Here is a 44,063-nt window from a genome sequence, read left to right as displayed (position 1 = left end):
AAGCCGGAGCGCTCCGAATCTGTCCCTCGATACGAGGTCTCGACAGGCTCGACCTCTACTCGGGACGAACGGGATGGGGGAGCCGCAACCCCACCCCCGGTCATAATCCTCGTCCGCCCCCAGCTCGGCGAAAACATCGGCAAGGCCGCGCGTGCGATGCTCAACTTCGGCCTCGTCGAGATGCGCCTCGTCTCCCCGCGCGACGGCTGGCCCAACCCATCGGCCGGCCCCGCCGCCAGCGGCGCCGACATCGTCCTGCAAAACGCCAAGGTCTATGACAGCGTCGCCGCCGCTACCGCCGACTGCGCACAGGTCTTCGCGACAACGGTCCGCAAACGCGGCGTCACCAAGCCTGTCGTGACCCCCGAACAGGCCGCGACCGAGATCCACGCCGCCCCCGGCCGCTCCGCCATCCTGTTCGGACCCGAGCGCTCAGGGCTAGAAACCGACGACGTCGCGGTCGCGCGGACGATCATCACGGTGCCGATCAACCCCGAATTCGGCTCGCTCAACCTTGCCCAGGCGGTGATCCTGGTCGCCTATGAATGGTCGAAGGGGCTGACCGCGGAGCGCGAGCTCAGCCAGCCCTCGATCAATCCGATCATGCCGCCCGCACCGCAGGAAGAGCTCGACGGGATGATCGGCCAGCTCGACACGATGCTGATGGGCGCAGGCTTTTTCTATCCGCCCGACAAGATCCAGACGACGCGCCGCACGCTGCGCACGCTGCTGACTAAGCCGGGCTGGTCGAGCCAGGAAATCCGCACGATGCGCGGCGTGCTCTCGTCGCTGGCGGGGAAGAAGCCGCGGGGGTGAGGGGAGCGGACGCGCCTACCCGAATTCCGTCATCCCCGCGAAGGCGGGGATCCATACCGGCGAACGCTGGCGCTCAAGGGGCCAAACTTTGCCACTATGGGTTCCCGCCTCCGCGGGAATGACGGACTTGGTTAAAGGCAGGCCTGTTCTTCTAGCGCCGGTCGAACGCCGCCAGCTCATACGCGATCGACGCCTCGACCAGCCCCTCCCATAGATCCGCGATCGCCGCGTCCGGCAACCCCAGCCGCGCGGCCTCGGCCCGCGCATTCTCGATCACCTGAGTCTTGCGCGCCTCGTCGCGCACATGCCCCCGCTCGGGCTTGATGCGCGCGGCGGCGTCCATATAGGCAAAGCGTCTGGCCAGCAGCGCGACGAGCTCGCGGTCGAGCGCGTCGACGCCCGCGCGGACCTCGGTCATGGTGGTGCAATCGGGGCCGGATAGGATGGTCATGCCGCCTCTTGCCGAGCGGCCCGCACGCTGTCCAGCTTGACTCTGGCAGGCGCGGCGTCTAGGCGCCCGCCTTCGCAATGGCCCTGCACCCCGGTGAAGCGGTGGCCCTGCCTTGTCCGGACCCCTGGGTCCTATGACGACCAGCAGAGCGATACCGGGACCAACGTTGTTTGCATTTGCAAAGGTTTTATCATGTCGAAGCGTCAAAGCGCAAAGTACAAACTCGATCGCCGTATGGGCGAGAACATCTGGGGTCGCCCCAAGTCGCCGGTCAACAAGCGCGAATACGGCCCCGGCCAGCACGGCCAGCGCCGCAAGGGCAAGGTCAGCGACTTCGGCATCCAGCTGCGCGCCAAGCAGAAGCTCAAGGGCTATTATGGCGACGTGACCGAGAAGCAGTTCCGCGCCTGCTATTTCGAAGCCGCACGCATGAAGGGCGATACCAGCCAGAACCTGATCGGCCTGCTCGAGCAGCGTCTCGACATGATCGTCTACCGCGCCAAGTTCGCACCGACGATCTTCGCGGCTCGCCAGATCGTTTCGCACGGCCACATCCGCGTCAACGGCGTGAAGTGCAACGTCGCATCGCGTCGCTGCTTCGTCGGTGACGAGATCACGCTGGGCACCAAGGCGCAGGAGATGGCGCTGGTCATGGAAGCACAGACCCTCGCCGAGCGCGAGATCCCCGACTATGTCGCCACCGACGGCGCCGCCAAGGTCACCTTCACGCGCGTGCCCACGCTCGACGAAGTGCCCTATCCGGTGAAGATGGAACCGAACCTGGTCGTCGAGTTCTATTCGCGCTGATTTGATTTCCTCCCGTTCGTCCTGAGTAGCCGTCGAGTAGCGGCGCAGCCGCGTATCGAGGCGGCGTATCGAAGGACAGGTTGGCGCGTACCACTTGTGCTTCGATACGAGCCCTCGATACGGTGCCTTCGGCACCTACTCGGTCTCTACTCAGCACGAACGGTAAGGGTGTGAAGGGCGGTCCTGCGGGGCCGCCCTTTTTCGTTGCGCCTTTTCGTTTCGTGGACATGCACGCCCGGCTTTGCCAGAACCCGCGCAACTGATTGGGGAAATGACCATGCGCGCTGCCATCCTGTCTCTGTTGCTGCTCGGCACCGCCGCCTCGGCGCAGACCGCGCCCGCGATCTCGGTCGAAACGCTCAAGACCGTCACCCAGACGCTGTCATCGGACGCCTATGAAGGCCGCGCGCCGACCACGCCGGGCGAGGCGAAGACGGTCGCCTATCTCGTCGCGCAGATGGAGGCCGCGGGGCTGAAACCCGGCAACAAGGGCAGCTGGACCCAGGACGTGCCGATGGTCGAGATCACCGCCAAGGACGTCCGGCCGTTCGTCTTCACCGGCGGCACCGCTCCCGTCAGCCTCGCCTATCGCACCGACATGGTCGCCGGCACCTACCGCGTCGCGCCGACCGCGGCCGTGACGAACAGCGACGTCGTGTTCGTCGGCTATGGGATCACCGCGCCCGAAAAGGGCTGGGACGATTATGCGGGCGTCGACGTGAAGGGGAAGACCGTCGTCATCCTCATCAACGACGCCGATTGGCAGACGATGGGCCGCGAAGGCCCGTTCGAGGGCCGCGCGATGACCTGGTATGGTCGCTGGCCGTACAAGTTCGAGAATGCGGCGAAGCACGGCGCGGCCGCGGCGATCATCGTCCACGACACCGAACCCGCGGCCTATCCCTGGGCGGTGGTGCAGTCGTCCTGGACCGGGCCGCAGCTCGAGCTCGACGAGACGGGCGATCATCTCGACCAGTCGCAGGTCGTCGGCTGGATGCAGAAGCCTGCCGCCGAGCGCGTCTTCGCCAGCGCGGGCAGGGACTATGCGGCGCTCGCCGCGGCCGCCAAGGTCAAGGGCTTCAAGGCGGTACCGCTCGGCCTCAAGCTGTCGACGGGCTTTGCCAACACGATCCGGCGCCAGGCGTCGAAGAACGTCATCGGCGTGCTGCCGGGGACGACCGCACCGAACGATTACGTGCTGTATTCGGGGCATTGGGATCATCTCGGCCGCTGCGATGCGGTGGGTGGCGACGACATCTGCAACGGCGCTGCGGACAACGCGACGGGCACCGCAGGGCTGATCGCGCTCGCACAGGCGCATGTGAAGGCCGGCCCGGCGAAGCGCTCGATCGCGTTCCTCGCGGTAACCGCGGAGGAATCGGGGCTGCTCGGCTCGCGCTATTATGCCGAACATCCCGTCTATCCGCTCGCGCGGACGGTCGGCGGCGTGAACATGGACGTGCTGAACGTCGACGGGCGCGTGAAGGACTTCGTGCTGACCGGTGCGGGCAAGTCGGAGATCGAGGATCTGGTCAAGCCGTTCGTCGCCGCGCAGGGCCGCGTGATCGGCGTCGAGGCAAACCCCGAGCGCGGCGGCTATTATCGCTCGGACCATTTCAGCTTCGCCAAGCTCGGCGTGCCGATGCTCGACGGCGGCAGCGGCGAGGACCTCGTCGTCGGTGGCACCGCGGCGGGTCATGCCGCGCGCGAGGATTATGTCGCCAACCGCTATCACAAGCCCGCGGACGAATATGACGCTAAATGGGACTGGTCGGGTGCGGTCGAGGATCTGACGATCTATTACGGGCTCGGCCGCAAGCTCGCCGACGACACCGCGCTGTGGCCCAACTGGTACAAGACCGCCGAATTCCGCAACATCCGCGACAAAGATCGCGCAGGAGCCAAGTAAGTGACGACACTCCCCCCGCCCGCCGAATGGGCCCCTCACAAGGCCGTGTGGATCGGCTTTCCGAGCCATGCCGATCTGTGGCTCGACGATCTCGAACCCGCGCGTGACGAGGTGGTCGCCTTTGCCTCCGCCGTCCATGCCGACGGCAAGGGCGAGACGGTGATCCTGGTCGCCGCGGACGAGGGCTCGGCGCGGACCGCGCGCCGGCTCGCGCCGTTCGCCGAGGTCGTGGTCGAGCCGTTCGGCGACATCTGGCTGCGCGACACCGCCCCGATCATCGTCGGCGACGGCACCGCGCACCAGTTCGTGTTCAACGGCTGGGGCGGCAAATACGACCTGCCCGGCGACGACACGATCGGCCGCCGTCTGGCCGCGAGCCGCGGCAAGACGCTCGCGGCGTTCGACTGGGTGCTCGAAGGCGGCGCGGTCGATGGCGACGGCACCGGCGTGGTCGTCACGACCGAACAGTGCCTGCTCAACCGCAACCGCAACCCCGACCTCGACAAGGCGGGGATCGAGGCGCGGCTGAAGTCCGACCTCGGCTTCAGCCAGGTCGTGTGGCTCGGCGACGGGCTCGTCAACGACCATACCGACGGCCATGTCGACAATCTCGCGCGCTTCGTCGGCGAGGGCCGCGTCGCGATCCCCGAGGCGGCCGAGAACGACCCCAACTGGCAGGTCTATCAGCTGGCGAAGCGCGATGCGGAACGTGCCGGCCTGACGGTGGTCGGCATCCCGTCGCCCGGCCGCGTGCTGCGCGACGAGGAGATCGTCCCGGCCAGCTACATGAACTTCTACATCGGCAATGCCGCCGTCGTCGTGCCGCTCTACGGCGCGGAGAATGACGCGGCGGCCGTCGCGGCGATCCAGGCGATCTTCCCCGATCGTCAGGTCGTCGGGCAGCGTGCGGATCATATCCTGACCGGCGGCGGCAGCTTCCACTGCATCAGCCAGCAAATCCCCGGCTGATGCTCGCCTTCGCGGTCCGCGCGGTCCTGTCCGGGATCATCATCGCGCTGATCGCGGTCATCGCCCGGCGGAGTCCGGCGGCAGGGGCGCTCGTCGCGTCGCTGCCGCTGCTGTCGGTGCTCGGCATGATCTGGCTGTGGCACGACACCGGCGACCGCGTCCGGCTGGCCGCGCATGCCGAGGCGACCTTCTGGTATGTGCTGCCGTCGCTGCCGATGTTCCTGCTGATCCCGGCGCTGTTGCGGCACGGCGTCGGCTTCTGGCTTTCGCTCGCTGCCGGTTGCGTCCTGACGATCCTTCTCTATCTCGCGGTCGTCGCAATCGCGGCGCGCTTCGGCGTGACGCTATAGGAATTCGCATGACCGAGATCACCGTCGCCGCGCTTCAGCTCGGCTTCACTGCCGATATCGACAAGAACATCGCCAACGTCTCGCGCCTTGTCCGCGAGGCCGCGGCGCGTGGTGCGCAGGTGATCCTGCCGCCCGAATTGTTCGAGGGCGAATATTTCTGCCGTGTCGAGGACGAGGGCCTGTTCGCCAACGCCGCCCCCGTCGGCGAGCACAAGGCGGTGCTCGCGATGCAGGCGCTCGCCGAGGCGCTCAAGGTCACCATCCCGACCAGCTTCTTCGAGGCCGATGGCCCGCATCACTATAACAGCCTCGCGATGATCGGCCCCGACGGCGAGGTGCAGGGCGTCTATCGCAAGAGCCACATCCCCGACGGCCCGGGCTATGAGGAAAAATTCTATTTCCGCCCCGGCAATACCGGCTTCAAGGTCTGGCCGCATGCCGCGGCGCAGGGCCGCTCGACGCTCGGCGTCGGCGTCTGCTGGGACCAATGGTATCCCGAGACCGCGCGCGCGATGATGCTGATGGGCGCCGAAGTCCTGTTCTACCCGACCGCGATCGGCAGCGAGCCGCACGACACCAGCCTCGACACCGCGCGGCTGTGGCGGCGTGCGATGGTCGGGCATGCGGTCAGCAACGTCGTCCCGATCGTCGCCGCCAACCGCGTCGGTGTCGAGCATGGCCAGACCTTCTACGGCACCAGCTTCATCGCCGACGAGCGCGGCGACATTCTGGCGGAACTCGGTCGCGACGACGAAGGCGTGATCACCGCGACGATCGACCTCGACATCGTCAAGCGCCACCGCGCCGCCTTCGGCTTCTTCCGCGACCGCCGCCCCGATCTTTACGGGCGGCTCGTCGCGGACGTCTGACGCAGCTTATGCTGCGGCGATGCTGCGCTGCAATTCCAGCGCCCGTGCGAAGACTGCCTCGAACATCTCGGGGGTCAGGACGCGGGTGTTCTGGTTGTAGCGCGAGCAGTGATAGCTATCGATCAGGATGCGGCCGTCGGGCATGACATGCTCGGCGAGATGGCCGAACTTCGCCTTGGGCAGGCGTCCGCCGAGCAGCTTGACGCTGGTCTGGTGCGCGATCTGGCCGAGTGCGATGAAGATCCGCGCCTTGGGCAGCTCGGCGAGCTGCGATTCGACGAACGGGCGGCAGGTGCGGATTTCCTCCGGGGTCGGCTTGTTCTGCGGCGGCAGGCACTTGACCGCGTTGATGATGATCGCGCCGTTGAGCTTCAACCCGTCATCGGGTTTCGCCGCGAAGACGCCGTCTGCCAGCCCGAACTTGCCAAGCGTGTCGTAGAGCAGCTGCCCCGCGAAATCGCCGGTGAACGGGCGGCCGGTGCGGTTGGCGCCGTGCTTGCCGGGCGCGAGGCCGATGATGCCGAGCCATGCGTCGGGATCGCCAAAGGCGGGGACGGGCGCGTTCCACCAGGTCGGGAATTCGGCGCGCAGTTCGTTGCGGAAGGCGACGAGGCGCGGGCAATTGGGACAGTCGTGCGGCGGCTCGGTTTCGGGCAGCGGGGAGGGTGCGAAGTTCATCGCGGTGCGTTAGGCGGGTCGGATGGAGCGGACAACCTATGCGATCGCGCTCGGCTCGAATCGGCGCGGGATCTACGGCGCGCCCGCCGCGACGATCCGCGCCGCGCTGGCCGCGGTCGGCGGTGTCGTCGCCGTGTCACCGATCATCGCGAGCGCACCGCTCGGACCGTCGATCCGGCGCTATGCCAATGCGGTCGCGCTGATCGAGACGCGCGACTCGCCGCCCGTGCTGCTCGCGCGGCTGAAGCGAATCGAGACCGCGTTCGGGCGGCGGCGCGGGCGCCGCTGGGGATCGCGGGTGATCGATCTCGACATCATCCTGTGGTCGGGGGGCGTGTGGCGGGGGCCGGGGCTGACCGTGCCGCACGCCGCCTACCGGGACCGCGGCTTCGTGCTGGCGCCGCTCGCGCGTATCGCGCCGCGCTGGCGCGACCCGCTGACCGGGCAAAGCGTCCGCCATCTCGCGCACAAGGTTGACCGACCGCGGCTGCGCCCCTAGTGGCTCGCAGCCGATGTACGGGTCCGTAGCTCAGTTGGTAGAGCAAGCGACTTTTAATCGAGAGGTCCCGGGTTCGAGCCCCGGCGGACCCACCATCGGCACCTCCTCCTCTCGCAAACCCCCGGTTCGCCCCCCCGATTCGCACCGCTTGATCGGCCGCGCCCGCGCGCGCATCGTCGTGCGATGGACGAATTCACCACCTCGATCGTCGGCATCGACTTCCCCAATGCGGACAAGACCAGGAGCAACCGGCGGATGGAAATCCTGCTCTGCGCGCCGGGTGACCGCGTGACCTTGCGCCGCGAACCGAAGAATCCGCATGATTCGAATGCGGTCGGCGTGTGGAGCGAGCGCGACATCCAGCTCGGCTATATCAGTGCCGAACGCGCGCCGATGATCGGCCGGCGGCTGCAGGCCGAGGAGACGAGCGCGCTGTTCCAGGCGATGCATCAGGGCGGTGCCTATATCCGCATCCGCTTCGGCGGGGGTGACCCTTCGCTGCCGCCGCCGATCGCGGATCCCGGCCCCGCGCCACCCCCGCCCGAACCCGACCGCGACGACGGCTTCTACCGCGACGAGGACGGGCCGGAATGGGGCGCCTGATCGCTGGGCGTGGTGAAACACCGCAGCGTGGACCTTTCCCGGATCGAAGGCCGGGCTCACGGGTTATCGCTGCCTGACCTACCCTGTTTCGGCGAAGCGCAAAACGCGTTTTACCGGCTTGCCCTGCACGAGGGGCGAGGGCAGGGACGATCGTGTAACCCCGGGAGTTCAAGACATGGCCAGCAGCCTCGTAATCGACCAGAACAGCCTTACCGACAACGACCGCGAGCGGCAGGTCGAGTTCACCGCCGAGATCGACGGCGACGACCGTGATTTCGCGGTGAAATATGCCGTGCTGAAGGAACTCAGCGGCGACGAGCCCGAGGACGACGCGCTCGAGCTGTTCGAGCGTTTCAGCGACGAGATCGTCGACGTCTGCGCCGAAGCCGCGATGAAGAAGCCGTCCGCATCGCTGATCGTCATCGACGAGGGCGATCTGGAATAATCCCGCATGACGGCGTCGGCCGGCCGTGGCGAGGGTGATCGCAGCGTGACGCCCGGCGTCGCCACCCCGGGCGAGGCGCATCGCCGTCGCCTGCCGGTGGTGCTTGCGGGCGCATCGGTCGGCGCGGTCGCGATCGCGCTCGTCCTGCTGATCGGTCTCGCGGTCGGCCACTGGCCGTTCGATTTCGACCGCGCCATCATGCTCAACCTGCGCGCCTGGGGCGGGCCGTCCTGGCTGCCCAAGGTCGCCGCCGACGTCACCGCGCTCGGCGGCGGCGTCGTGCTGACGATCATCGTGGTGCTGGCGGCGGGGCTGCTCGCGGTCCAGCGGCTCTGGCTCAGCGCGGCGGCGACGCTCGCTGCCAGTATCAGCGGCGGGATGGTCGTCGCGCTGGTGAAAACCGAGGTGGCCCGGCCGCGACCCGACATCGTCGACCATCTGGTCCAGGTGTCGAACATGAGTTTCCCGAGCGGGCATTCGGCGAACAGCGCGATCGTCTATCTCACGCTCGCCGGGCTCGCGTCACAGGTCACCGTGTCGAATGCGGCGCGGCGCTACATCCTCGTCATGGCGATCCTGATGGTCGGGGCGATCGGATGCAGCCGCGTCTATCTCGGCGTCCACTGGCCGAGCGACGTTCTCGCCGGCTGGAGCTTCGGAACGCTGTGGGCGCTCGGCTGGTGGCTCGCCACCGCGCGCGCCCGGGTGGCGATCGGCGGCGAGCGCCACGCCTTTGGTCGCCCGCCCACCGACACCTGATCGGGCCCGGCCTTAGCGCTGGCGCTCGGCGAGCGTGCGTTCCCAAGCCAGCGCATCGCGGACGATCCCGTCGAGATCGGCATGCCGCGGCGTCCAGTCGAGCGTCGCGAGGATCGCGCTGTTGTCCGAGATCAGCATCGCCGGATCGCCTGCGCGGCGCCCTTCGAGGCGGCGGTCGATCGTCATGTTGGTGACCTTGTCGACCGCATCAAGCACCTCGAGCACCGAGAAGCCGGTACCATAGCCCGCGTTGAGCGTGTGGCTCTTCGCCGGCTCGGCGACCAACAGGTCGAGCGCTGCGACATGCGCGGCGGCGAGGTCGCTGACATGGATATAGTCGCGCACGCCGGTACCGTCGGGGGTGGCGAAATCGGTGCCATAGACGCCGACATGGCTGCGCTTGCCCGTCGCCGCCTCGACCGCGATCTTGATCAGGTGAGTCGCGCCGACCGTCGACTGGCCGCTGCGCCCCTGCGGATCCGCGCCCGCGACGTTGAAATAACGCAGCGCGGCATAGTTGATCGGGTGCGCCGCCGCGACGTCGCGCAGCATCGCCTCGGTCATCAGTTTCGACATGCCGTAGGGATTGATCGGCACCGTCGGATCGCCCTCGGCGACCGGCACCTTCTCGGGCGTGCCATAGGTCGCCGCGGTCGACGAGAAGATGAAGTGCGGCACGCCTTCCGCCACCGCGCTCTCGATCAGCGACCGGCTGGCGGCGGTGTTGTTGCGGTAATATTTGAGCGGGTCGCTGACCGATTCGGGCACCACGACCGAGCCGGCGAAATGCATGATCGCGCGGACCTTGTGATCGCGGATCGCCGCGCGGACCTTCGCATCGTCGGCGACGTTCGCCTCGACCAGGGTTGCGCGCGGATCGACCGCCCAGTCGAAGCCGGTGACCAGATTGTCGACCACGACCACCTCATGCCCCGCGTCGAGCAGCGCCAGGACCGCATGGCTGCCGATATAGCCGGCGCCGCCCGTTACCATCACCCTGCCATCAAGCCTTGGACCGTCGATCACATGCGTCTCCTCTTTGTTGCGGGGTAGCGGCTTCCTATCTTGGCGGAAAGGAGATCGTGATGACGGATTATGTAACGCTGGCGGGCGGGTGCTTCTGGTGCACCGAGGCCGTGTTCAAGGACGTGATCGGCGTCGAGAGCGCCGAGAGCGGCTATATCGGCGGGCATGTGCCTGATCCGACGTACAAACAGGTATGCGGCGGCGATACCGGCCATGCCGAGGCGATCCGGATCGGCTTCGATCCCGAACAGCTGAAGCTTGGTGACCTGCTCGACATCTTCTTCGCGACGCATGACGCGACGACGCTCAACCGGCAGGGCAACGACGTCGGCACGCAATATCGTTCGGCAATGTTCCCCGCCGACGACGCGCAGAAGGCCGAGATGCAGGCCGCGCTCGAGCGTGCGCAGGCGGACAGCGCCAAGCCGATCGTCACGACGATCGAGCCGATGACGACCTGGTACGAGGCCGAAGGCTATCACCAGGATTATTGGGAAACCTCGGGCCGTTCCAACCCCTATTGCATGGCGGTGATCCCCCCCAAGCTGCAGAAGCTCCGCAAGAGCTTTGCCGCACGGTCGAAGGCGGCGGTGAGCGCGTAACGGTGCCGTTCCCCCGCGGACGCGGGGGTCCAGCTAAATACCGGATGCCAACGCGACTCCTGGACCCCCGCCTGCGCGGGGGAACAGCTTAGCGGTGCGCGGCGCGGCGGAGGCGGTCGTTGATCGCCTCGCCGATGCCTTCGGACGGAATGGGTGCAACGGCGATCCTCGGATGGTCGTTCGCATCGGCAGCGTGGAGCAGGTCGAACAGCTTCGCGGCCGCCTCGACGAGGTTTGCCGAGGTGGAGAGCGATATGTCGCCCGCTACGTCACCAAACCCGATCAGCCACTCTTCGGCCTCGGCATCGAGCGCGTTCAACCGAAGCACCTTGCTCGGCGCATAATGGCTATCAAGCTGCCCGGGCGCCGTAACCGCACGCCCCCCCGGCGAAGGCCGGGGCCCAGTTGGGGGACGGCCATGATCCGCGTCGCCCTCCATTACATCCGACGTCCCATCTGGGCCCCGGCCTCCGCCGGGGAGGTGGTCGAGCAAAGCCGCGCGGGTAACCGGCCCCGGCCGCAGCACCGTCCGCCCCGCCACGATCGTCGACTCGAGCCCCGCCTCGGTCGCGCCATCGTCGAGGATCAGCGGCACGTTCCCCCCGAGACTCGCCGCGACATGCGCCGCCGTCGTTGGCGAGATCCCCCCGCTCGCATTGGCCGACGGTGCCGCGAGCGGCCGCCCCGATGCCGCGATCAGCGCCTGCATCGCGCGGTGCCGCGGCACCCGGATCGCGATCGTGTCGAGCCCCGCGGTCACCAGCGCCGCGATCCCCGAATCGCGGCGCACCGGCAGCACCAGCGTCAGCGGCCCCGGCCAGAACGCCGCGGCCAGCGCGCGCGCATCCGCATCGAACACCGCGATCCGTTCGGCCGCGGCAAGATCCGCGACATGCACGATCAGCGGGTTGAAGCTCGGCCGCCCCTTGGCGGCGTAGATCCCCGCCACCGCCGCCGCGTCGGTCGCGTCCGCGGCGAGTCCGTAGACCGTCTCGGTCGGCACCGCGACGAGTCCGCCGGCGCGAATCATCGCCGCCGCCTGCGCGACCGCCGCGGTGCCGTAGGGTAAAATCAGGGGGTGTGGACGCGTCATTCTGAAGGCCTATAGCGGGCGCAAAGCATAGCGATAAGAGGATGCCATGGCCTTCACCCCAGCAACCACCGAACAGCGTTTCGTGCTCGATCACGTCGTGCGGATCGGCGAACTCGCCGCCACCGACCGGTTCGCCGCCGCCAGCGACGACGTCGTCGACGCGGTGCTCGAAGGCGTGGGACAGTTCGCCGCGGGCGAATGGGCGCCGCTCAATCGCGCAGGGGACACCGTCGGCGCGAAATGGACCCCCGACGGCGTCGTCATGCCCGACGGTTTCGCGCAGGCATACAAGGACTATGTCGAGGGCGGATGGGGGACGATCGGCGTCGAGGAGGAATGGGGCGGGCAGGGCCTGCCCTTTGCGATCCAGACCGCGGTGCTCGATACATTGGGCTCGGCGAACATGGGCTTCGCGCTCTGCCCGACGCTGACCGTCGGCGCGATCGAGGCGCTCGCGCATCACGGCAGCCCGGAGCAGCAGGCGCTCTACCTCCCGCATCTTGCGACCGGCGAATGGACCGGCACGATGAACCTGACCGAGCCGCAGGCCGGCTCCGACGTCGGCGCGCTGCGCGCCACCGCGACGCCGCTGGGTGACGGCAAATGGTCGATCAAGGGCACCAAGATCTATATCTCGTTCGGCGATCACGACATGGCGCCGAACATCGTCCACCTCGTCCTCGCGCGGACACCCGGCGCGCCCGCGGGCACCAAGGGCATCTCGCTCTTCCTCGTGCCGAAATACCGTCTGAACGAAGACGGCACGCCCGGCGACTTCAACGACGTCCGCGTCGTCTCGATCGAGCACAAGATGGGGCTTCACGCCTCGCCGACCTGCGTGCTGAGCTTCGGCGATAATGACGACTGCGTCGGCGAGCTGATCGGTGCGGAACTCGGCGGCATCCGTGCGATGTTCACGATGATGAACAACGCGCGGCTCAATGTCGGGCTTCAGGGCGTCCAGGTCGCCGAGGGCGCGACTCAGGGCGCGGTCGCCTATGCGCTCGACCGGGTCCAGTCGGCGCGTGCGGGCTCGCCGAACAAGGAGTCGGTCAAGATCGTCGAGCATCCCGACGTCCGCCGCATGCTGCTGCGGATGAAGGCGCAGACCCAGGCGGCGCGCGCGCTCGTCTATTATGCCGCCGGGCAGGTCGACCGCGCCAATATGGGCGACGCCGCGGCGCGCAACCGCCTCGAACTCGTCACCCCGCTGGCCAAGGCGCACGGCACCGACATCGGCAACGAGGTCGCCTCGCTCGGCATCCAGGTGCACGGCGGCATGGGCTATGTCGAGGAAACCGGTGCCGCGCAGTATTTCCGCGATGCGCGCATCACGCCGATCTACGAAGGCACCAACGGCATCCAGGCCGCGGATCTGGTCGGCCGCAAGCTCGCGCTCGATAATGGCGGCGCGTTCGCCACGCTGATCGCCGACATTCGTGCGGAATCGAAGGACGAACGGCTGCTCGCGCTCGTCGACGCCTGCGACGCGATCGGCCGCCGCCTCGCCACCGCGGACGCCGACGACAAGCTCGCCGCGAGCTACCCCTTCCTGACGATGCTGTCGGTCGCGACCTGCGGCTGGCTGATGGAACGCCAGGGTACGGTCGCCGGCACCGACGACTTCGGACGGATGAAGGCGGCGTCGGTGCGCTTCTACCTCGAGCAGGTCGTCCCCGAAGCCATGGGCCTCGTCGCCGCCGCCAGCGCCAGCGCCGCGGTGCTCTACGCGATCGAACCGGCGCTGTTCGCGGCGTAAGCCCCCCTCCCGTCATCCTGACGAAAGTCAGGATCCAGAGCCACGCATGCGGGCGTCCGTGGCTCTGGATCCTGGGTCGAGCCCAGGATGACGGAGGGGGCTGGTGCGCACACCCTGCTTAAGTCCGCCCCCCTCCCGTTCGCCCTGAGCACTCGAAGGGCCGCCCCAACCCAGGTGCTTCGACTTCGCTCAGCACGAACGGCGGGGGCGAGGGGCGGCGGCGGGGGATGTATGCGCGCGGCGGCGGGGGACGTATGCACGCGGCGGCGGGGGACGTACGTACGCGCGGCGCACGCCCGCCCCAGAACCGCGGTCATGCCCCCCAACAACCCGCACCCGCCCTTCGGCACTCGACGGCCGCGCCACACGCACGGTATGGGCAAACCCAAACGAGGACCCCCCGACCGATGTTCGATCTCGACGCTTACCTGACCCGTGTCGCCATGCCCGCGCGGCCCACGCTCGATTCGATCGGCCTCGGCCGGTTGCAGTTGGCGCACCGGCTCGCCATCCCGTTCGAGGATCTCGACGTCGTGCTCGGCCGCGGCATCGCGATCGACAGCGCCTCGGTGTTCGCCAAGCTCGTCACCGCGCGCCGCGGCGGCTATTGCTTCGAGCATAACCGGCTGTTTCTCGATGCGCTCGCCGAACTGGGCTTTGCCGCCCGCCCGGTGCTGGCGCGCGTCTGGATCGCCGCGACCGAAGTGCCGCCGCTCACGCACACCTTCGCGCTCGTGACGATCGACGGGCAGGCCTGGATCGCCGACACCGGCTTCGGCGGCAGCTACACCCCCGTGCTCCCGCTCGCGGACGGGGCCGAGGCGACCGCGCCCGATGGCGCGCGCTTCCGGCTCGAGGCGACCAGCCGGGATCACGGCGAACAGGGCTGGATGCTGCTGCGCGACGGAGATCCGATGACCACCGACGGACGCGGCGCGACCGGCGGGTTCCAGCCGCAATATAGCTTCACGCTCGCCGAGGTGTTCGACGCCGATCTGCTGCTCGGCAATCACTGGACGTCGACCGCCCCCGCAAGCCGCTTCACCCAGACCGCGATCGCCAGCATCGTCCTGCCCAACGGTTTCGCGTCGCTGATGGGGCGCACCTATCGCCGGCGGTCGGGCACTGACACGGCGGCGGGTGAGATCACCGACCCGCGCGTCTACCGGATCCGCATGAGCCTGTTGTTCGGGATCGACCTGAGCGTCGAGGACATCGCGGCGCTGAAGCTGTTCTGAGTCACCCGCCGCGCGGGATCACCCCGCGGGGCGGCTCAGGCCCGCTCGTGCGCCAGCAGGTCGCGGGCGTCGAGACCGAGCAGGTCGATATGCCCGAGGATGCGCGGCCAGTGCGTGGTGACGAACGTCTCGCGTTCCGCCACGCGCAACGCCTCCGCGGCCCCCGGCAGGACGAACATGCCGACGCCGCGCCGGACCTCGACATAGCCGTCGTCCTGGAACGTCTGATAGGCCTTGGCGACGGTCAGCGGGTTGGCGCCATGCTCGGCGGCAAAGGCACGGACCGAGGGCAGCTGGTCGCCCGCGCGATAATCGCCGCGTAATATCCCGGCAGCGATCGTGGCGCGGAGGCGGAGATATACGGGGCTGTCTTCGCTGCTGAGCGCTGTCATGCTGCCTTAATACAGCAATTGGCCATTTCGTCGAGTCCTAGGGCCGCCAGCGCGAGACGACACGTTCCATATCGGGGCGGGGCCGTTCGTCGAGCGGCCGCGACGGCGTGCCGACGAATAGGAACCCGGCGATCCGCTCATGGCCCTCGCCGAACGCATCGCGCACCGTGTCCGAATAGCTCGGCCAGCCGGTCAGCCAGCCGCCTGCAAAGCCCAGCGCATGCACCGCGTGGAGCAGGTTCATGCACGCCGCCCCGGTCGACAATTCCTGTTCGAACACGGGAATGTGGCTCGGCTTGGGTGACGACAGCACGACGACCAGCGCCGGGGCCTGATGCGCGAACTGGTCGAGCGCCTCGATCTCGGTCCGCGACGCGGTCGGCCGCTCGACGCGGTACGCATCGATGATCAGCGCGGCGAGCGCGGTGCGCTGGTCCTGGCCGACCACCACGAAGCGCCACGGCGCCAGCTTGCCATGATCGGGGGTGCGCGCCGCGATCGCCAGGATCTGCGCGAGCTGGTCGGCATCGGGACCGGGTGCGACAAGGTCGCGCGGCTTGCCCGAACGGCGGGTCGCGAGCAGCGAAAGCGGGCTGGAAGTGTCGTTGAACATCGCCCCGCAGATAGGCACGGGGCGCGGCAATTTACAGCCGCATCCGCGATTTAGCAGCCGGTCCCGCGGCCACCGATATTTACAGTCCCGGCTTTGCCGCTAGGTAAGGCCGCAATGAAGCCGCCGCGTTCGACGGCGGCCCAGCGTTTCAGGGAGCGTAATAGATGGTGGACACCCCGACCGCGGATACGCCGCGAGAGCCGGATATCACCCATGTGAACCCCGCCAGCGGGGAGACGTGGTTCGGCCATCCCCGCCAGCTCGCGCGACTGTTCACCACCGAAATGTGGGAGCGTTTCGGTTATTACGGCATGCGTGCGCTGCTCACGCTGTACCTCACCAAGCATTTCGTGTTCGGCGACCGCGAGGCGACCGGGCTGTACGGCGGCTACACTGCGCTGGTGTATCTGACGCCGCTGGTCGGCGGCTATCTCGCGGACCAGTATCTCGGCTCGAAGCGCGCGGTGAAGTTCGGCGCGATCATCATGGCGATGGGCTATCTGCTGCTTTGCTTCGGCGGCGAGACCGCCAAGCCCTATGCGACCATCGCCAACCAGCGCTACGAAATCCAGGTCGTCGAGCAGGCCGACAGCGAAGTCCGCTACCTCGTCGACGGCGCGAACACGCTGAAGATAAAGGGCAATGACGACGGCACCGTCTCGCTGCTCGCCGCCGACGGCGCGGTCGCGCGCACGGTCGAGAAGGGCGGCTTTGAATCGGGCGCGGAACGCAGCAGCTTCTACGTCACGATCATGCTGCTCGCACTCTGCATGATCTCGGTCGGCAACGGCTTCTTCAAGCCCAACATCTCGACGATGGTTGGCGAGCTTTACGCGCAGGGCGACAAGCGCCGCGATGCCGGGTTCACGATCTTCTACATGGGGATCAACCTCGGTTCGCTGTTCTCGCAGCTGCTCTGCCCGTTCCTCGCGGTCGCGTTCGGCTGGTGGGCCGGCTTCGGGCTCGCGGCGATCGGCATGCTGTTCTCGTGGACGCTGATCCAGTTCGATGGCGGCAAACTGAACGGCTACGGCGAGCCGCCGGTGCGCAGCGGCCCCGATCGCGCGCTCGGCATCTATGCGCTCGCGCTGCTCGGCATCCCGATCTTCTACCTGCTGTTCGTCAACCTGATGAACGCGGAGCCGCCGGTGCCGGGGTCCGGGATCATCGGCTACATCGTCTCGCTGTCGCTGATGGGCAAATTGCTGTTCGGCACGTTCCTGGTCGCGGTGCCGGGCATCCTGATCTGGTCGTTCGTCAATGGCGAGCGGCGCGAGTTCCAGATGATGCTCGCGGCGATGGTGCTGATCGTCTTCAACGTCGTGTTCTGGACGCTGTTCGAGCAGGCGGGCTCGAGCCTCACGCTGTTTGCGGACCGCAACACCGATCTCAGCGTGTTCGGCCTGTTCAGCATCTCGGCCGGGCAGACCCAGTTCTTCAACGCGTTCTTCATCGTCGCGCTCGCGCCGGTGATGTCGATCCTGTGGACCAAGCTTGCCGCCCGGGGCATCGAGCCGTCGATCCCGGTCAAGTTCGGCATCGCGTTGATCGGCGTCGGCGTCGGCTTCCTGTTCCTCGTCTGGGGCGCGAGCATGGTCGGGCCGACGTTCAAGGTCGCGATCTGGTGGCTGGCCGGGCTCTACTTCATCCACTCGTTCGCCGAGCTCTGCATCTCGCCGGTCGGGCTCAGCATGATCACCAAGCTGTCGATCGCGCGCGTCGTCGGGCTGATGATGGGCGTCTGGTTCCTGTCGATCTCGGTCGCGCAATATGTCGCGGGCATCGTCGCACAGGTTGCGAGCGTTGAGACGGTCGGTGGGCAGGTGACCAATCTCAAGGTCAGCCTCGACACCTATGCCGGCGTTTTCTGGACGATCGGGCTGGTCTCGGCGGGGATCGGCGTGCTGCTGCTGCTGATCTCGCCGCTGATCAAGAAGTGGATGCACGGGGTCCAGTAAGGCCGCTGGACCGCCGGCAAATCATTCCCTCAATCCGTCATCCCCGCGAAGGCGGGGATCCAGACACTCTGCGGTTCGTGATAGACCACGGCTTGGCAGTCTGGATCCCCGCCTGCGCGGGGATGACGGTTATGCGAGGGTAGGACCCGGTCAGATCCGCGTCATTGACAGCGCCTTCTCCCCATAGCGCGGCCCGGCCGTCCCACCCTTGGGAGCCGCCGCATCAAGCTTCGCCAGATCGTCCGCCGACAGCGTGACCTCGGCCGCCTTCATGCTGTCCTCCAGCGTGACGCGACGCTTCGACCCCGGGATCGGTACGATGTCGTCACCCTGCGCCAGCAGCCACGCCAGCGCGACCTGCGCCGGACTCGCCCCATGCGTATCGGCGATACCCTTCACCACCGCGACCATCTCCATGTTCTTGGCGAAGTTTGCGTCCGAATAGCGCGGGTCGTTGCGGCGGTAATCGCCCTCGGGCAGGTCCGAGCGCGCGGTGATCTGCCCGGTCAGGAACCCGCGCCCCAGCGGCGAATAGGGCACGAACCCGATCCCCAGCTCGCGACACAGCGGCAGGATCTCGTCCTCGACCCCGCGCTCCCACAGCGAATATTCGCTCTGCAGCGCCGCGATCGGATGCGTCGCCGCAGCGCGCCGGATCGTGTCGAGCCCGGCTTCCGACAGCCCCAGATGCCGCACCTTGCCCTCGCGGACCAGCTCCGCCATCGCGCCCACCGTCTCCTCGATCGGCACGCCCGGATCGACGCGGTGCTGGTAGAGCAGGTCGATCGTCTCGACGCCGAGCCGCTTCAGCGACCCCTCGCACGCACGCCGGACATTGGCGGGGGTGCTGTCGACGCCGGTCATGCCGTTCTCGTCATAGCGGAAGCCGAACTTGGTCGCGATCACGACGCCGTCGCGCTTGCCCCGGATCGCCTTGCCGAGCAGCTCCTCGTTGATCAGCGGACCATAGATTTCGGCGGTGTCGAACAGCGTCACGCCCAACTCGATCGCGCGGTGGATCGTCGCGATGCTCTCGTCGGCGGGGGCGCTGCCGTACATGTCCTTGCCGACCCCGGCCATCGGCATGCAGCCGAGGCCAAGCGCGGAAACCTCGAAATCAGGGCCGAGCGTGCGATACTTCATGCGGAATCTCCTCGGCGCCGCCGCCGTGATCGGACCGCGCCGCGACGGAGATAGTGACGGCGGTGTCCATCGTCACGTTCCCGACGGTGCGAAACAGGTCGGGAATGGTCTCCACCGCGATGAGCAGGCCGAGCACCTCGAGCGGGATGCCCATCGCCAGCGCGACCGGCGCGACCGAGGCGACGAAGCTGATCGTGCCGGGCAGCGAGATCGATCCCATCGTCGTGATCGCCGCGGTCGCGACGCCCGCGGCCATCTGTCCCGGCCCGATCGGCAGCCCCAGCCAGTGCGCGACATAGAGCGCGACCGCGAGGTTCATCGCCGGGCTGGTCGCGCGGAACACCGCGACCGACAGCGGCAGGACGATCCCGGCGGTGGCGGGCGACGCGCCGAGCTCGGTCGAGGCCTTCAGCATCGCCGGCAACGAGGCGAGTGACGACTGGGTGCTGATCGCCACCGCCTGCGCCGGCGCGACCGCGCGCGCGAACCGGCCCAGGCTGGCCCGGCCGCCGATCATGCCGATCGGATAGGCGCTCAGCAGGACGATGAAGCCGATCGCCGAGACGCAGACGATATAGTGCAGCAGCGCGCCGAACGCCGCCGTCCCGGTGCGCGCACCGACCCCGTAGGCGAGCGCGAAGATGCCGATCGGCGCGAGTTTCAGCACCCATTTGATGATGATCAGCAACGCGTCGACGACCGCCTGGAAGAAGCCGGTCAGCACGCGGCGGCGATCGTCGGGCAGTTTCGTCACGGCGAACGCGAACGTCAGCGCGAAGACGGTGAGCGGCAGGAACGAATCGCTCGATGCCGCGGCGACGATGTTGGTCGGCACGATCGTGTCGAAGAACGCGCCGATCCCCGGCACCGGCCCGACCGGGGCGGCACCGGTCAGCGCGGCGCGCAGCGCGGCGCCGAGCCCGCGTGGCAGCGGGAAGGCATCGAGGATCAACGGCATGACCAGCGCGGACATGATCGTCGAACTCCACAGGATGACGACGATCATCACCATCGCCCGCATCGTGATCCGCCCGGCGCGTGCCGCCTCGGTCGTCGCGCCGATGCCGGTGACGAGCAGCCCGACGACGAGCGGCACGATCACCATCTGCAACCCGTGCAGCCAGGCCGCGCCGATCGGCTGGGTCACCGCCGTCGCCGCGAGCGCGTGGGCCGGCGACCAGGCGGCCGCGGCGATGCCGATCCCGATGCCGCCGAACAGCGCTGCGAGTATCCGTGTAGTCTGCGACATGCTCGCCCTTCGTGTTCCACCGCGCTATCAGCGATGCCAGAGAGCGATACCGGACGGAAAGCATTGACGATGGCAAGGAAATATTTCGGCACCGACGGCATTCGCGGTGCCACCAACGCATCGCCGATGACCGCGGAGATGGCGATGAAGGTCGGCATGGCGGCGGGCGCCTATTTCCTGCGCGGCGATCACCGGCACCGCGTCGTGATCGGCAAGGACACGCGGCTGTCGGGCTATATGCTCGAATCCGCGCTCGTTGCGGGCTTTACCAGCGTCGGCATGGACGTGGTGATGGTCGGGCCGATGCCGACGCCTGCGGTCGCGATGCTGACCCAGTCGATGCGCGCGGATATCGGCGTGATGATCTCCGCCAGCCACAACCCCTATGCCGATAACGGGATCAAGCTGTTCGGCCCCGACGGCTTCAAGCTGTCCGACGAGGCCGAGACCGCGATCGAGGCGCTGATCGACGGCGACGTGCCGCTGGTCGCGTCGAGCAAGATCGGCCGCGCGCGCCGGATCGACGATGCGCAGGGGCGCTACATCCATTTCGCCAAGTCGACCTTCCCGGAAACCCTGCGGCTCGACGGCATGCGGATCGTGCTCGATTGCGCGAATGGCGCCGCCTACAAGGTCGCCCCCTCGGCGCTGTGGGAACTCGGCGCGGACGTCGTCGCGATCGGCGTCACGCCCGACGGCACCAACATCAACGACGGCGTCGGCTCGACCGCACCGCAGGCGCTTGCCGAGACGGTCGTCGCGAGCGGCGCGGATATCGGCATCGCGCTCGACGGTGACGCCGACCGGCTGATCGTCGTCGACGAGACCGGCACGATCGTCGACGGCGATCAGCTGATGGCGACGATCGCGGCAAGCTGGGCGCGGCAGGGGCGGCTCAAGGGCGGCGGCCTCGTCGCCACCGTGATGTCCAATCTCGGCCTCGAACGCCATCTCGCCGCGCAGGGGCTCGGGCTGGTCCGCACCCAGGTCGGCGATCGCCACGTGCTCGAAAAGATGCGCTCCAGCGGCTATAATGTCGGCGGCGAGCAGTCGGGGCACATCATCCTCAGCGACTATGCCACGACCGGCGACGGCCTGGTCGCAGCCCTCCAGATCCTCGCCGAGGTCAAGCGCTCGGGCGCGCGCGCGGGCGAGGTGCTCCACCGGTTCGAACCCTTGCCGCAACTGTTGAAGAACGTCCGGTTCGGCGGCGGCAAGCCGCTCGACGACGAGGCGGTGAAAGCGGTGATCGCGCAGGCCGAGGCCGAACTCGCCGGCAAGGGGCGGCTGGTCATCCGCCCGTCGGGCACCGAACCCGTGATCCGCGTGATGGCCGAGGGCGACGATCCGGGTCAGGTCGGGCGCGTCGTCGACCGGATCTGCGACGCCGTCCGCAAGGCGGCCGCCTGATGCTCGAGATGCGCCCCGCCTGCGAACGCTGCGCCGCCGAGCTTCCCGCCGACGCGCCCGGCGCGTTCATCTGCTCGTACGAATGCACCTTCTGCGCCTCCTGCGCCGACGCGCTCGACGAGCGCTGTCCCAATTGCGGCGGCGAACTCCTCGACCGCCCGACCCGGTTCGGCGATGCCCCGCCACAGAGACCGGCTTCGGGCCGGCGGCACTAACCACCTCTCCAAACCTCTACCACCCCGGCGAAGGCCGGGGCCCAGTTGCCAAGGTCGCAGTAACGAAGCGCTGCGCTCAACCAGCACCGTTCCCCAACTGGGCCCCGGCCTCCGCCGGGGAGGTGGCGAGGGCATGGCCCTGTCCCGCACCGCACCGACTATGCCATAGCCCGACCCATGACCTCCAACCCCGCCCGGCACCGTCAATGATCGCGAGACTCCTCATCATCGCCGGCTCCGATTCAGGCGGCGGCGCCGGCATCCAGGCGGACATCAAGACCGTCACGATGCTCGGTGGCCACGCGATGACCGCCATCACCGCGATCACCGCGCAGAACACGCTCGGCGTACAGGCGGTCCACCCGGTGCCCACCGACATCGTCCTCGCGCAGATCGCCTCGGTCGTATCCGACATCGGCGTCGACGCGGTGAAGATCGGCATGATCGGCTCGGCAGAAACCGCCAACGCCGTCGCCGACCGCCTGACCACCCTGTTCTCCCGCGAAGGCGGGAGCCCAGACTGGACTCCCGCCTTCGCGGGAGAACAAGGCGGCGAGGACCGTCGCCTCGCCAGACACATCCCGATCATCTTCGACCCGGTCATGATCGCCAGCAGCGGCTCGGTGCTCGCCGACCCCGACACGATCGCCGCCTTCGCCCGCCTCATGCGGATCGCCACGCTCGTCACCCCCAACCTCCCCGAACTCGCAGCGCTCGGCGGTGAGGCGGCGGTACGCGCACTCGGGCCCGCCCTGCTCGTCAAGGGCGGCCACGCCGAAGGCCCGCGCGTCACCGACCGCCTCGTCACCGACGCCGGCGAAACCCTCTGGACCAACCCCCGCATCGAAACCCGTCACGCACACGGCACCGGCTGCACGCTCGCCAGCGGCATCGCCACCGGGCTCGGCCAGGGCATGCCGCTCGACGCGGCCATCGCGCGCGCGATCGCGTTCGTCCGCGCCGCGCTTGCGCAGCCGCCGGGGCTTGGCGCAGGGCACGGGCCGATGGGGCACGCGCTCGGCGTCAGCCCGTTCGACCAGCTGAAAGACCGCACATGCCCGGCATGAAACATGAAAAGCTCTGCGTCGGCCCCGTCGCCGGCGTTGACGAGGCCGGTCGCGGTCCGCTTGCCGGCCCGGTCGTCGCCGCCGCGGTGATCCTGCCGTCCAAGGGCGTGCCCCGCGGCATCGACGATTCGAAGAAGCTCTCCGCCTCGGAACGCGAACGGCTCTGCGCGCGGCTCAAGGGCTGCGCGATCGTCGGTATCGGCATCGTCGAGCCCGACGAGATCGACACGCTCAACATCTACTGGGCGACGATGAAGGCGATGACGCTCGCGGTCGACGCGCTCGCCACCGAGCTCGGCCACGCGCCCGGCCACGTGCTGGTCGACGGCAACCGCCTGCCGCGCTGGAGCTACCCCGCCACCCCGCTGGTCGGGGGCGATGCGAAATCGCTGTCGATCGCCGCCGCCTCGATCGTCGCCAAGCACACGCGCGACCTGATCATGATCGCCGCCGCCGACGTCCACCCCGAATATAACTGGCATTCGAACAAGGGCTATGGCTGCGCGCACCACATGAAGGCGCTGCGCGATCATGGCCCCACACCGATTCATCGCCGCAGTTTCGCCCCCGTCGCGGCGGCCTATCGGACGCGCGAGGGCCTTTTCGCGAAGGAAACGACGAGCTGAGTCTTTCGCGCCACACCCCAAGGGCTTGAGGCGCGAGTCTGTCACGACTCAACATCTGGGCGACGGCGACTCGTTTGGTCGCACCGACGGATTCGCGCCCGCGCGCCGTTCATCAAACTCTGCTTGACGGAGTCGGACAATTCCGCAGCTATGGGGGTCGACAAGGGGCGCAAAAACATGGGTTTGATCGACACGATCGCGCGGCCGCGCGCGGTAAAGAAGGTAGCGGCGCCGGCGGTGCAGCCCGCGCTGCCGCTCGACCAGATCCTGCGCGGCGATTGTATCGAGCGCATGAAGGCGCTGCCGTCGAACTCGATCGACATGATCTTCGCCGATCCGCCCTACAATCTCCAGCTCGGCGGCGAGCTCTATCGCCCCGATGGCAGCCATGTCGACGCGGTCACCGACGAGTGGGACAAGTTCGACACCTTCGCCGCCTATGACCGCTTCACCCGCGCCTGGCTGAAGGAGGCGCGCCGGATCCTCAAGGACGATGGCAGCATCTGGGTCATCGGCAGCTATCACAACATCTTCCGCGTCGGCGCGGCGGTGCAGGATCTCGGCTACTGGATCCTCAACGACATCGTCTGGCGCAAGACCAACCCGATGCCCAATTTCCGCGGCACCCGCTTCACCAACGCGCACGAGACGCTGATCTGGGCGTCGAAGGGCGAGAAGGCGAAATACACCTTCAACTACCGCGCGATGAAGACGCTCAACGACGAGCTGCAGATGCGCAGCGACTGGGAATTCCCGATCTGCGGCGGCCCCGAGCGGTTGAAGAAGAACGGCACCAAGGTCCATCCGACGCAGAAGCCCGAGGCGCTGCTCTACCGGATCCTGCTCGCCTGCACCAAGCCCGGCGACGTCGTGCTCGACCCGTTCTTCGGCACCGGCACGACCGGCGCGGTCGCCAAGCGGCTTGGCCGCAGCTGGATCGGGATCGACCGCGAGGGCGAGTATATCGAGGCGGCGCAGGAGCGGATCGAGGCCGCGCTGCCGCTCGACGAATCCGCGCTCGCGACGATGATGAGCCCGCGCGCACAGCCCAAGGTCGCGTTCGGCGTGCTCGTCGAGAATGCCTATCTCGCGCCCGGCACGGTGCTGACCGACGGCAAGCGCCGCTGGCGCGCGACGATCCGCGCGGACGGCTCGCTGCTCAGCGATTGCGGCACGATCGGCTCGATCCACAAGCTCGGCTCGACGCTCCAGAACGCGCCCGCCTGCAATGGCTGGAGCTTCTGGCATTATGAGAGCGACAAGGGGCTGAAGCCGATCGACGATCTCCGCCAGACCTATCTGCTGGCGACGACGGTCTAGCGAATTGCCGTTCGTGCCGAGTAGCTACCGAGCGTAGTCGAGGGCTCGTATCGAGGTACATGTCCCTCGATACGGCATCTCGACGTGCTCGATGCCTATACGGGACGAACGGGATTAGCCGTTTGAACGGCATGCGGATTTGGGGAAAAGGGGGGCATGACCAGCCTCCACCTCCGCCCCGTCCAGTTCGTCGACACCCCGATCGGTCATCCCGACGGCAGCGTCGCGCGGCTCGCGGGCGGGATGCAGTGGTTCGCCGCCTATGAGGTGATCGAGCGCGGCACCCGTCGCACGATCCCGGTCGCCGACGTCGCGACTTTGGGCGACCGTGCGGCGCATCGCCACGCCATGATCACCGCGCCGCGCGCGCCGCTCCAGCTCGGCGACCGTGTGCTGCGCTTCGACCAACCGCTCGTCGCGGCTATTCTCAACGTTACCCCGGACAGCTTCTCCGACGGCGGCAAGCATGTCGACGACCCCGCCGCCGCTGCGGCCGCCGGGATCGACATGGCCGCGGCGGGCGCGACGATGATCGACGTCGGCGGCGAATCGACTCGCCCCGGCGCGGCGGCGGTCTGGGAAGGCGACGAGATCGCCCGGCTCGTCCCCGTCGTCGAGCGGCTCGCCCGCGCCGGCGCGATCGTCTCGGTCGACACGCGCAAGGCCGGCGTGATGGCGGCGACGCTCGCCGCCGGCGCGCATATCGTCAACGACGTCGCCGCCCTGCTGTGGGACGACCGCGCGCTCGAGGTCGTCGCGGCCAGCGGCTGTCCGGTCGTGCTGATGCATTCGCCCGACCCCCGCGAGGGTGGCCACGGGCGGACCGGCTACGCAAACGTCGTCACCGACGTGTTCGACTGGCTCGAGGCGCGGATCGCCGCGGTCGTCGCGGGCGGGGTCGATCGCACGCGGATCATCGTCGATCCCGGCATCGGCTTCGGCAAGACGCTTGCCGACAATCTCGCGCTGCTCAACGGCCTCGCGATGTTTCACGGGCTTGGCTGTCCGATCCTGCTCGGGGCGAGCCGCAAGCGGCTGATCGGCGCACTGTCGAACGAGGCCCCGGTCGGCGACCGGCTCGCCGGATCGCTCGCGCTCGCGCTCAAGGGCGTCGAGGCGGGCGTCCAGATCCTGCGCGTCCACGACGTCGCCGAGACCGTTCAGGCGCTGCGTGTCTGGCGCGGGATGCGTGACCTCGCACTTGTCGGTGGCTGACCCGGCCCCGATCTTCTGGTCACATGTTCGGGGCGGAATATCGCCGCATTGCAGCGAAATGCGCGATCGCGCATTAGACAAGGCGTCAGCAAGGAGCCTTTCGTTTGATCGTTACCGCAACACCGCGCCTCAGCCAGATCCTCAGCGAAGTCTGGCGCCCGTTGCTCGGGCTCTTTGTCTGGGACGTCGTGGTAACCATCACCTATTATGTCCTGCCCTTTCACGCGCCGTCGCTGCCGCTGACGCTGTTCGGCACCGCGCTCGCGCTGTTCCTCGGCTTTCGCGACAATTCCGCCTATCAGCGCTGGTGGGAAAGCCGCGGCCTCTGGGGGCTGATGACCAACGCCTCGCGCAGCCTTGCCCGCATGACGCGCAACCTGCTCCCCGAACCCGAAGGCCATGATCTCAAGCGGACGATCGTCTTGCGCCAGATCGCCTATGTGAACGCGCTGCGCTGTCAGCTCCGTCGCCAGCCGGTCGCACCCGACGTCCTGCGGTTCCTGTCGGAGGACGAGGCGTCGTTCGCGCTCGCGCGGACCAATCCCGCCAACGGCCTGCTCGACGGCACCGGGCGGCGGATCGACATCGCCCGCCGCAATGGCTGGATCGACACGATCCAGCAGGCGTCGTTCGAACGGCTGCTTGTCGATATCGCCAATGCGCAGGGCGGGATGGAGCGGATCAAGAACACCCCGCTGCCCAATCAGTACCGCTTCTTCCCGACGCTCTTCACCCGGCTGTTCTGCATCCTGCTGCCGATCGGGCTGGTCGAGACGCTCGGCTTCGCAACCCCGATCGGCTCGACGATCGCAGGGCTGATGTTCCTCGCGGTGCTTCAGATCGGCGACGATCTCGTCGATCCGTTCGCGGACACGATCCACGACGTGCCGCTCAACGCGATGTGCCGGACGATCGAGATCGACCTGCTCCAGGCGATCGGCGACGAGGCCCCCGAGCCGCTGAAGCCGGTCAAGGGCGTGCTCTGGTAGGTCGCCGCCTTTCGTCCGGCTCCAGGACAACGTCGCTTAGGGGTCAGGCGACGTTGTCGATCCCGAGTTCGGCGAGCTTGCGGTACAGCGTCGACCGCCCGATCCCGAGCCGCCGCGCGACCTCGGTCATCCGTCCGCGATAATGACCGATGGCGAGCCGGATGAGGTCCGATTCGATCTCTTCCAGCGTGCGCAGATGGCCGTCGGCACTGAACAGCGTCACACCACCGGCACCGGTCGCGGTCGCGGGCTCGGGCCTGCGACGGCTGCCGAGCGCCGCGATTTGCGGAAAATCGGCGCGTGTCAGCGCGTCGCTCTCGCACAGCACCGCGGCGCGGAAGAGCGCATTCTGCATCTGCCGGACATTGCCCGGCCAGTCATATTGGACCAGCAGCGCCAGCGCATCGTCGGTGATCCCAAGCGGACGCAGCCCCGGCTGCTGCGCGATCCGCGCGAGCAGGTGGCGGGCGAGCGCCGGGATGTCGCCGGTTCGCTCGCGCAGCGGCGGGATCGTCACCTGCACCGCGTTCAGCCGGTAATAGAGGTCCTCGCGAAACCGGTCCGCCTCGACCTCGTCGATCAGCGTCGTGTTGCTCGCGGCGATCACCCGGACGTCGACCTGCTGCGGATGCCGCGCACCGAGTGCATGGACGTCGCCCGTATCGAGCAGATGGAGCAGCTTGATCTGCGCGTCGATCGGCATCGCGCCGATCTCGTCGAGGAACAGCGTGCCGCCGTCCGCCTCGCGAAACCGGCCGATCTTGCGCTCGAACGCGCCGGTAAAGGCGCCTTCCTCGTGGCCGAACAGCTCGCTCTCGACCAGATTGGCGGGGATCGCGCCGCAATTGACGCTGATCATCGGGCGTTTGGCACGCGGCGACGCCGCATGGATCGCCTCGGCCACGACCTCCTTGCCGACCCCGCTTTCGCCTTCGAGCAGGATCGCGACGCGGCCGCGCGCGGCCTTGGCGGCGATCGCCAGCGCGGCGCGGAAATCGGGCGACGAGCCGACGATCTCGTCGAAGGCGAGCAGCGCGGGAATCTTCTCGGTCAGCGGGCGCAGCTCGCCCGCGGTCGTGCCGGCGACGACTGCATCGAGCGAGGCGAGCAGCCGGTCGGGCGCGAGCGGCTTGACCAGGAAGTCGGTCGCGCCCGCGCGCATCGCGTTCACCGCATGCTCGACCGATCCGTTCGCGGTCAGCATCAGGATCGGCAGCGCCGGGCGACGATTGCGCAGCTCGGCGATCACCGCCGATGCGTCCTCATGCGGTGCGGAATGGTCGAGGATGATCGCGTCGAGCTGCATCCCGTCCTGCGTGCCGAGCGTGGCGATCGCCATCTCGCCGTCGCTCGCGAACACGGTCCGCCAGCCGCCACGCGACGCCAGTGCGGACACCAGCCGCCGTTGTGCAGGCTCGTTGTCGATCAGTAGTAGCAGGCGCTGCCCGTTGCGCGTCATGGCGAATCCTGTCCCGTTTGCGGACAGTCTTTAGCGTTTTCAGGTAAAGGGCGACTTAAATATCGCTTTGGGGCGGTTGCGATGCGCCCCGACCGTGCCGCCGCGGCTGCACGACGGCACGAAGCCGGGGTTTGGAAGTGCGGGGGTTGAGGCTGGGGCACCGGCCCGATAAGGTCGCTCCGATAACAGAATGGCGAGGGACGGATCATGGCGGACGATGCAAACATCAAGGGTCATGCTGCGACCTATGACAGCGTCATCGGCGTGATGAAGATCGGCGCGATCGCCTGTGCGGTGATCGTCGCGATCGTCATCTGGCTGATTTCCTGATCCGATGAAGATCGCCGTCCTCAAGGAGCAGGTGGACGGCGAGCGGCGGGTTGCCGCGACGCCAGAAACCGTCCGCAAGTTCGTCGCGCTGGGCGCGACGCTCGCGGTCGAGGCGGAGGCCGGCCAGTCCGCGTCGATCGCCGACGCCGCCTATGCCGATGCGGGGGCGAGCGTCACCGACCGGGCAGCGGCGATTTCGGGTGCGGACATCGTGCTCGGCGTGCAGGCGCCCGATCCGGCAACGCTGGCAGGCGCCGCGCCCGGCGCCTGGGTCGTCGCGAGCTTCAATCCCTTTGGCGAGCGCGCCCGGGTCGATGCCTATGCCGCGGCGGGCCTTGAGGCGCTGGCAATGGAGTTCATGCCGCGGATCACGCGCGCGCAGTCGATGGACATCCTCTCCTCGCAGTCGAACCTGTCGGGCTACAAGGCGGTGCTCGACGCCGCGGCCGAATATGGCCGGGCCTTTCCGATGATGATGACCGCCGCGGGGACGATCAGCGCCGCGCGCGTGTTCGTGATGGGGGTCGGCGTCGCCGGGCTTCAGGCGATCGCGACCGCGCGCCGGCTCGGGGCGCAGGTCTCCGCCACCGACGTCCGCGCCGCGACGCGCGAACAGATCCAGTCGCTCGGCGCGAAACCGATCTTCGTCGAAAGCGTCGCCGGGATCGAGGGCGAGGGGACGGGCGGCTATGCGGGCGAGATGAGCCCCGAATATCAGGCCGCGCAGGCCGAACTCGTCTCCGGGCACATCGCCAAGCAGGACATCGTCATCACCACCGCGCTGATCCCCGGCCGCCCCGCGCCGCGGCTGATCTCGGCCGCGCAGGTCGCGAGCATGAAGCCCGGCTCGGTGATCGTCGATCTCGCGGTTGAACAGGGCGGCAATGTCGAGGGTGCCGTCGCGGGCGAGATCGTCGAGGTGAACGGCGTCAGGATCGTCGGCCATCGCAACGTCCCCAGCCGCCTCGCCGCCGACGCCAGTGCATTGTTCAGCCGCAATTTGTTCAACTTTCTCAGTGCCTTCTGGGACAAGGATACGGGGCGGCCGGTGCTCGATGCGGAAATCGGCGACGCGATCCGCCTGACCCGCGACGGCGCGGTCGTCAATCCGCGTTTGCAGCCATGACCCGGCACGATACAAAACCCCGTTTGCGTCTCAACATTCGCAACATTCGCGGGGCTCAGGAGGGCTGAGATGGACTTTATCGCGATCCTGTCGATCTTCGTCATGGCCTGTTTCGTCGGCTATTATGTCGTCTGGTCGGTGACGCCCGCACTCCACACGCCGCTGATGGCGGTGACCAACGCGATTTCCAGCGTGATCATCGTCGGCGCGCTGATCGCGTCCGCCGCAGCGGGATCGCCGGTCGCGAAATATCTCGGGCTGCTCGCGGTCGTGCTGGCGAGCGTCAACATCTTCGGCGGCTTTGCAGTCACCGCGCGGATGCTGGCGATGTACAAGAAAAAGGAACGGCCGGTCGCCAAGTGACCGTCACGGATCCGAGGGGAACTGAGTGATGCATGACGTAGCCGTGAACCCCTGGGTCGCGCTGGCCTATCTCGTCGCCGGCATGTGTTTCATCCTCGCGCTGCGTGGTCTGTCCAGCCCGGCGACGAGCCAGCGCGGCAACCGGTTCGGCATGATCGGCATGACCATCGCGGTCGTCACGACGCTGGTCACGCACCTCAATGCCGGCATCTGGGAGATCGTCGTCGCGATCGGCATCGGTGCCGCGATCGGGCTCGTGACTGCCCGGCGGATCGCGATGACCGCGATGCCGCAGCTCGTCGCTGCGTTCCATTCGCTGGTCGGGCTTGCCGCGGTGCTGGTCGGGGTTGCGGCCTATCTCAACCCGCAGGCATTCGGCATCTCGGACCTGATGATCCCGCTGCTTGGCGATCCGGTCGCGATCATCCGGCCGGTCAGCCGGATCGAGCTGGGGCTGGGCGTCGCGATCGGCGCGATCACCTTCTCGGGCTCGGTCATCGCCTTCCTTAAGCTCAACGGCAACATGGGCGGCAAGCCGATCATGCTGCCCGGGCGCCACGTCATCAACATCGCGCTGCTTGCCGCGATCCTCGGGCTGATCGCCTATTTCGTCACCAATCAGGAGCCCTGGATCTTCTGGACGATCACGGTCTTGAGCTTCGTGATCGGCTTCCTGCTGATCGTGCCGATCGGCGGCGCGGACATGCCGGTGGTCGTCAGCATGCTCAATTCCTATTCGGGCTGGGCGGCCGCGGCGATGGGCTTCACGCTGCACAATACCGCGATGATCATCACCGGTGCGCTGGTCGGCTCGTCGGGCGCGATCCTCAGCTACATCATGTGCCGGGCGATGAACCGCAGCTTCATCAGCGTGATCGCCGGCGGGTTCGGACAGTCCGCCGATGCCGGCGGCCCCGCGACCGCCACCGACCGCCCGTGGAAGCGCGGTTCGGCGGAGGACGCCGCCTTCCTGATGAGCCAGGCCGAACAGGTCGTCATCGTGCCCGGCTACGGCATGGCGGTCGCCCAGGCGCAACACGTCCTGCGCGAGATGGGCGACAAGCTGAAGGCGGAAGGGGTGCGCGTGAAATACGCGATCCACCCCGTCGCCGGGCGCATGCCAGGCCACATGAACGTCCTGCTTGCGGAGGCGAACGTGCCCTATGACGACGTGTTCGAGCTCGAGGACATCAACAGCGAATTCGCGCAGACCGACGTGGCTTTCGTGATCGGCGCGAACGACGTCACCAACCCGGCGGCAAAGACCGACAAATCATCGCCAATCTATGGCATGCCGGTGCTTGACGTCGAGAAGGCGAAGACGGTGCTGTTCATCAAGCGGTCGATGGGCGGGGTCGGCTATGCCGGTGTCGACAACGACTTGTTCTACCGCGACAATACGATGATGCTTCTGGCGGATGCGAAGAAGATGGTCGAAGACATCGTCAAGGCGCTCGACTGACGGCGTCCGCCTGTCCGCCGGATCCGCCGAGAACCGACCCATTTGGCGTGTGAATCCGGTACGATCCATGGCCTAATCGCGTCTGGTGGGGGATGCGGCAATGACGGCGATCGACACGCTATCGGCGGACATACGCTATGATGGCGGTGCCGCTGCGGTTCTGATTGCGGACCTTGGCGGTGCGGGGGCAGGGGATCGGCTCGCGACCGCGCTGGGTGCGCTGGGCGGGCGCCTGATTGCCCGGATCGACTGGCACGTCTTGCTCGATCGGTCCGCGACACCGCGTATCATTCTGGTCGATACGGTGGGGATCAACGCACCGCTGCTCGCCGAACGGATGGCACAGATCGTGGCCTGGGCCGCCGATACCGATGCTGCGCTGGTGGTCGCGCTGCGGCCCGACCAGATCGACGCGATCACCGCACTGACGCTAGGCGGTGCGACATCGCTGCTCGTCGATCCCGGGATCGGCGAGTGCGTGGCCGCGGTGGCGATCGCGATCGAACGATCGCGCCAGCCTGCCGGGGTCTTCGACGTCACCCGCGAAAGCGACGGGGCCCGGCTGGAGCGTCTAAGCGCGGAGGTCGGGCGCATTGCCGAGGCGCTTGCCCGACTGACACAGGCAGATCATGATCGATCGTCCGATCCCCCGGCGATCGTCGGCGATCGATCGGTCGCCTATCAGGCGGCGCCCGGGGCGACGCAACACGACGCCAGCGACATTCGACGCGCGATCCGCGCGCGGCGGCTGCGCGACCAGTTTTTCGGCGGCACGCTGTTCGAGGATCCGGGTTGGGACATGCTGCTCGATCTCTACGCCGCCGATCTCGAGCGGCGCCGTGTATCGGTGTCGAGCCTGTGCATCGCCGCAGCCGTCGCGCCCACGACGGCGTTGCGCTGGATCGCGCGCATGACCGATAGCGGGCTGTTCGAACGTCAGCCCGATCCGCATGATCGCCGCCGCGCCTATATGGCGCTGTCGCCGCCCGCGCGCGATGCAATGCGCGGCTATTTCGGCGCGGTCCTGCGCAACGAACTGCGGATCGCCTGAACGCATGTGCTTTGGGGCTTGCCCCGACGCCGCAGCTTTGGCATCGAACCCCGACCTCAGGGTCTTATCCCGAGAGGGCGCTTAGCTCAGCTGGTAGAGCGGCTCGTTTACACCGAGTAGGTCGGCGGTTCGAACCCGTCAGCGCCCACCATATCTCCCGACACTGGACGCGGCGGCCGAACCCCGCTTTCATGCTGCCAAGGGAGTTGAGACGCTTATGGCACGACAGAAATTCCGGTGGGTCGCGACGGTGGTCGGGGTTATCCTTCTCGCAGGGGCAGCGCAGGCGCGCCTCACGCCGGCAGAAATGCGGGCGGTTGCGACCGTCGACGCCGAGCATGAGCGCTCGATCGCACTGCTCAAGACGCTCGTCGACCAGAACAGCGGCACGATGAACCTCGCAGGGGTCGCCAAGGTCGGTGTGATGGTCCGTGCTGAGCTCGAACCCCTCGGCTTTGCGGTGACCTGGAAACCGATGCCACAGACGCAGCGGGCGGGACATCTGATCGCGCGGCACCCGGGCAAGCCTGGCGCCAAACGCCTGTTGCTCATCGGTCATCTCGACACCGTTTTCGAGCAGGATTCGCCGTTTCAACGGTTCGAACGCGAAGGCGAGCGCGCGACGGGGCCAGGTGCGGGCGACGACAAGGGCGGGATCGTCGTGATGCTGTCGGCGCTGCGGGCGATGAAGGCAGCCGGCCTGCTGGACGCCGCCGATATCGAGATCGTGCTGACCGGCGATGAGGAAGATGCGGGCGACCCGGTGGCGATCGCGCGGGGCGATCTGATCGCAGCGGGCAAGCGCGCCAATGTCGCGCTCGACTTCGAAGGCCTGTCGGTCGTCGAAGGTCGCGACATGGGATCGATCGCGCGGCGGTCGTCGAACGGTTGGGTGCTCACCACGTCGGGCAAGACCGGGCACTCGTCGCTGATCTTCTCGGACGCCTATGGTGACGGCGCCATCAACGAGATGGCCCGGATCCTGGCGGTATTTCGCAAGGATCTGCCCGAACCCAACCTTACGTTCAATACGGGCGTGGTCGCGGGCGGTGCGACGGCGACGCTCGACAGCGACGGCGTCCGGGCGAGCGCGACGGGCAAGGGCAATATCATCCCTGCAACCGCGGTGGCCCGTGGCGACTTTCGGACGCTGAGCGAAGATCAGACCATGCGGGTCCGTGCGAAGATGGAGCGGATCGTCGCGGCGCATGCGCCCGGCACGAATGCGACGATCCGGTTCGAAAGCGGGTATCCCGCCATGCCGCCGACGGTGGGAAATCGCGCGCTGCTCGACCGATTGAATCTGGTCAATCGCGACATGGGGCTGCCCGAGATGGCAGCGCTCGATCCGCTCAAGCGGGGTGCGGGCGACATTGCATTCGTTGCGGGTGACGTCGACGGGCTGATCGGGCTTGGAACCGCGAGCAGCGGGGATCATGCACCGGGGGAGACGGTCGACCTTGCGAGCATTCGCCGGCAGGCGAAGCGCGCCGCGATCCTGATGGCCCGCCTCTCACGCGAGCCAAAGGATCGGTGACAAGGCTCGACGCCTCGCTGGGCTAGCGGTCGACGACGTTCGGCTTGGCGCTCGCAACGACTGAATCGTCGTCGCGCAGCTTGAGGAACAGCGTGTCGGTCGGGCGCGGAATTGCGACCGTACTGGCGGTATAGCCGTCAGGAATTGCCGCAACGCCGGTGAACTGCGCGTCTCCGCCAACCGCGGCGAGCAGATACAGCGCGTCACCGCTCAGCAGGCACCGCGGCGCGCCCTTGTCGCAAGTCACCCCCGTCAGTGTGGGCAGGCGGACGAGGGTGATGAGCGGCGCCCAGTCGCTTTCCGCACCGTCCTGCAGGAGGCGGTATCGCAGCGGGCCATAGGCCGATACGCCTAGCGCCCTGGCCGGTTCGATCGTCGCAATCGCGACTTGTGCACTCTGGACGCGGTAGCCGTTCGCTGCGGCGATGACCGTCGACGCGCGTCCGTCGACCGTGGCGATCTCGACCTGTTCGCGTCCGCTGAACCGGGTCGCCCCCGCGCCGCGGAGCGAAAAGGTCAGGCTGGCATCGAGCGGCATGACGGTGCTCGACGGCAATATGATCGGCAGCGACGCTGCGTGCGCCGCCGGGGCGATGGTCTTGTCGATGAGTGTGACCGAAGGCCGCGCTAGAGCGACATGCACGGTGACCGGCAGCACGCGACCATCTTTCAGCGTCACCCGCCCCGATCGATCCTGGTCTGCGGTCCAGGCGGCGACCGGAGCAGGCGTGTCGACCGTCATGACGCGTTCGTCGGCTTTGCCGGTTCGAACCACCGCACCAGGGCTGAATACCGCGCCATCGACGCTCAGGGAGGCGACGGTGTCGAGCCGCGTGCCCGTCAGGACACCATGAAGATCGCCGGCGTGCAGCGTGAACGCGTCGATCCGCCCCGTCTCCGTCAAGGCGGTCAGGGCGATCGTGTCGACGTCAGCGATTCCCTGCTGGCGGACGAGCAGGCTGACCTGCCCCGCCGCGATCTGCGCCTTCGGGATCGTTGCGGTGATCCGGCCATCCGGCAATGCGGCCCATTTGAGCGGCTCGGTCGTGCCGGACGTGCGGGCGAGCGCGATGTCCTCGACACAGGCGGCTGCTCCGCCCTCGATCGTCAGGCTGTTATCGCGTCCGGCGATCACTGTGGTGCCCTCGATCGCGCGCCAGCTGTTCGCGCGCGGATTCTGGATGCGAAAGCGTGGACCGTCGAACGGGGTGAAGCCCCATACGCCATGAAGCGTGGCGTCAAAACCAGCTCGCACCTCGCCGCCGTCGCTGCCCGGGCCGGCGAGAAGGAAACCCCCGCGTTCGACATCGGCGCTGACCGGGAGATCGAGCGTGCTGCCGTCGGCACGCGTCACGCGCACCGCCATGGCATGCGCATAGCGCGTGGCATAGATCAGCGGCGCGCCTTCAACCGGAAGCAGCACACCCTCTCGTGCCCGACACAGCGCGCGACCGGGCGCGATCGTGCGCAGCGGCGGCGGCTCGGGCGCCTCGATCGCCGGAAGCGCCGCGACCATGACCGACTTTGGCTTTGCAAAGGAGGGGGCGGCGTTCAGCAACAGCGACAGGCGCGACTCTGCCGCGCGGCCGAGGGCGGGAATATACTGGAACTGGGTCGACTGGAATGCACCGAAAATCCGGGCAAGATCGCGAACGACGCCGATATAGGAGCTGTAATAGCCGTATCCGGCCTCGGGTGTTGCGGCGAGTTGCAATGCCAGATCGGTGGGGGCGCCGACGAGGGTTTCGGTCAGCGATGCGCTGTGACTGTCGGCCAGCAGCAGCGAGCTCCGGCTCTGCGTCAGGCAGGCCGCCTGAAGATCTATCGCCTGTTCGAGGCATTCGGCCTTGAGCGTGATCGACAGGCTGCGAGTCAGGACGGGCGATACGGCTTCGATCCGTTCGGGATGCGTGCGCTCGAGGCGGTGGATCGACTCCAGGAAGGTGTCGAGCCGCGCGCGGTCGAGCGACGCCTGGTTAAGTTCCTGCGAGGCGCGGACGAACGCGCCGGGCTGTTTGCGGACGGCGTCGACGATCGAGTCATAACCCCCGCCGGTTTCCGGCGCGAGGAAGAGGATCAGCTGGCGTGCGCCCGCGGGCACGGTCAGGTCGAGGGTATTCTTCTTCCGCTCCCACGTCTTGGCCAGCGTGAACCAGTTTTTGGGGGGCGGATTGGTCGCGCCGCGCAGGAATGCGGCCACCAGCAGGTAATGGACACCCTGATCACGGGGTAAATCCGCACTCACCGCGATCCGGTCGCCTTCGCTGAGATTGGGTACCTGCCCGATCGGCAATGTCGTCGCGCCGTGTGTCACCGTGACGTTCAGCGCCGGACCAGACAGGTCGAAGGCCGCAGGGTCGGCCTGTGCGGGGGTGAGCGGCAGCAGCGCGGCGAAGAGCAGCGCGATGCGTCCCGACCGGGTAATCGACGCGCCGAGGGGGAATCGCGAAACAGCCATGGGCGCTACCCGTGGCGGCAGGGCATGGCCATTTTAGGGCGGTCGCACGGGTCTAGACCGCGACCTTCGCGTTCGTGCGGCCCTCGTCGCCGAAGATTTTCAGGTACCGGGCAATCTCGCCCGGATCGCCGGTCGCCTTGGCCGGATTGTCCGACAGCTTGACCGCCGGGCGTCCATTGGCCTGCGTGACCTTGGCAACCAGCGAAATCGGCTCGAGTCCGGCCATGCCATCGGGGTCGCACCCTCGGAAATCGTTGGTCAGATTGGTCCCCCAGCCAAAACTCATCCGCACCCGGCCGTGGAATTGCCGATATGTCTCTTCGATCGTGTCGACATCCATGCCGTCCGAAAAGATCAGCAGTCTCGTTTTAGGGTCGCGACCCTGTGCCTTCCACCAGGCAATGATCGCTTCGCCACCGGCGATCGGCGGCGCACTGTCGGGGCGGAAGCCCGTCCAGTCGGCGACCCAGTCGGGCGCGTTGGCGAGGAACGCGCTAGTTCCGAACGCGTCGGGCAACGCGATCAGCAGATTGCCGCCATAATGGCGTCGCCAGTCATCGAGCACCCGGTAGGGGGCATCCGCTATCCCCCGGTCGTCGTCGGCCAGTGCTGCATAGACCATCGGCAATTCATGCGCGTTGGTGCCGATGGCTTCCAGATCGTTGTCCATCGCCAGCAAGACGTTCGACGTGCCGATGAAACGGCTGCCAAGCCCTTCCTTGAGCGCCTCGACGCACCAGCGTTGCCACAGGAAGCCATGGCGGCGGCGCGTGCCGAAGTCGGACAGGACCAGATCGGGCAGATCCCTCAGCCGTTCGACCTTGTCCCATAATTTGGCCTTCGCGCGTGCATAGATCACGTCGAGCGCGAAACGTCCGCGATCGCGGACCGCCGCGCGCGCGCGCAATTCATTTATGATCGCGAGGGCGGGGATTTCCCACATCGTCGTTTCCGCCCAGCAGCCCTCGAAGCGCAGCTCGAACTGTCCGTCGACGGTCTGCAGCTCGTATTCGGGCAGCCGGAAGGCGGCGAGCCACTGCAGGAATTCGGGCGCAAACATGCGATCCTGGCCATAGAAGCTGTTCCCCGCGAGCCAGATCAACTCCTTCTTGCCGAATCGTACCGTGCGCGCATGGTCGAGCTGTGCGCGCAGCTCGCCTTCGTCGATGATATCCGCGAGCCGCACGTTCGTCGTGCGGTTGATCAGGGTGAACGTCGCCTGCACGGTCGGGTGGAGGTGACGGATCATCTGCAACATCAGCAGCTTGTAGAAATCGGTATCGAGCAGGCTGCGGACGATCGGATCGAGCCGGAAGCCGTGGTCATAGGTACGCGTGGCAATATCGGTGACGGCCATGCCGATCTCCTTCCGGGGCGTTCAGCGCAGCAATGCAACGATATCGCGTGCAATGTCCGCTGGCAGTCGCGAAGCGCCGGCCTCGACCGTCGATACGGTCGCCCAGCGGCCGAGCAGCCCTGCCGCCGCCATCGCGGCATAGTTGACGCGGACGCGGTCCTGGAGCCCGGTATCCGCTTCGTAAGCGTCGAACGCATCGTCGGTATAGGATCGCTTGCGCTTCTGGCGGATCAGCCCGCGTGCAATGTCTGCCGGGGTATCGAGGTAGACGGACAGATCAGGCGTCGGCAGGGCAAAGCTGCGCGTCTCGAGATCCGCGATCCAAGCCATCATCGTATCCGCTTCGTCGACGGGCACCTGCGCCGCCTGATACGCCATGTTCGACGCGATATAACGGTCGAACACGACGACGTCGTTCGCCGCCATCGTTGCCATCAGGTGATCGCGCGATTCCATCCGGTCGAGCGCGTAGAGCACCGCGGCGGCCTTTGGCGTCGTGCCGCGTGGTAGTGTGCCCGCGAGCATCGCCCCCAGCGCCCAGCCGCCGACCGTGTCCGTATAGCGCGGGAACGAAATGACCGCGGCGCTGCGCCCGGCGGCCTGCAACTGCTCGACGACCAGTGCGGAGGCCGTGGCCTTACCGGCGCCGTCGGCACCTTCGATAGCGAGGAGGAAGCTCATCGCGCTCCCCTAACCGACCGGCGCGTGCAGGTCGATAAAGCTGTGCTGAAGCGAATATACGGGAAGTGCGGCCTGGCGGAGATGTCGGCCGCCCTTGGCGATGCCGTGAATCATTCAATCGGCCACCACCGCCCAGCGCGTCATTGGCAAAGTTTCTGGTGGTGGCGGATCACCTCGTCGATGATGAACCGCAAAAACTTTTCGGAGAATTCCGGATCGAGCTGGGCTTCTTCGGCAAGCCGACGCAACCGCGCGATCTGACGCTCCTCACGTCCGGGATCGGCAGCCGGCAGCCCGTGCTCCGCCTTGTGCCGGCCAACCGCCTGCGTCACCTTAAATCGCTCGGCAAGCATATGAATCAGTGCCGCATCGATGTTGTCGATGCTCTGGCGATAGCCGCTCAGCAGGTCGTCGGGCATCGTGTAACCTCCACCTATTGCCGTCGCCTGCCTTTTGGTGAGGGTTTGCCAAGCCGGCAAGGGTTGCTTTGCGAGGCCGTAACCGTCAGAGGCACGGGCAGATGAGCGCCACCGTCCACCGCCTCGACTCCCCTCGTTCGAATCCCGGGCCACAGCCTTCGCTGGACCCGATGGTCAAGCTCGTCACCACCGACATGGACCAGGTCAATGCGGTGATCGTCGCGCGCATGACCTCCGATATTCCGTTGATCCCCGAACTGGCGGGTCATCTGATCGCGGGCGGGGGCAAGCGGATGCGCCCGATGCTGACGCTCGCAAGTGCACAGCTGCTGGACTATGCCGGGACGCAGCATCACCTGCTCGCGGCGGCCGTCGAATTCATCCACACCGCGACGTTGCTGCATGACGACGTCGTCGATGGCTCTGACCTGCGGCGTGGGAACCGCACGGCGAACATCATCTGGGGCAATCCTGCCAGCGTGCTGGTCGGCGACTTCCTGTTCAGCCGCAGCTTCGAACTCATGGTCGAGGCGGGCAGCCTGAAGGCGCTCAAGATCCTTTCATCGACCAGCGCGGTCATCGCCGAGGGCGAGGTCAACCAGCTGACGGCGGCCCGCCGCGTCGATCTGGGCGAGGAGCGCTATCTCGACATCATCGGCGCAAAGACCGCAGCGCTGTTCGCTGCCGCCTGCCGAATCGCTGCCGTGGTGGCCGATCGGCCCGAGAATGAAGAGGCGGCACTCGACGCCTATGGCCGCAACCTCGGGATCGCTTTCCAGCTTGTCGACGACGCGATCGACTATGTTTCGGATGCGGATACGATGGGCAAGGATGCGGGCGACGATTTCCGCGAAGGCAAGATGACCCTGCCGGTGATCCTCGCCTATGCGCGCGGGTCGGCCGAGGATCGTCAATTCTGGAGGGATGCGGTCGAGGGGCGTCGTGACACCGATGCCGACCTGCAGCATGCCGTGCGCCTGATCCGGGCAACCCGCGCGATCGACGACACGTTTGCGCGGGCGCGGCATTATGGTCAGCGGGCGATCGATTCGATTGCGGGCTTTGCCAATGGCGAGGCGAAGGACGCGATGATCGAAGCGGTCGAGTTTGCGGTGGCTCGCGCTTATTAAGTTCAACCGGCTGAGGCAGACACAATAACGGCGGCCGATCGCTCGGCCGCCGCATCTTCATTTACCGAGCAAAAAAGCTCAGCGGCACTTGACGTTACCGCGGTCGACCGACCGTCCGAGCAGTGCACCGCCACCGGCACCCGCCAGCGTTCCAAGCGTGCCGCCGCCGATCAGATTGGCAAGAACGCCGCCACCGAGTGCGCCGATCACAAGCCCGGTCGTGCCATCGTTGCGCTTGCAATAGGCCCGGCCATCGTTGCCGCGATAGATGCGATCATTGCGGCCGAGACGACGCTCGCGGTAATTGCCGTTCTGATAGCTGCGCGAAGGATCCCAGTTGCGATCGTCACCGCGCCAGTTGCGGTCGTTGCCACGGCGCGAGTCGTTGTTCCGGCGGTCGTCATGGCCCCGGCGGTCGTCATGGCGCTGGGCAGCGGCTTCGACAGGCACCATTGCGGGGGCGACGACGGCAACGGACATCAATGCAGCGATAAAATGCTTCTTCATCGGGTATTACTCCAGAACTATACTAGGATAACCCGCGCAACGCCCTAAAGGTTCATATCGCCGTGTGGCGCGTCATCGAGCATGGCTGACCGTCGCCCGTCTCGACCTGCAACGTGGCATGGCCGATCCCGAAACGCTCCTGCAGCATCGTGCGGGTCGCGGTGAGGAACGGATCGCCGGGATGGCCGCCCGGCATGATCAGGTGCGCGGTCAGGACGGGCTCCGTCGTGCTCATCGGCCAGATGTGCAGATCATGGATCGCCGTCACGCCGGGCAGGGTGCATAGCGCCTCGTCGACCTGGTCGAATTCGATCCCGCGCGGCACCGCGGACAGCGCCATTTCGACGGTCTCACGCAGCAATCCCCAGGTTTGCCAGAAGATCAGGACCGCGATGACGATGGAGACCGCCGGGTCGATCCATGAGATCCCGGTCTGCCAGATCAGCACGCCCGCGATCACGACCCCCGCCGATACCAGCGCGTCCGCGGCCATGTGCAGATAGGCGCCACGGATGTTGACGTCCCCCTTGCGACCGCGCGCGAACATCCAGGCGGTGATCGCATTCACCGCGATGCCGATCCCGGCCACCATCGACACGGTCAGGCCCGCCGTGGGCGTCGGATCTGCGAAACGCTGTGTCGCTTCCAGCAGGATCGCCCCGAGCGCGACGAGCAACAGCAGCGCGTTGGTCAACGCCGCAAGGATCGTCGATCCCTTCAGCCCATAGGTAAAGCGCTTGGTCGGCTCGGTTCGCGCGAGCATCGTCCCGCCCCAGGCGACGACCAGGCCCAGCACATCGGAGAGATTGTGCCCGGCGTCCGCGAGCAGCGAAACCGAGTTGATCCGCAATCCGACCAAGGCCTCGACCGCGACAAACGCCACGTTGAGCCCGATCCCGATCGCAAACGCGCGGTCGAACGATGCCGGAGCATGGCTGTGTGCATGTCCGTGCCCATGTCCCGCATGCCCGTGTGCATGCCCGTGCCCGTGTCCCGCATGCCCGTGCCCGTGTCCGCTCAAAGCCCATGCTCCAATGATTCGGCCGGCGCGTAGCATCCGTCTTGCATGTGATACTAGGACGCCGCGCGATGGGCCTGCAGGCCAGGGGCAAGTATCGGCGATGCTGTGGTTTTCGCCGGGTTTGCGCTCAGCCCTCGGTCGCGAGCGCCTTCAACCGGTAGAGCGCGTCGAGCGCGTCGCGTGGGCTCATCGCATCGATGTCGAGCTTCGCCAGGTCTTCGCGCAGCACGTCGCAGGCCACCTCCTCGATCTGCGCGGCGGCCGCGAACAGCGGAAGATCATCCAGCCCCGCCGCCAGACCGCCAGATTTGGCACGCCCGGCTTCCAGTTTGGCAAGCACCGCTTTCGCACGCTGCACAGTGACCGGCGGCATGCCGGCGAGGCGCGCGACGGCCAGGCCGTAGCTGCGATCCGCCGGCCCGTCGGCGAGTTCGTGGAGCAGGACGAGTTCGCCCTTCCACTCGCGCGCGCGAACGTGATGCAGCGACAGCGCTTCGCAGCGTTCGGCGAGCCGGGTCAACTCATGATAATGCGTCGCGAACAGGCAGCGGCACCGATTGTCCTCATGGATCGCCTCGACCACGGCCCAGGCGATCGCGAGGCCGTCATAGGTGGAGGTGCCACGACCGACCTCGTCGAGGATCACGAAGCTCCGCGGCGTCGCCTGCGCGAGGATCGCAGCGGTTTCGACCATTTCGACCATGAAGGTCGAACGGCCGCGCGCGAGATTGTCCGACGCGCCGACGCGACTGAACAATCGGTCGACGAGACCCAGCGTGGCCTTGGTCGCCGGCACATAGCTTCCGGCCTGCGCCAGGACCGCAATCAGTGCATTCTGGCGCAGGAAGGTCGATTTGCCGCCCATGTTCGGCCCCGTGACGAGCCACAGTCGCGAGGATTCCGACAGGTTGCAGTCGTTGGCGACGAACCGGTCGCCAGACTTGGCGACGGCGGCCTCGACGACCGGGTGGCGGCCTCCTTCGATCTCGAAACAGGCATGGTCGACCAGGATCGGGCGCGACCATTGCCCCTCGGCTGCGCGCTCGGCGAGACCGGCGGCGACATCGAGCCGGGCGAGCGCGTCGGCGGTCGCGGCGATCGCCTCGCGCCCTGCGAGCGCCCGCGCGGTGAGGTCCTCGAGATGCGCCGACTCCGCCGCCGTGGCATGCGCACCCGCTTGCGACACCTTCGTTGCAACATCGTGCAGCGCGGGCGTGTTGAAGCGTACGACACCTGCGAGCGTCTGGCGGTGTGTGAAACCGCTGTCGGGCTTCATCAGCGAATCGGCAGCCCGTGCAGGGACTTCGACATGATAGCCGAGCACGCCATTGTGCCGGATCTTCAGCGCGGACACGCCAGTCGAGGTGCGGAACTCGGCCTCCAGTGCGGCGATCGCGCGGCGTCCCCCAGCGCCGGTATCGCGCAGGTCGTCGAGAGCGGCGTCATATCCCGCCGCGATATACCCCCCGTCAGAGGCTTCGATCGGTGGCGATGGTACCAGCGCGCGCTTCAACAGGTCGATCAGGCTGCCATGCCCGCGCAACAGCGGTGCGACGTCGCTGAGCAGGCGCGGCGGATCGGTAAGTGCATCGAGCCGCTCCCCCAGGTTCCAGGCGCCGCCGAGACCGTCGCGCAACTGGCCCAGATCGCGCGGTGATCCTCGACCCGCGGCGAGGCGGCCAAGCGCCCGGCCGATGTCCGGCAGCGCGCGCAGCGTCGCGCGCAACCGTTCGCGCAGCGCCTGGTCGTCATGGAACAGCCGGACAAGGTCGAGCCGCGCGTCGATCGCGGCCTTGTCCATCAGGGGCGCTCCGAGATCGGCACCGAGAAGCCGCGCACCGGCACCGGTGACGGTACGATCGACCGCGTCGAGCAGGCTTCCCTTGCGGACGCCGCCGGTGGTGCAGGTCAGTTCGAGGCTTTCCCGCGTCGCGGCGTCGATCGCCATCACCTGTGCTGCCCGCCCGATTCGCGGCGGCCGCAGGAAGGGCAGCGCGCCCTTCGCATTATGTTCGAGATACGCGATCAGACCGCCCGCCGCGGCCAGTGCGGCCCGCCCGAACTGTCCGAAGCCGTCGAGGGTCGCGACGCC

At 67.4% G+C, this 44,063-nt stretch carries 44 protein-coding genes and 2 tRNA genes; 30 read left to right on the top strand and 16 right to left on the bottom strand.

Features of this window, described 5'->3' with window-relative positions; genetic code table 11:
- Positions 1 to 156: 156 nt before the first annotated feature.
- Positions 157 to 816 (top strand): RNA methyltransferase, encoded by a 660-nt coding sequence (locus tag sphst_RS00890; RefSeq protein WP_234387244.1) that lies wholly within the window; start codon positions 157 to 159, stop codon positions 814 to 816.
- Positions 817 to 967: 151 nt separating this feature from the next.
- Here the strand turns inward: sphst_RS00890 and sphst_RS00885 are convergent, their stop codons facing one another.
- Positions 968 to 1,267 (bottom strand): chorismate mutase, encoded by a 300-nt coding sequence (locus tag sphst_RS00885; RefSeq protein ID WP_031394943.1) that lies wholly within the window; start codon positions 1,265 to 1,267, stop codon positions 968 to 970.
- Between the two features lie 192 nt (positions 1,268 to 1,459).
- Here sphst_RS00885 and rpsD point away from each other — a divergent pair, with 192 nt between their 5' ends.
- The 5 genes from rpsD (at position 1,460) to aguB (ending at position 6,171) form a co-directional block, all read left to right on the top strand.
- Entirely contained in the window at positions 1,460 to 2,074 is a 615-nt protein-coding gene (gene rpsD / locus sphst_RS00880; protein ID WP_031394942.1) for a 30S ribosomal protein S4, read from the top strand.
- A gap of 277 nt (positions 2,075 to 2,351) precedes the next feature.
- A complete protein-coding gene (locus tag sphst_RS00875) occupies positions 2,352 to 3,983 on the top strand; it encodes a M28 family peptidase (RefSeq protein WP_031394941.1) in 1,632 nt (543 codons plus the stop codon).
- Positions 3,984 to 4,952, top strand: a complete 969-nt coding sequence (locus sphst_RS00870) for an agmatine deiminase family protein (RefSeq protein WP_107045029.1) — start codon at positions 3,984 to 3,986, stop codon at positions 4,950 to 4,952.
- Entirely contained in the window at positions 4,952 to 5,302 is a 351-nt protein-coding gene (locus sphst_RS00865) for a DUF3147 family protein (RefSeq protein WP_031395229.1), read from the top strand. Before sphst_RS00870 ends, sphst_RS00865 begins: the two co-directional genes overlap by 1 nt.
- Positions 5,303 to 5,310: 8 nt before the next feature.
- The gene (gene aguB / locus sphst_RS00860) at positions 5,311 to 6,171 is read left to right on the top strand and encodes an N-carbamoylputrescine amidase (protein ID WP_031395228.1); all 861 of its coding nucleotides are present in this window, start codon (positions 5,311 to 5,313) and stop codon (positions 6,169 to 6,171) included.
- 6 nt (positions 6,172 to 6,177) lie between these two features.
- Here aguB and sphst_RS00855 read toward each other — a convergent pair whose 3' ends face one another.
- On the bottom strand, positions 6,178 to 6,849 hold the full coding sequence (locus tag sphst_RS00855) for a uracil-DNA glycosylase (RefSeq protein ID WP_107045028.1): 672 nt from the start codon (positions 6,847 to 6,849) through the stop codon (positions 6,178 to 6,180).
- A gap of 22 nt (positions 6,850 to 6,871) precedes the next feature.
- Between sphst_RS00855 and folK the strand changes: the two genes are divergently transcribed.
- From folK to sphst_RS00830, 5 genes are all read left to right on the top strand, one after another.
- On the top strand, positions 6,872 to 7,348 hold the full coding sequence (folK, locus tag sphst_RS00850) for a 2-amino-4-hydroxy-6-hydroxymethyldihydropteridine diphosphokinase (RefSeq protein ID WP_107045027.1): 477 nt from the start codon (positions 6,872 to 6,874) through the stop codon (positions 7,346 to 7,348).
- Positions 7,349 to 7,367: 19 nt separating this feature from the next.
- Positions 7,368 to 7,443 (top strand) — tRNA-Lys (locus sphst_RS00845).
- Between the two features lie 88 nt (positions 7,444 to 7,531).
- The gene (locus sphst_RS00840) at positions 7,532 to 7,951 is read left to right on the top strand and encodes an HIRAN domain-containing protein (RefSeq protein WP_107045026.1); all 420 of its coding nucleotides are present in this window, start codon (positions 7,532 to 7,534) and stop codon (positions 7,949 to 7,951) included.
- A 175-nt stretch (positions 7,952 to 8,126) separates the two neighbouring features.
- A complete protein-coding gene (locus sphst_RS00835; protein ID WP_031395725.1) occupies positions 8,127 to 8,396 on the top strand; it encodes a DUF1488 family protein in 270 nt (89 codons plus the stop codon).
- A gap of 6 nt (positions 8,397 to 8,402) precedes the next feature.
- Positions 8,403 to 9,155 (top strand): phosphatase PAP2 family protein, encoded by a 753-nt coding sequence (locus sphst_RS00830; protein ID WP_081877723.1) that lies wholly within the window; start codon positions 8,403 to 8,405, stop codon positions 9,153 to 9,155.
- A 12-nt stretch (positions 9,156 to 9,167) separates the two neighbouring features.
- On the opposite strand, the gene galE is transcribed toward sphst_RS00830, so the two are convergent.
- Positions 9,168 to 10,148, bottom strand: coding sequence for a UDP-glucose 4-epimerase GalE (gene galE / locus sphst_RS00825; protein ID WP_031395727.1), 981 nt, complete (start codon positions 10,146 to 10,148; stop codon positions 9,168 to 9,170).
- 92 nt (positions 10,149 to 10,240) lie between these two features.
- Between galE and msrA the strand changes: the two genes are divergently transcribed.
- A complete protein-coding gene (gene msrA, locus sphst_RS00820) occupies positions 10,241 to 10,783 on the top strand; it encodes a peptide-methionine (S)-S-oxide reductase MsrA (RefSeq protein ID WP_031395728.1) in 543 nt (180 codons plus the stop codon).
- Positions 10,784 to 10,871: 88 nt separating this feature from the next.
- On the opposite strand, the gene sphst_RS00815 is transcribed toward msrA, so the two are convergent.
- Positions 10,872 to 11,876 carry an L-threonylcarbamoyladenylate synthase gene (locus sphst_RS00815; RefSeq protein ID WP_107045025.1) on the bottom strand — a complete coding sequence of 335 codons (1,005 nt, stop codon included), beginning with the start codon at positions 11,874 to 11,876 and terminating at the stop codon, positions 10,872 to 10,874.
- A gap of 46 nt (positions 11,877 to 11,922) precedes the next feature.
- On the opposite strand from sphst_RS00815, the gene sphst_RS00810 reads away from it, so the two are divergent.
- A complete protein-coding gene (locus sphst_RS00810) occupies positions 11,923 to 13,635 on the top strand; it encodes an acyl-CoA dehydrogenase (RefSeq protein WP_031395879.1) in 1,713 nt (570 codons plus the stop codon).
- Positions 13,636 to 14,042: 407 nt separating this feature from the next.
- Positions 14,043 to 14,873: an arylamine N-acetyltransferase family protein gene (locus tag sphst_RS00805; protein ID WP_107045024.1), complete on the top strand. Its 831-nt coding sequence runs from the start codon at positions 14,043 to 14,045 to the stop codon at positions 14,871 to 14,873.
- A gap of 35 nt (positions 14,874 to 14,908) precedes the next feature.
- On the opposite strand, the gene sphst_RS00800 is transcribed toward sphst_RS00805, so the two are convergent.
- Positions 14,909 to 15,265, bottom strand: coding sequence for a GntR family transcriptional regulator (locus sphst_RS00800; RefSeq protein WP_031394568.1), 357 nt, complete (start codon positions 15,263 to 15,265; stop codon positions 14,909 to 14,911).
- Between the two features lie 37 nt (positions 15,266 to 15,302).
- Positions 15,303 to 15,878 (bottom strand): nitroreductase family protein, encoded by a 576-nt coding sequence (locus sphst_RS00795; protein ID WP_031394567.1) that lies wholly within the window; start codon positions 15,876 to 15,878, stop codon positions 15,303 to 15,305.
- A 164-nt stretch (positions 15,879 to 16,042) separates the two neighbouring features.
- Here sphst_RS00795 and sphst_RS00790 point away from each other — a divergent pair, with 164 nt between their 5' ends.
- Positions 16,043 to 17,836: a peptide MFS transporter gene (locus tag sphst_RS00790; protein WP_031394566.1), complete on the top strand. Its 1,794-nt coding sequence runs from the start codon at positions 16,043 to 16,045 to the stop codon at positions 17,834 to 17,836.
- A gap of 150 nt (positions 17,837 to 17,986) precedes the next feature.
- On the opposite strand, the gene sphst_RS00785 is transcribed toward sphst_RS00790, so the two are convergent.
- Together sphst_RS00785 and sphst_RS00780 are read right to left on the bottom strand one after the other, a co-directional pair.
- Positions 17,987 to 18,979 (bottom strand): aldo/keto reductase, encoded by a 993-nt coding sequence (locus sphst_RS00785; protein WP_107045023.1) that lies wholly within the window; start codon positions 18,977 to 18,979, stop codon positions 17,987 to 17,989.
- A complete protein-coding gene (locus sphst_RS00780) occupies positions 18,954 to 20,228 on the bottom strand; it encodes a dicarboxylate/amino acid:cation symporter (protein WP_107045022.1) in 1,275 nt (424 codons plus the stop codon). The genes sphst_RS00785 and sphst_RS00780 overlap by 26 nt, the downstream gene beginning before the upstream one ends.
- Positions 20,229 to 20,297: 69 nt before the next feature.
- On the opposite strand from sphst_RS00780, the gene glmM reads away from it, so the two are divergent.
- The 7 genes from glmM to sphst_RS00745 all read left to right on the top strand — a co-directional run bounded on the left by glmM (position 20,298) and on the right by sphst_RS00745 (position 27,070).
- A complete protein-coding gene (glmM, locus tag sphst_RS00775) occupies positions 20,298 to 21,638 on the top strand; it encodes a phosphoglucosamine mutase (protein ID WP_107045021.1) in 1,341 nt (446 codons plus the stop codon).
- Positions 21,638 to 21,853: a DUF1272 domain-containing protein gene (locus sphst_RS00770; protein ID WP_031395385.1), complete on the top strand. Its 216-nt coding sequence runs from the start codon at positions 21,638 to 21,640 to the stop codon at positions 21,851 to 21,853. Before glmM ends, sphst_RS00770 begins: the two co-directional genes overlap by 1 nt.
- A gap of 206 nt (positions 21,854 to 22,059) precedes the next feature.
- Positions 22,060 to 22,920, top strand: a complete 861-nt coding sequence (thiD, locus tag sphst_RS00765; RefSeq protein ID WP_107045020.1) for a bifunctional hydroxymethylpyrimidine kinase/phosphomethylpyrimidine kinase — start codon at positions 22,060 to 22,062, stop codon at positions 22,918 to 22,920.
- The gene (locus sphst_RS00760) at positions 22,908 to 23,546 is read left to right on the top strand and encodes a ribonuclease HII (RefSeq protein ID WP_107045019.1); all 639 of its coding nucleotides are present in this window, start codon (positions 22,908 to 22,910) and stop codon (positions 23,544 to 23,546) included. Before thiD ends, sphst_RS00760 begins: the two co-directional genes overlap by 13 nt.
- A 177-nt stretch (positions 23,547 to 23,723) precedes the next feature.
- Entirely contained in the window at positions 23,724 to 24,866 is a 1,143-nt protein-coding gene (locus sphst_RS00755) for a site-specific DNA-methyltransferase (protein ID WP_056675158.1), read from the top strand.
- Between the two features lie 156 nt (positions 24,867 to 25,022).
- Positions 25,023 to 26,081, top strand: a complete 1,059-nt coding sequence (folP, locus tag sphst_RS00750; protein WP_107045018.1) for a dihydropteroate synthase — start codon at positions 25,023 to 25,025, stop codon at positions 26,079 to 26,081.
- A 104-nt stretch (positions 26,082 to 26,185) separates the two neighbouring features.
- Complete coding sequence (locus sphst_RS00745; RefSeq protein WP_031396098.1) at positions 26,186 to 27,070, top strand: bestrophin family protein; 885 nt, start codon at positions 26,186 to 26,188, stop codon at positions 27,068 to 27,070.
- Between the two features lie 43 nt (positions 27,071 to 27,113).
- Here the strand turns inward: sphst_RS00745 and sphst_RS00740 are convergent, their stop codons facing one another.
- Positions 27,114 to 28,529 carry a sigma-54-dependent transcriptional regulator gene (locus sphst_RS00740; RefSeq protein WP_031396099.1) on the bottom strand — a complete coding sequence of 472 codons (1,416 nt, stop codon included), beginning with the start codon at positions 28,527 to 28,529 and terminating at the stop codon, positions 27,114 to 27,116.
- A gap of 207 nt (positions 28,530 to 28,736) precedes the next feature.
- Here sphst_RS00740 and sphst_RS00735 point away from each other — a divergent pair, with 207 nt between their 5' ends.
- From sphst_RS00735 to sphst_RS00705, 7 genes are all read left to right on the top strand, one after another.
- Complete coding sequence (locus tag sphst_RS00735; RefSeq protein WP_031396100.1) at positions 28,737 to 28,859, top strand: aa3-type cytochrome c oxidase subunit IV; 123 nt, start codon at positions 28,737 to 28,739, stop codon at positions 28,857 to 28,859.
- A gap of 4 nt (positions 28,860 to 28,863) precedes the next feature.
- On the top strand, positions 28,864 to 29,985 hold the full coding sequence (locus sphst_RS00730) for an NAD(P) transhydrogenase subunit alpha (protein WP_107045017.1): 1,122 nt from the start codon (positions 28,864 to 28,866) through the stop codon (positions 29,983 to 29,985).
- 69 nt (positions 29,986 to 30,054) lie between these two features.
- Positions 30,055 to 30,348, top strand: a complete 294-nt coding sequence (locus tag sphst_RS00725) for an NAD(P) transhydrogenase subunit alpha (protein WP_031394789.1) — start codon at positions 30,055 to 30,057, stop codon at positions 30,346 to 30,348.
- 28 nt (positions 30,349 to 30,376) lie between these two features.
- Entirely contained in the window at positions 30,377 to 31,810 is a 1,434-nt protein-coding gene (locus sphst_RS00720) for an NAD(P)(+) transhydrogenase (Re/Si-specific) subunit beta (RefSeq protein WP_031394790.1), read from the top strand.
- Between the two features lie 100 nt (positions 31,811 to 31,910).
- Positions 31,911 to 32,861 carry a hypothetical protein gene (locus tag sphst_RS00715; RefSeq protein ID WP_043157284.1) on the top strand — a complete coding sequence of 317 codons (951 nt, stop codon included), beginning with the start codon at positions 31,911 to 31,913 and terminating at the stop codon, positions 32,859 to 32,861.
- Positions 32,862 to 32,936: 75 nt separating this feature from the next.
- Positions 32,937 to 33,012: transfer RNA gene (locus sphst_RS00710), tRNA-Val, on the top strand.
- 66 nt (positions 33,013 to 33,078) lie between these two features.
- Positions 33,079 to 34,398: a M20/M25/M40 family metallo-hydrolase gene (locus tag sphst_RS00705; protein WP_056406888.1), complete on the top strand. Its 1,320-nt coding sequence runs from the start codon at positions 33,079 to 33,081 to the stop codon at positions 34,396 to 34,398.
- A 22-nt stretch (positions 34,399 to 34,420) separates the two neighbouring features.
- Here sphst_RS00705 and sphst_RS00700 read toward each other — a convergent pair whose 3' ends face one another.
- The 4 genes from sphst_RS00700 to sphst_RS00685 form a co-directional block, all read right to left on the bottom strand.
- Positions 34,421 to 36,856, bottom strand: coding sequence for a hypothetical protein (locus sphst_RS00700; RefSeq protein ID WP_031395530.1), 2,436 nt, complete (start codon positions 36,854 to 36,856; stop codon positions 34,421 to 34,423).
- Positions 36,857 to 36,908: 52 nt separating this feature from the next.
- Positions 36,909 to 38,213: a nicotinate phosphoribosyltransferase gene (pncB, locus tag sphst_RS00695; protein WP_031395531.1), complete on the bottom strand. Its 1,305-nt coding sequence runs from the start codon at positions 38,211 to 38,213 to the stop codon at positions 36,909 to 36,911.
- A 21-nt stretch (positions 38,214 to 38,234) separates the two neighbouring features.
- Positions 38,235 to 38,894: a thymidylate kinase gene (locus sphst_RS00690; RefSeq protein ID WP_031395532.1), complete on the bottom strand. Its 660-nt coding sequence runs from the start codon at positions 38,892 to 38,894 to the stop codon at positions 38,235 to 38,237.
- A gap of 140 nt (positions 38,895 to 39,034) precedes the next feature.
- Positions 39,035 to 39,313 (bottom strand): chorismate mutase, encoded by a 279-nt coding sequence (locus sphst_RS00685; protein ID WP_031395533.1) that lies wholly within the window; start codon positions 39,311 to 39,313, stop codon positions 39,035 to 39,037.
- Positions 39,314 to 39,414: 101 nt separating this feature from the next.
- Between sphst_RS00685 and sphst_RS00680 the strand changes: the two genes are divergently transcribed.
- A complete protein-coding gene (locus sphst_RS00680) occupies positions 39,415 to 40,443 on the top strand; it encodes a polyprenyl synthetase family protein (protein WP_031395534.1) in 1,029 nt (342 codons plus the stop codon).
- A gap of 78 nt (positions 40,444 to 40,521) precedes the next feature.
- Here the strand turns inward: sphst_RS00680 and sphst_RS00675 are convergent, their stop codons facing one another.
- The 3 genes from sphst_RS00675 to mutS all read right to left on the bottom strand — a co-directional run.
- Positions 40,522 to 40,950: a glycine zipper 2TM domain-containing protein gene (locus sphst_RS00675; RefSeq protein ID WP_031395535.1), complete on the bottom strand. Its 429-nt coding sequence runs from the start codon at positions 40,948 to 40,950 to the stop codon at positions 40,522 to 40,524.
- Between the two features lie 52 nt (positions 40,951 to 41,002).
- Complete coding sequence (locus sphst_RS00670; RefSeq protein ID WP_031395536.1) at positions 41,003 to 41,971, bottom strand: cation diffusion facilitator family transporter; 969 nt, start codon at positions 41,969 to 41,971, stop codon at positions 41,003 to 41,005.
- Between the two features lie 127 nt (positions 41,972 to 42,098).
- On the bottom strand, positions 42,099 to 44,063 hold a 1,965-nt coding region (mutS, locus tag sphst_RS00665; protein ID WP_107045016.1), incomplete at its 5' end, for a DNA mismatch repair protein MutS.

This window comes from Sphingomonas sp. STIS6.2, assembly GCF_000732685.2.
Classification (GTDB): domain Bacteria; phylum Pseudomonadota; class Alphaproteobacteria; order Sphingomonadales; family Sphingomonadaceae; genus Sphingomonas; species Sphingomonas aerolata.
This window is presented reverse-complemented; position numbering and strand designations above follow the sequence as displayed.

Excerpts from the sequence above, each read along its gene's own strand:
- sphst_RS00890 (WP_234387244.1), top strand. The coding sequence starts at position 157 with ATGCTCAACTTCGGCCTCGTCGAGATGCGCCTCGTCTCCCCGCGCGAC.
- sphst_RS00885 (WP_031394943.1), bottom strand. The coding sequence starts at position 1,267 with ATGACCATCCTATCCGGCCCCGATTGCACCACCATGACCGAGGTCCGC.
- rpsD (WP_031394942.1), top strand. The coding sequence starts at position 1,460 with ATGTCGAAGCGTCAAAGCGCAAAGTACAAACTCGATCGCCGTATGGGC.
- sphst_RS00875 (WP_031394941.1), top strand. The coding sequence starts at position 2,352 with ATGCGCGCTGCCATCCTGTCTCTGTTGCTGCTCGGCACCGCCGCCTCG.
- sphst_RS00865 (WP_031395229.1), top strand. The coding sequence starts at position 4,952 with ATGCTCGCCTTCGCGGTCCGCGCGGTCCTGTCCGGGATCATCATCGCG.
- aguB (WP_031395228.1), top strand. The coding sequence starts at position 5,311 with ATGACCGAGATCACCGTCGCCGCGCTTCAGCTCGGCTTCACTGCCGAT.
- sphst_RS00855 (WP_107045028.1), bottom strand. The coding sequence starts at position 6,849 with ATGAACTTCGCACCCTCCCCGCTGCCCGAAACCGAGCCGCCGCACGAC.
- folK (WP_107045027.1), top strand. The coding sequence starts at position 6,872 with ATGGAGCGGACAACCTATGCGATCGCGCTCGGCTCGAATCGGCGCGGG.
- sphst_RS00840 (WP_107045026.1), top strand. The coding sequence starts at position 7,532 with ATGGACGAATTCACCACCTCGATCGTCGGCATCGACTTCCCCAATGCG.
- sphst_RS00835 (WP_031395725.1), top strand. The coding sequence starts at position 8,127 with ATGGCCAGCAGCCTCGTAATCGACCAGAACAGCCTTACCGACAACGAC.
- sphst_RS00830 (WP_081877723.1), top strand. The coding sequence starts at position 8,403 with ATGACGGCGTCGGCCGGCCGTGGCGAGGGTGATCGCAGCGTGACGCCC.
- galE (WP_031395727.1), bottom strand. The coding sequence starts at position 10,148 with ATGGTAACGGGCGGCGCCGGCTATATCGGCAGCCATGCGGTCCTGGCG.
- msrA (WP_031395728.1), top strand. The coding sequence starts at position 10,241 with ATGACGGATTATGTAACGCTGGCGGGCGGGTGCTTCTGGTGCACCGAG.
- sphst_RS00815 (WP_107045025.1), bottom strand. The coding sequence starts at position 11,876 with ATGACGCGTCCACACCCCCTGATTTTACCCTACGGCACCGCGGCGGTC.
- sphst_RS00810 (WP_031395879.1), top strand. The coding sequence starts at position 11,923 with ATGGCCTTCACCCCAGCAACCACCGAACAGCGTTTCGTGCTCGATCAC.
- sphst_RS00805 (WP_107045024.1), top strand. The coding sequence starts at position 14,043 with ATGTTCGATCTCGACGCTTACCTGACCCGTGTCGCCATGCCCGCGCGG.
- sphst_RS00800 (WP_031394568.1), bottom strand. The coding sequence starts at position 15,265 with ATGACAGCGCTCAGCAGCGAAGACAGCCCCGTATATCTCCGCCTCCGC.
- sphst_RS00795 (WP_031394567.1), bottom strand. The coding sequence starts at position 15,878 with ATGTTCAACGACACTTCCAGCCCGCTTTCGCTGCTCGCGACCCGCCGT.
- sphst_RS00790 (WP_031394566.1), top strand. The coding sequence starts at position 16,043 with ATGGTGGACACCCCGACCGCGGATACGCCGCGAGAGCCGGATATCACC.
- sphst_RS00785 (WP_107045023.1), bottom strand. The coding sequence starts at position 18,979 with ATGAAGTATCGCACGCTCGGCCCTGATTTCGAGGTTTCCGCGCTTGGC.
- sphst_RS00780 (WP_107045022.1), bottom strand. The coding sequence starts at position 20,228 with ATGTCGCAGACTACACGGATACTCGCAGCGCTGTTCGGCGGCATCGGG.
- glmM (WP_107045021.1), top strand. The coding sequence starts at position 20,298 with ATGGCAAGGAAATATTTCGGCACCGACGGCATTCGCGGTGCCACCAAC.
- sphst_RS00770 (WP_031395385.1), top strand. The coding sequence starts at position 21,638 with ATGCTCGAGATGCGCCCCGCCTGCGAACGCTGCGCCGCCGAGCTTCCC.
- thiD (WP_107045020.1), top strand. The coding sequence starts at position 22,060 with ATGATCGCGAGACTCCTCATCATCGCCGGCTCCGATTCAGGCGGCGGC.
- sphst_RS00760 (WP_107045019.1), top strand. The coding sequence starts at position 22,908 with ATGCCCGGCATGAAACATGAAAAGCTCTGCGTCGGCCCCGTCGCCGGC.
- sphst_RS00755 (WP_056675158.1), top strand. The coding sequence starts at position 23,724 with ATGGGTTTGATCGACACGATCGCGCGGCCGCGCGCGGTAAAGAAGGTA.
- folP (WP_107045018.1), top strand. The coding sequence starts at position 25,023 with ATGACCAGCCTCCACCTCCGCCCCGTCCAGTTCGTCGACACCCCGATC.
- sphst_RS00740 (WP_031396099.1), bottom strand. The coding sequence starts at position 28,529 with ATGACGCGCAACGGGCAGCGCCTGCTACTACTGATCGACAACGAGCCT.
- sphst_RS00735 (WP_031396100.1), top strand. The coding sequence starts at position 28,737 with ATGGCGGACGATGCAAACATCAAGGGTCATGCTGCGACCTATGACAGC.
- sphst_RS00730 (WP_107045017.1), top strand. The coding sequence starts at position 28,864 with ATGAAGATCGCCGTCCTCAAGGAGCAGGTGGACGGCGAGCGGCGGGTT.
- sphst_RS00725 (WP_031394789.1), top strand. The coding sequence starts at position 30,055 with ATGGACTTTATCGCGATCCTGTCGATCTTCGTCATGGCCTGTTTCGTC.
- sphst_RS00720 (WP_031394790.1), top strand. The coding sequence starts at position 30,377 with ATGCATGACGTAGCCGTGAACCCCTGGGTCGCGCTGGCCTATCTCGTC.
- sphst_RS00715 (WP_043157284.1), top strand. The coding sequence starts at position 31,911 with ATGACGGCGATCGACACGCTATCGGCGGACATACGCTATGATGGCGGT.
- sphst_RS00705 (WP_056406888.1), top strand. The coding sequence starts at position 33,079 with ATGGCACGACAGAAATTCCGGTGGGTCGCGACGGTGGTCGGGGTTATC.
- sphst_RS00700 (WP_031395530.1), bottom strand. The coding sequence starts at position 36,856 with ATGGCTGTTTCGCGATTCCCCCTCGGCGCGTCGATTACCCGGTCGGGA.
- pncB (WP_031395531.1), bottom strand. The coding sequence starts at position 38,213 with ATGGCCGTCACCGATATTGCCACGCGTACCTATGACCACGGCTTCCGG.
- sphst_RS00690 (WP_031395532.1), bottom strand. The coding sequence starts at position 38,894 with ATGAGCTTCCTCCTCGCTATCGAAGGTGCCGACGGCGCCGGTAAGGCC.
- sphst_RS00685 (WP_031395533.1), bottom strand. The coding sequence starts at position 39,313 with ATGCCCGACGACCTGCTGAGCGGCTATCGCCAGAGCATCGACAACATC.
- sphst_RS00680 (WP_031395534.1), top strand. The coding sequence starts at position 39,415 with ATGAGCGCCACCGTCCACCGCCTCGACTCCCCTCGTTCGAATCCCGGG.
- sphst_RS00675 (WP_031395535.1), bottom strand. The coding sequence starts at position 40,950 with ATGAAGAAGCATTTTATCGCTGCATTGATGTCCGTTGCCGTCGTCGCC.